Here is a 56831-nt window from a genome sequence, read left to right on the forward strand (position 1 = left end):
CGGACGGGATCGAAGGCCCGGTCAACATCGGCAATCCCGACGAGCGCACCATAGGCGACTTCGCCACCATCGTTCGCCGGCTCACGGGCTCGGACTCGCGGATCGCCTACCGCCCCCTGCCGGTGGACGATCCGCGCCGGCGCTGCCCGGACATCTCCGAGGCCGCGCGGCTTCTCGACTGGATCCCGACGATCTCGCTGGACGAGGGCCTGAGCCGCACCATCGACTATTTCCGCGCGGAGCTCGTGCGCGAGCCCACTGTGAGGGAGGCGGTGGCATGAATGCCCCCCGTATCCTCGTCACCGGCGGCGCCGGCTATATCGGCAGCCACACCTGCAAGGCGCTGGCGGCGAGCGGCTTCCAGCCCGTGACCTACGACAACCTCTTCCTCGGCCATCGCGACGCGGTGCGCTGGGGGCCGTTCGTTCACGGCGACATACTCGACACGCAGACGCTCGCCGAGGCCCTGCGCTTCCACGGCATCAGCGCCGTCATCCATTTCGCCGCGCTCGCCTATGTCGGGGAGTCGGTGGGTGCACCGTCGCGCTACTATCGCACCAACGTCGTCGGCACCCTCTCCCTGCTGGAAGCCTGCCGCACGGCCGGCGTGCGCCACGTCGTGTTCTCCAGCTCCTGCGCCACCTACGGCATCCCCGATTGCCTGCCGATCCGGGAATCGACGCAGCAGCTGCCGATCAATCCCTACGGGCGCACCAAGCTGATCGTCGAGGACATGCTGGCCGACGAGGCCAATGCCTACGGCCTGCAGTTCGTCTCGCTGCGCTACTTCAACGCCGCCGGCGCCGACCTGCAGCTCGAGCTCGGCGAGCGGCACGAGCCGGAAACCCATATCGTGCCGCTGGCGATCCTGGCAGCGATGCACCGTACCGGCGCGCTGCCGGTCTATGGCGACGACTATCCGACACCCGACGGCACCTGCGTGCGCGACTTCGTGCACGTCAGCGATCTCGCCGACGCCCATGTGCGCGCGCTGGACTATCTGCTCAGCGGCGGCGGCAACCTCGCGGTCAATCTCGGCTCGGGTACCGGCACGTCGATCCTCGATCTGCTCGGCGCGGTCGAGCGCCGCATGAACTGCAGCGTGCCGATCCGTGTCGTGCCGCGTCGCATCGGCGATCCCCCGGCGCTCTATGCCGACGGCACGCTGGCGCGCGAGCGTCTCGGTTTCGTTCCGAAATTCTCCGACATCGACACCATCGTCACCACCGCGGTCCGCTTCCACGCACAGGGGGCCGCGCTATGAGCCGCGAGACCCCCGTCATCCTCGCCGGCGCGGACGACCTGCCCGTTTCCGGGTTCAGCGACCGGCGGGCCCACAGCCGCCCGCGCGCGGTGCTGGCGCCGCTGCTGTAGCCGGCGCAGCGCGTGGAACTGGTCGTCGCCATCACCGTCTGGGGAGCCGCCTTCCTGTTTTTCTGGGTCTGGTGGCTCCAGCCGGCGCATGTCGTCGGCATCGGCCGCTTCATCTTCGCGAGCCTTCCTTTCGTCTGGCTCACGCTGATGCCGATCTATTTCTTCTCGGTCTTCACCGGCAGCCGCAAGCCGGCCGGCGCGACGCAGCTCCCTCCCGGCAGCCGCGTGGCGATGGTCGTCACCAAGGCGCCGTCCGAACCCTTCGAGGTCGTGGCGCAGACGCTGGAGGCCATGCTGGGCCAGCCCTATCCGCACGACACCTGGCTGGCGGACGAGGATCCCTCGGACGAGACGCTTGCCTGGTGCGCCGGGCACGGCGTGCGCGTTTCCACCCGAAAGGGCGTCGCCAACTATCAGCGGCAGGAGTGGCCGCGCCGCGTGCGCTGCAAGGAAGGCAACCTCGCCTATTTCTACGACCACTATGGATACCGGCTGTACGACTTCGTCGTCCAGATGGACGCCGACCATGTGCCGACGCGCCATTATCTCGAGCGCATGCTGGCCCCCTTCGGCGATCCGACGGTCGGCTATGTTTCCGCGCCGAGCATCTGCAGCCGCAACGCCAAAGAGAGCTGGGCCGCGCGGGCGCGCCTCTACGCCGAGGCTTCGATGCACGGCCCACTGCAAGCCGGCTATACCGGTGGCTGGGCGCCGCTGTGCATCGGCTCCCATTACGCCGTGCGCACGCAGGCGCTCCAGGCCATCGGCGGCCTGGGCCCCGAGCTCGCCGAGGACCATTCCACCACGCTGATGATGAATGCCGGCGGCTGGCGCGGCGTCCACGCCATCGATGCTATCGCCCATGGTGACGGGCCGCGGACCTTCGCGGACCTCGCCACGCAGGAATTCCAGTGGTCGCGCAGCCTCGTGACCATCCTGCTGCGCTATTCGCCAGCGCTCGTGCCCCAGCTTCCTGGACGCCTGCGCTTCCAGTTTCTGTTCTGCCAGTTCTGGTATCCGCTCTATTCGGGCATCTGGGCGCTGCTGTTCCTGATGCCGGTGCTGGCACTGGCCAGCGGCGAGCGCTTCGCCAACGTGACCTATATCGACTTCGCCCTGCACTACGTGCCGATGTCGCTCGTCCTGCTCGTCATGATCTATCGCTGGCGGGCGAGCGGTTGGCTGCGGCCTGCCGACTCCCGACTGCTGAGCTGGGAAGAGATTCTCTTCGTTCTCGCCAAATGGCCGTGGTCGTTGCTCGGCACGCTCTACGCGGTGCGCGACTTCCTTGCGGGTTCCTTCGTCGACTTCCGCGTGACGCCGAAGGGCACGGGCACGGTCGATCCGGTGCCGCTGCGGGTGCTCGCACCCTATGTCGCGATCTCGGCGGGCTCTGCCGCGGCGGCACTGCTCTTCCGTAGCGCCGGCACGGCGAGCGGCTTCTACATCTTCGCCATCGTCAACGCGGCGCTCTACGCCCTGCTGGTGCTGGTCATACTGGTGCAGCACGGCATCGAGAACCCCGGCCGCCGGCGCGCGGGAGTGCGCGGCACGGCACAGGCGGGGCTGGTCCTCGGCCTGTTCGTGCTGCCGTTCACCGCCGCCGTTCAGCGCGGGCCGGAAGGGCTTGGCGCCCTCACCTGGGGCGCCATGCCGATCTCCTACACCCGCACCGTCTTCTCCGCCGCCGGCGCCGGCATGGGCTACGGCACCTACCGTCTCATCTTCATCCCGCCCTGGATCGCCAGGGACCCCGATCAGGCCGCGACACCGGCCGCCGGGGGCCCGGTCGCCCGGCCGGCACACAAGCGCGACCTTGGGAGGTCAGAATGAAAATCGCGGTCATTGGAACCGGTTATGTCGGCCTCGTCGCCGGGGTGTGCTTTGCCGAGATGGGCAACGCCGTCATCTGCGTCGACACGAACGCCGCCACGGTCGGCAAGCTGAGAAACGGGCAGAGCCCGATCTTCGAGCCCGACATGGATGAGCTACTCGCCCGCAACATCGCGGCGGGCCGGCTCTCCTTCACCACCCAGGCCCGCGAGGCCGTGGACGGCGCCGACCTCGCCTTCATCTGCGTCGGCACCCCGCCGCGGGACCGCGACGGCGAGCCGGAACTGTCCCTCGTCTACGGCGCCGCGAAAGACATCGCCCGGGCGATGACCGGCCCGCTCACCGTCGTCATCAAGTCGACCGTCCCGGTCGGCACCGGGGACGCCGTCGAGGAGATCATCCGGCGGACCCGACCGGGCGCCGTGGTCTCGGTCGCCTCCAATCCCGAATTCCTGCGCGAGGGATCGGCCATCGACGACTTCAACCGCCCCGATCGGATCGTCATCGGGGTCGAGGATCTTCGAGCGCAGGAAACGCTGCAGCGACTCTACCTGCCGCTCTGCGCGGCCGGCGCGCCGCTGATCGTCACCCGCCGACGCACCTCGGAGCTGACCAAATACGCCGCCAACGCGTTCCTCGCGACGAAGATCAGCTTCATCAACGAGATGGCCGACCTGTGCGAGAAAGCCGGCGGCGACGTCACCGAGCTCGCCGCCGGCATCGGCCTCGACGAACGCATCGGCCGGGCCTTCCTGAATGCCGGGCCGGGCTATGGCGGCTCATGCTTTCCCAAGGACACCTGCGCCCTCCTGCACACCGCGCAGGAATACGGCGTGCCGCTGCGCGTGGTGGAGGGCACCGTGGCCGCCAACAACGCGCGCAAGCACCGCATGGCGATCAAGGTGATGAAGGCTGCCGGCGGCTCCGTCGCCGACATGAAGATCGCGGTGCTCGGCCTGACCTTCAAGCCGGACACCGACGACATGCGGGAGGCACCTTCCATTCCGCTCATCCGCCATCTGCAGCGGGCGGGCGCGCGGATCGCCGCCTACGACCCTCAGGGCATCCGGCAGGCCCGCGAGCACCTCACCGACGTGGACTTCCACGACGATCCCTATGAGTGCGCGCGCGACGCCGACGTCGTGGTGCTGATGACCGAGTGGGACGAGGTCAGGACGCTCGATCTCGCCCGGCTCAACCGGGTCATGCACACGCCCACCATGGTGGACCTGCGCAACATCTACGCCCCCGAGCTCGTCCGGCGCTTCGGCTTCCGGCTGGCCGGCATCGGCCGTCCCGCCACACCGCGCCCCGAGGCCCCTCTGCCGGCCCCACCCGCCCCCATCCGGAGCGAGCGCGAGCTGGAGGCGATCATCGTCAAGTAGAAGCTGGAGGAGAGATCTGATGAAACGCGTTTCCAAGAAGACCTATCTCGCCGGACTGTCGGGCGCGGCACTTCTCGCCATGTCCGCAGCGCTGGTGGTGCCGGCTCTGACACAGCCGAACGCGCCGCGCCCCATGCCGCCACCCGCCGGCAAGGTGGCGTTCGGCGTCTACGATCCCGACGGCGTGTTCGCCGGTGATCCGAGCGTCCGCATCGAGCATGTCTATATCCCATGGCAGGATGCCGACCTCGCCTCGCTGACGCGGGCCGACACCTATGCCCGCCAGCATCGCCGCGACCTGCTGATCTCGGTGGAGCCGTGGTCCTGGTCGCCGGGCGCCAACGTTGCCGACGAGCAGTTGCTGCATGGCATCCTCGCCGGCGCCTATGACGCGCAGGCCAAGGCCATCTGTGCGGAATCCGCAAAGCTCCAGAGCCCGGTGACGATCCGCTGGGCGCACGAGATGGACCTGCGCAACGGCCGTTTCCCATGGTCGAGCTGGGCACCGGAAGACTATGTGGCGGCCTACCGGCATTTCGTGACGATCTGCCGCCAGCAGGCACCGCAGGCTCGCTTCATGTGGTCGCCGCGCGGCGAGGACGGTCTCGCCCCTTACTACCCGGGCGACCGCTATGTCGACCAGATCGGTCTCACCGTGCTCGACCTGCAGCAGTACGACATGGACCATTTCGGCCATGCGCGCAGCTTCTCCGAGGCGCTGCGGCCTGCCTATGACCGCGTGGCCGGCTTCGGCAAGCCCGTCGTGGTGGCCGAGCTCGGCTTCCATGGCGACACCGCCTTCAGCGAGCAGTGGCAGCAGGACATGCGCACAATCGGGGACGGATTCCCCCGCCTGACCGCCGTCGTCTACTTCAACGCCGTCGAGCCCTTCGCCTGGCCGGATCCCTATGGCCGGCCCGACTGGCGGATGCAGCGTGGCCTCGTGAACTGAGCCCGGCCGCGGCTCAGGCCGCGGCCCGTTCCCTTCCAACAGATGGACAACGACAATGACGAACTCGACACTCACATGCACGGCGGCCGCGGCCGCCCTTTCCGCCCTGCTGACGGCCGGCGCGCCGGCCGTCGCACAGGCCGGCGGCCTCCCGCAGCCCGTCAGCATGGTTCAGCCCCATGACCTCGCCGGGCTCTACGCGGGCAAGACCTGGATGTGGTCGGACGGCGCCGCCTATTTCGCGCCGAACCGCCGCTTCATCGCCTGGTCCGGCTCGGGCAAGGACGCGACCTACGCAGAGGGCGAATGGCGCGTGACGCCGCTGGGTCGCCTGTGCTTTTCGGCGATCTGGCGCAGCCGGGGGCCCTCGGGCCGCAACATCACCTGCTTCGGCCACCGCATGGCCGGCGGACAGGTGGTCTACCAGCAGCGCGAGCCCGGCGGCGACTGGTACGTGTTCAAGCACATGAAGCCGGCGAACGGCGACGAGTACTTCAAGTTCAAGGACGGGGATCAGGCGAGCGCCGGCGTCACCAAGGTGAAGCAGGAGCTCAAGGCGCTCAGCGCGCGCAGCTGAACCGGGCCCACGACCGCCAGGCCCGGGGCAGGCGGACGGGCGGGGAACGTTATGTGTCCCGCCCGTCCGTTCCTCCCGCTCAGAGCGGATCGCGCAGGATCGGACAGGTCATGCAGTGACCGCCGCCACGACCGCGCCCGAGCTCATCGCCCTCAATGGTGATGACCTCGATGCCGGCCTTGCGCAGCTTGGTATTGGTGTAGGAGTTGCGCTCGTAGCCGACGACGACACCCGGCGCGAGCGCGACGACGTTGTTACCGTCGTCCCACTGCTCACGCTCCTGCTCATAGGTATCGCCGCCCGTGGTGACGATGCGCAGATGCTGCAGGCCGAGCGCGTCGGCGGCGACGCCGGTGCCGTCCTCGGTGAGGAAGGGCCGGTTCTCGACGTGGTATTCGACATCCTCGCCATTGTCGCCGGGGCGCAGGCTGTAGCAGGTGATCTGCTGGCAGACCTCAAGGAAGATGTTGGCGACGTCGCGGTCGCACAGGGTGAACACCGTGTCGAGGTGCATCGCCGCGCGCGACTTGGGCATCTGGCAAGCCACGACCCGCGTCGCCGCCTCGCTGTCGAATAGCGCCCGCGCGAGCTGGCCGACCGCCTGCGGCGTGGTACGCTCGCCCATGCCGACAAAGACGACGCCGTTGCCCACCGGCATGACGTCGCCGCCTTCCAGTGTCGAGGGGCCGAAGTCCTCGTCCGGGTCGCCCCACCAGATCTTGAAGTCGCCGTGGCGGAACTCCGGGTGGAACTTGTAGATCGCGCTGACCAGAAGCGTCTCCGGCTTGCGCGCCGGCCAGTACATCGGGTTCACCGTCACCCCGTTGTAGACCCAACAAGAGTTGTCGCGGGTGAAGATGGTGTTGGGCAGCGGCGGGATCACGAAGTCACTGGGCCCGAGATAGCGGCCGAACATGCCGCGCGGCTCGAAGGGCAGCTCGAAGCGCGCAATGCCGCCGATGAGATGCTCGGCAAGCTTCGCCGCCGGCATCTCGTCGAGCCAGGAGCGCAGGTCCTTCAGCATGCCCGCCCCGACATGGTTGGCGGTGATGCGCCGGTCGAGCACCCATTCGCGGCCCTCCTTAGTCTCCAGCACCCGCGCCAGCAGGTCATGGAACTCCAGCACCTCGACGCCGAATTCGCGCATCTTGTTGCAGAAGTTGAAGTGCTCCTTCTGCGCCTCCTGCACCCACAACACGTCGTCGAACAGCAGTTCCCGGCAATTGCCCGGGGTCAGCCGCTTGTGGGCGAGACCCGGCCGGCAGACCATCACGGTCCGCAGGCGCCCCGCCTCGGAGTGCACACCGAACTGCCTCATGACGTTGCTCCTTGAACTTCCGCGTAGCGGATACCGTTTTCTTCCGCCGACACCGTGGTGCCGGCACGGCCGGCGATGATGTCGGCAAGGTCCTTCAGCGCGCCGATGCACGCCCTCTTGCCGGTCGCCTTGGCGAAGCGGCAGGCCGCCTCGACCTTCGGCCCCATCGAGCCGGCAGGGAAGGACAATGCGGCGAGCGCCTCGGGCGAGGCGCTGCGGATGGCACGCTGGTTGGGCGTGCCCCAGTCGACATAGACCGCGTCCACATCGGTGAGGATGGCGAGCAGGTCGGCGCCGAGTTCACGCGCCAGCAGCTCCGTGGCGAGGTCCTTGTCGATGACGCACTCGACGCCGACGAGGCGCCGTCGCCCGCCCGGCTGCTCGCCGGCCTCGTACATGGTCGGAATGCCGCCGCCGCCGGCGGCGATGACGACCGTGTTCTGGTCGAGAAGCCAGCGGATCGGCCGCAACTCGAAGATGCGCCGGGGCACGGGCGAGGCGACGACGCGACGCCAGCTGTCCCCATCCGCCTTGAAGATCCATCCCTTTTCCGCGCCGAGCCGATCCGCCTCCTCCTTGGGATAGATCGGCCCGACAAACTTGGTCGGGTTGCCGAAGGCCGGATCGTCGGGATCGACCTCCACCATGGTGAGCAGCGTGGCGAGCGGACGTTCGAGCGGCAGCAGGTTTCCCAGCTCCTGCTCGATCATGTAGCCGATCATGCCTTCCGTCTGCGCGCCGAGCACGTCGAACGGATAGGTCTCGACCTTGCCGTAGGCCGCGCCCTGCAGGGCGAGCAAACCAACCTGCGGGCCGTTGCCGTGCCCGACCACCAGCCGGTGCTCCATGGCAATGGGCGCTAGCGAACGGGCGGCGATGGCGACGTTCTCGCGCTGGTTCTCCGCCGTGAGCGCCTGCCCACGACGCAGCAGCGCATTGCCGCCGAGAGCGGTGACGATGAGCATGGCGTCAGTCCCCGAGCGTGGCGACCAGCAGTGCCTTGATGGTGTGCAGGCGGTTCTCCGCCTGCTCGAAGGCGATATTCGCCTCGCTCTCGAACACTTCGTTCGAAACCTCCAGCCCGTCGGTGATGCCGAACTTGTCGGCAATGTCCTTGCCGACCGTGGTCTCGGTATCGTGGAACGCCGGCAGGCAGTGCATGAACTTCACGCGCGGGTTGCCGCTCGCCTTCATCAGCGCAGCGTTCACCTGGAAAGGCTTCAGCAGCTCGATACGCTCGGCCCACACCTCCTTGGGCTCGCCCATCGACACCCAGACGTCGGTGTGGATGAAGTCGACCCCCTTCACCGCGACCTGCGGATCGTCGGTGATGGTGAGCTTGGCGCCGTATCTCTTCTCGAGATCGCGGGCGATCGAGACGAACTCGTCCGACGGCCACAGCTTCTTCGGGCCGGCGATGCGCACATCCATGCCCATCAGGCAGCCGGCGATCATCAGCGAGTGGCCCATGTTGGAGCGCGTGTCGCCGACATAGGCGTATTTGATCTCATGGGCGGGACGGTCCGAATGCTCGCGCATGGTCATCACGTCGGCGAGCATCTGGGTCGGGTGGTACTCGTCGGTCAGGCCATTATAGACCGGCACGCCGGCATACTTGGCGAGCTGTTCGACACCGTGCTGGGAGGCCCCGCGATACTCGATGGCGTCGAACATGCGCCCCAGCACCCGCGCCGTGTCCTTGAAGGATTCCTTGTGGCCGATCTGCGAGCCGGCCGGGTCGAGATAGGTCACATGCGCGCCTTGGTCGTGACAGGCAACCTCGAAGGCACAGCGCGTACGCGTGCTGGTCTTCTCGAAAATGAGGACGATCTCCCGCCCCTTCAGGTGCGGCTCCTCGGTCCGGGAATACTTCGCCCGCTTCAAATCGCGGGCGAGATCGAGCAGGTACTGGAATTCGCGCTGCGTGTAGTCCTGGACGGTGAGCAGGGAACGGTTGCGGAGATTGAAGGACATGGAACGCCTCCTCGGGGACGGATTTTGTGAATTGGCGCGGCCGTCGGTTCGCCGCGCAGCCGCGATGGCGACCGCGAACCCGCCATCCGCCAGGGAATACCCCGCGAGGCAAGTATCGCCCCGCGGGATCGGTTCCATCCGGGTAGCCCTCAGAGCGGGCTGATGACTCCGGTAGCGATGAGGTAGGCCGAGAGGCCCGCCAGGGCCAGCATGCCAAGTGCGAAGAGCAGGTCGATCCCCGTATAGGGACGTGCCCCGCGCTCGCGGCAGGCAATCGCGTAGATGACGAGGCCGGGCGCGAAGAGCAACGTCGCCATCAGCAGATACTGGAGCCCCGCCGCGTAAACCAGCCACAGGCCGTAGAGCGTCGCGACCAGCCCCACGATCAGGTCGCGCCGGCGACGTCCCTCCTCGCCGCTCTTGTAGGTCTCTCCCGTCAGCGCGAGCTTGAGCGCGTAGCCACCGGAGAACACATAGGGCGGCAGGATCGCCACCGAGGCGATGAAGTAGAAGAAGTTGTAGGCATCCTTGGAGAAATAGGTCAGCACTAGGAAGGCCTGCACGCACAGGTTCGTCACCCAGAGTGAGTTGACCGGCGTGCCGCGGCTGTTCTCGGCCGAGAACCAGCGCGGGAAGGTGCCGTCCTTGCCGCAGGTGTAGGGGATTTCAGCGCTTAGCAGCGTCCAGCTCAGGAAGGCGCCGCCGACCGAGATGATCAAGCCGAGATTGATCAGCCCCGCACCCCACGGCCCGACGACATACTCCAGCACGCCCGCCATCGAGGGCACCTTCTGCCCGGCAAGCTCCGGCTGAGCCATAATGCCGACCGAGAGCAGCGAGACGAGGACGTAAATCGCCAGCGCCCCGATGAAGCCAATCACCGTGGCGCGCCCGACATCGGAGCGCTTGGCGGCGCGGGCGGAATAGACGCTCGCGCCCTCGATGCCGATGAACACCCACAGCGTGACCAGCATGGTGCTTTTCACCTGATCGAGCAGGCTGCCAAGCCCCGCGCCTCCTTCGCCCATGCCCGCACCCATGTTGCGGAAGGCGGCGAGGAACAGGTCGAAGTTGAAGGCGACGATGGCGACCATGATGAACACCAGGATCGGCACCAGCTTGGCCACGGTGGTGATGGCGTTGACGAAGGCTGCCTCCTTCACCCCCTTTAGGATCAGCCCGTGGATACCCCACAGCGCCAGCGAGGCGCCGACGATGGAGATTACATTGTTGCCGTCGCCGAAGATGGGCGCGAAATAGGACAGCGCCGAGAAGATGGCCACCGCATAGGCCACGTTGCCGAGGAAGGCGCTGATCCAGTAACCCCACGCGCTGTTGAAGCCGACGAAGTCGCCGAAACCCGCCTTGGCGTAGGCGTAGGGCCCGTTGTCGAGGTTCGGCTTGCGCAGCGACAGGCCCTGATAGACGAAGGCCAGCATCAGCATGCCGATGCCCGTGATGACCCAGCCGAGGACGATGGCCAGCGGGGAGGCGCCGCGCGACATATCGCTTGGCAGGTTGAAGACGCCACCGCCGATCATCGAGCCGACGACAAGGGCGATCAGGGGCAGCAGCGTCAGCTTTCCGGCCTCTGGCCGTGCGGGCGCGGAGGCCCGGTCGACGGCTGGCTGGTGAGCGAAAGTGTCGGCCATCTTGGTGTGCTCCTCCGCGGAAGATACTCTTTCGGCATCATGGCGCCCGGTCCCGCGCAAGGCGCTGACGTCCCGGGTCGAGGTCCCGGCGGAACCGTTCCAACGGCACCGCCAGAGTATTCGCAGCAGGCTACCGCGCTAAGGCATCCCGCACCGTATGTTCTTGAGCCATATCAACGATATGGACATAAGCCTCGATCAGTATCAATGTATATACGTGGTGGGACGGATCGCTTTTGTGGGCGATGGCTGGAAGCAGCAGTCATTGACAGGAAAACGGAAGCTTATTCGGTAAACAATATTGACTGACCCTCCGGCAACTCACGGCGTCGGCGGGGTTGCGTGCGCGTTCTCGATCGACTGGAAGACTGTGTGACATGACCAAGACGGCCAAGGACGACAACAGCGGCAAGAAGCTGTCCCGCAAGGTCTACGATCAGGAACTGAAGCGCCTCCACGGCGAACTGGTCGGCCTGCAGGAATGGGTGCGCGCCACCGGCGCCAAGATCTGCATCATCTTCGAAGGGCGCGACGGCGCGGGCAAGGGCGGTGCCATCAAAGCGATCACCGAGCGCGTCAGCCCGCGCGTGTTCCGCGTCGTCGCCCTGCCCGCGCCCACCGACCGCGAGAAGTCGCAGATGTATGCCCAGCGCTACCTGCCTCACCTGCCGGCGGCGGGCGAAATCGTGATCTTCGACCGCAGCTGGTACAACCGCGCCGGCGTCGAGCGCGTCATGGGCTTCTGCACCGAGGAACAAGCGGACAAGTTCCTGTCGAGCATCTCCGACGTGGAGAAGGCCATCATCGAATCCGGCATCCTGCTGCTGAAATACTGGCTGGAGGTCAGCCCCGAGGAGCAGACCCGCCGCATCGAGGGCCGCATCCACGACCCGCGCAAGATCTGGAAGCTCTCGCCGATGGACCTGAAGTCCTACGGACGCTGGTATGACTATTCGCGAGCGCGCGACATGATGTTCGCCGCCTCCGATTCGGCCTGGGCTCCCTGGTACGTCGTCGATTCCAACGACAAGAAGCGCGCCCGGCTGAACGTCATCCGGCATTTGTTGTCCAAGGTGCCCTACGCGGCCCCGCACCGCGAGAAGGTCACACTGCCGAAACGACAGAAGGCGAAAGATTACGTCGAGCCGGAAGACATCCGGCACCACGTGCCCGCAGCCTTTTGACAGATACCACGACGCACATCCGCCAGAGCGAGACGGAGCACCATAATGAGCGATATCGGCACCAAACCTCCCGGCAAGGAACACGAACTCGGCGACGAGAGCTTCATGTCGGCCGCCGACCTGCGCGGCTATATGGACAAGATCGCAGCCGCACACGCCGAGGAGGCGGTTGAGGCGATCGACCGCGCCCGTCACGCCAAGGAAGAGCTGGCGAAGACGCTCGCCGAGCCGATCGCCCTGACGCCGGAGCGGCTCCACGCAATCACCCAGAATCTCCTCGTCAAGCTGCGTTCAGCCGCCGAGCGCGGCGAGAACGAGATCATGGTGATGCGCTTCCCCAACGAGCTGTGCACCGACCATGGGCGGGCGATCAACAACACTGAGGAAGGCTGGCCGGAGACTCTGACCGGCCGCCCGCGGCAGGCCTACGAGCTGTGGCGCGACCACCTCAAGGCCGCCGGCTACGGCCTCGCCGCGATGGTCATCGAATGGCCGAACGGGATGCCGGGGGATATCGGCCTGTTCCTCACCTGGGGAAAGAGGTAGATCGCGACAACGCCGAACTCCGACGCAACACCCCTTTCGGAGAGTGGGCATGACACCCGCGCCTCACCCGGCCGCCACCGGGCACCTGCCGTTCTTCATCACCGCTCCGGGCGCGACCGACATCCTGATGATCGTGGCGGCGGTGACGCTCATCGTGTCGGTGCTATTCGCGGGCGTCCTTTTCCTGCATCTGCATTCGCTCCCCGAGCGGATGGCGCATCGCGGGCAGAAGCTGCAGTTCGAGATCGTGGCGGTGCTCTGCCTGCTGGCACTGTTCACCCATACGCACATCTTCTGGGTGGCGGCGCTGCTGCTCGCCTTCGTCGACCTGCCCGATTTCGGCACGCCGCTGAATCGCATCGCCCGCGCGGCCGAGGCGGTCGCCGGGCTCCCCCCGCCTCCCCCAAAGCCGGAGGACGCCGCCCCGCCGGCGGACGCTCACGGTCCCCACGCGACGCAGGGGCATGAAACGGAGGGCCGGCAGCATGCTTGAGCTCATGCTGTGCTCCCTGCTCACCATCCTGCCGGACTACCTCTACCGGCGCTATGCACAGGGCAAGCGCATCGGCCGGGAGATCACGCTCTACTCGGTCTGGTTCGAGCTGCGCTGGGGCATCACCGCCTGCCTGATGCTGACGGTCGCGCTGATCACCATCATCTTTTACAATCACCCCTCGTCGAGCAACGTCGCCGCCTATTTCCGTACGGTGCCGATCGTCCCCGAGACCATCGGCCGGGTGGCGGAGATCTATGTCGGCGTCAGCGACAACGTCGAGCAGGGCGAGCCGATCTTCCGTCTCGACGATTCCTCCCAGAAGGCCGCGGTGGAAACCGCCCGCCGGCGCATCTCCGAGACGGACGCGGCGATCGTCGTCGCCCGGACGGATGTCGCCATCGCGGACGGGCAAATCACCCAGGCAGAGGAAGCCCTGCAGCAGGCACTCGACGAGTTACGGACCAAATCCGAGCTGAACACCCGCAACGCGGACGTCGTGACCCGCCGTGAGCTGGAGCGTCTGCAACGGGTGGTCGACGGGCGCGAAGGCGCCCTCAATGCTGCACTCGCCACCCGGGAGGGGGCCACGCTGCGCCTCGAAACCCTGCTGCCGGCGCAGAAGGCGAGCGCCGAGGCGGCCTTGTCCGAGGCCGAGGTGCAACTGGGCAAGACGGTGATCCGCGCCGGTGTCTCCGGTCGGGTCGAGCAGTTCGCGCTGCGCGTCGGCGATCTCGTCAATCCGCTGATGCGGCCCGCCGGCGTGCTGATTCCGGCAGGAGCGGGCCGCGAGCGGCTGATCGCCGGCTTCGGCCAGATCGAGGCGCAGATCATGCGGCCCGGCATGCTCGCCGAAGCGACCTGCCTTTCCCAGCCTTTCGCCATCATCCCCATGGTGGTGACGAGCGTGCAGGACTATATCGCCGCCGGCCAGTTCCGCGCCAGCGAGCAGCTGCTGGACATGCAGGCGGTGACGCCGGGCACCATTACGGTCTTCCTCGAACCGCTTTATGAAGGCGGGCTCGATGCCGTCCCGCCGGGGTCGAGTTGCGTCGCCAACGCCTATTCGAGCAATCACGACCGCCTTGCCTCCGGCGAGGTCGGTGGCCTGCACGCGGTCTATCTGCACATCGTCGACACGGTGGCACTGGTCCACGCGCTGCTGCTGCGCATTCAGGCGCTGATCCTGCCGATCCAGACGCTGGTCTTCGGCGGCGGGCACTGACGGAAAGGACGGGGCGGTCCACGCCCGCCCCGTCCTCTCAATCCATGATGTGGTAGCCGCCGTCGATATAGAGCACCTGCCCGGTCATCAGGCGTGTCGCATCGTGGGCGAGGATGGCGGTGGCGACGCCCACATCGTCGATCGTCACCAGTTCGCGCGCCGGCGCCTTGCGCTTGGCCTTTTCGAGCAGCGTGTCGAACTCCGGGATGCCGGAGGCCGCGCGCGTCGCCAGCGGCCCCGGCGAGATGGCGTGGACACGGATGCGCTTGGGGCCCAGCTCCGCCGCCATGTAACGCACGGCGCTCTCCAGCGCCGCCTTGGCCACGCCCATGATGTTGTAGTTCTCGATGACCTTCTCCGAGCCGTAATAGGTCATGGTGAAGAGGCTGCCGCCGTTCTTCATCAAGGGCTCGGCCAGATGCGCCATGCGGATGAACGACCAGCAGGAAATCTCCATGGTCTTCAGGAAGCCGGCGAGCGGCGCGTCGGTGACCCGTCCCGCCAGCGTGTCGCGCGGGGCGAAGGCGATGGAGTGCACCACGAAGTCGAGTTCGCCCCAGGTCTCGCCGATGCGCTCGAACACGGCCTCCATCTGCCCCGGCACGGTGGCGTCGAGCGGCATGAAGATCGGCGCCTCCAGCTCGCGCGCCAGCGGCTCGACATGGGGCTTCGCCTTGTCGTTCAGATAGGTGACGGCAACCTCCGCCCCGAAGCCCCGGAACGCCCGGGCGCATCCCCACGCGATGGACTGGTCGTTGGCGATACCGACGACGAGGCCCTTCTTGCCCTCGAGCAGCTTCATCTTGACCGCCGGGATGGACATCCAGCCTCCAGATCAGGTGAGAATCGGGTCGGGCGCCGCGCTTCAGTCTTTCTTGCTCGCCAGCTTGAGCGCAGGCTTGCGAACGGCCTGCTCCGGCCCGGTGGCAAGCCCGAACAGAGTGCGGATCTCCTCCAGCCGCTCGCCGGCCTCTCCGGTCACCGGGCCGCGCGCCGACAGCACCTCGGCGAGCACCGCGAAGGCCGCCTCGCGCTCGCCCGGCTCCGCCGGCAACAGGCCGGGAATGGCCTGCAACGCCGCCGCGGGGTCGATCAGCAGCATGAAGTACTGCTCTCGGACCATCGCCTTGAATTCCTCGAGGGTGCACTGGCGCGCCCGCTCATGCTCAGCCCGCAGCCGGCGCACGGCCTCGAAGCCGCGCTCGTCAGCGCTGTTGCGGGCGAGGCCGATGTAAACCAGCGCACGCGTCACCGCCTCCAGCAGGCCGCCGCGGCCGACATCCTCGCGCAGCTCGCGGATACGCCGACGGATCAGCTCGCGGTGCAGCTCATTCTTCGCCGCGCTGCGCGGGCGCCTGTCGGCGGTGCGGTCGATGCCCACCGCCGCCTGCAGCAGTGGCGAGCCGTAGATCGCGCGAAAGGCCAGCTCGCTCTGGTGCTCGACGGTCTGGCGCCAGGCATCGAGGGTTTCGACGATCTGACGCGAGACCTGCTCCTGCGCCTTGATGAAGGGATTGTCGGGCGAGACCGGCTGGCGTTCCTCGCGCACCTTCTCCGCCGCCTCGCCCACCCAGGAGAGGAAGGGGTTGCGGGAGCCGAACAGCTCATATTGCAGGCGAAGCGGATGCAGCTTGCGGAAAGCTTCCGCCATCGCCGGGTTGACGCCCGCGCGCACGAAGGGCTGCACCAGCGCCCGGTAGAGCGAGAGATTGGTCTCGGAGACGCGCGCGGCGGCGGCGAACTGGCGCTCGTCATCGAGATCGTTGCCGCCGAGCGCCCGGATATCGTCGAGGTCACGCGCCTCGCAGCGCATGATCCAGTCGCCGGTGATCAGCTCGGGATCGGCCTCGGACCCGGTCTTCGGCTCGAAGATCGCCTCGTAGAGGCCGGGCGGAAGCACATCGATGAAATCGATGTTGGAAGCGAACTCCTCGTGCTCCTTCCGCGCCACGCTGCCGGAGACGAAGATGCCGAGATGACCGATCTTGTCGTGCACGGAATAGACGATGGTCTGGCCGTAGGAGCGGATCTCGTCGACGCTGTCATAGAGGTCGAGGATCCAGTCCAGCGCCTGCTGCGGCGGGGTGATGTTGTCGCCCTGCGAGCAGAACACCACGATCGGCGAGCGGATGTTGCGCAGGTCGATCGCCGTGCCGTCGGAGGTGCGGATGTCGCCGCAGGCAAGGTGATTGCCGACGAACAGCTCGTCGACGATGAACTGGATTTCCTCTGCGTTCAGCGTCACATGACCGCCCCACCACTTCTCGAAACCGAGATAGCGGTCCACCTCGGTGTCGATCTTCGAATAGAGGTTGTACTGCTTGGTCCAGAGCGTGTTGGCGGGGTTCTGGTTCTCGAAGTTCTGCACCAGCCAGGCGCCGTCGAACACGCCGGCGCCGAGGTCGCTGGTCAGCGCGGTCAGCCAGGTGCCGCCGAGCAGGCCGCCGGAATAGCGCATCGGGTTGCGCCCCTTCACGCCGGCCCAGTAGGAGAGCGGCGCGCCGGCGATGATGATCGGGCCGAACAGATCCGGCCGCACCGCCGCCAGCATCATCACCGCCCACCCGGCCTGGCAGTTGCCGATCACGCAGGGCTTGCCCTCCGCCTGCGGGTGGCGGGCGATGATCGTCTCCAGGAAGTGCGCCTCGGCGCGGGAGATATCCTCGATCGTCTGGCCGGGCACCGGATCTGGCAGGAAACCGACGAAATAACAGGGATGGCCGGCCTTCATGGCGACGCCGATCTCACTGTCGGCCTTGAAGCCGCCGATGCCGGGGCCATGCCCCGCGCGCGGGTCGACGATCATGAAGGGCCGCTTGCGCTCGTCGACGGAGGTGCCCGCCGGCGGCACGATGCGCATCAGCACATAGTTCACCGCGCGCGGCAGTTCCCGCCCGTCGCTGATCAGTTCGGCGGCATAGTCGAGCACGTTGGGCAGCGGCTCGGCCAGATGGGCCTCGTACTGCAGCCCGCGTCGGCGCAGCGTGTCGAGGAACAGCGTCCAGCGCTGGCCCGCGTCCACCGCATAGGCAGCGGCATCCGCCATCAGCCCGGCACCTGTCACAGCCTCACCTCGGACGTCCATGGCTCCACCTCCAGGTTTCCGACAGCATACGATGCCCGGCCATTACAATCGATGCATGACGCTCCCGGCTTGACGCCTGTCAAAGGGAGGCCTCATCCCCGCCGCACCTCGCGGCGCAGATCTGTCGGCGTGATCCCCCGCAACCGCTTCAGCGTCGCCGTCATGTGGCTGTTGCTGGAGAATCCGGCAGATCGGGCCACCATGTCCAGCGGCGTGTCGGTCGTCCTTACCAGCCGCTCGACGAAGGTCAGACGCTGGGCGACGAGGTACTGGTGCGGCGTCTGGCCGGTGGTCCGGCGGAAGGCCCGCAGGAAATGGCTCGGCGACAGGTTCGCCACGTCGGCGAGCTGCGCGATGGAGAGCCGCCCGGACAGGTTGTCCTGGATGTAATCGCTGACGCTGCGCCACGCCCTCGGCGACAGCCCGCCGCTCATCAATGGATCCGACTGCTCGCGCAGGGAGGAATAGTTGCGGAGCAGATGGGTCGCGAAGAGCGTGATGAGCCCGTCGAAGCAGAGCTCGTTGATCTCGGATCCACGCTGAAACTCTTCCCGCATCAGATTCGTGAATACCAACGCCTTCCGGTCGATGAGGCCGACCTTCGGCGGCTGGAGCTCGAAGCTGTCCTTGCCGAACTCCATGCCCGCCAGCCGGGAGAGACGTCTCTCATCGATAGCGACCAGCATGTTCTCCTTGTCTACCGTCCAGCGCGCGAACACCTCGGCCCCCGCCGGCACGATCTCGATGGCGCCGATCGGAGCGAGCCCGACGGTCTTGCGGTCGCTGTTCAGCGCCACTTCGCGGTTCGGCTGCGGCGAGAGCATCACCAGCGCCAGATTGGCGGGCGCCGTGAAGCTGATCTCGTTCGGTCCCGTCCGCGTCTGGGTTGCCTCACCGCTTTCCGCCCTGACTTTCGGACCCCAGGCATTCGGAACCGCTCGCAACAGGCCAGACAAGGGAACTCCCGATCGATTGAATGACGGAGGAGAATGGCGACACCACCGCCGTTCAATCAATCGACGTCGAAGGACACCGGCGCAACCCACCCCATACGGCCCCCGATGGAGGACTCGGACGCGCGCGCGCCATATATGGCAGGCGTTTGTGATGGCTGGAGGCGATATGTCAGAAGGCGACGCGCTATCGGAATAGCGCTCTATTCTGGTCATTTCGGACCGTCCGGTCGTGAAACGCCCCATTCGGTCGGGCAAGAAGCGTCCCGATCCGATGCCTTGCCATGGAGCCATGCTCCAGGGCGGGAAGGTGCCCGTCGTGATCCGCCGGTGGTACGGGCATGACCGCGTCCCCGGTCGCCGACCGCGGCCCGTCCGCCGCGTCGATCGCTCCACGACCGGGCGTATCGGTACGCGCTGGAAGCGACGAAGGAGATGCTCATGGAGACGCCCCGCTGCCGGCCTGCCGGCGCCGCCCTGCTCGCTCTCGGCCTGGCCGTTCTGGCGGCACCGGCCGCCGCTCAGGAGGACACCGGCTTCGAGGTGAACATCGTCCTGTCGGCGAAAGCCGCCGCGACGCTGGCCGCCCGGCACGAAGCGATGGTGATCATGGTCGATTATTACGGCTGGCCGAAGAAAGGCTCGCAGAAGCACGCCGACGAGATGGGCCAGATCGGCTTCGGCCCGAGCCGGGACATCCCCATTCCCGGTATTGCGGGCCGGTATGCCGTTCCCGCCGTCCGGCTCGATCCGCAGCACCTCGGCTGGCTGGAAGGCCCCGTGCAGGTCAACGTCAACATCGCCTCGGCGCGCAAGAGCAGCGACGACAACCTGCTCGATTGCGACATCATCGACGGCCCGCTCGCCGAGGCGAGGCAGGCTCCAAAGACGCTCGCCTGCAAGCTGATCGGCGAGGCTACCGGCACGCCGGCCAAGCCCTAGCCGCAGACCGCCTCCACCAAAAGCCCGCCATCGGCGACGCGTCGATCGCCGCCACCGATCCGTCCGGTCGTGGTAACAGGGCGGCGCCCCCTCCGGGCCGCTCGTGAGGAATCATCGATGATCCGTCTTGCCTTCCTGCTCCTCGGAGGAGATGCGCTACGCCCTCAGTGGCGCCTCCTCGCGATCGTAGGTGCCATCACCTGCCTGCTCGGCCTGCTGATGCTGGCCGATCTGAGCGACGGCAAGCTGAGCGTCGTCACCGATACGCTGGGCATCCTCCTCGCCCTGCACGGGCTGGTGGAGCTCGCCGCCGCCATGCTGCTCGGAGTGCGTACTCATCTGCGAGCGGTGGCGCGGGGCCTCGCCTTCCTCATCGCCGGCTTCCTGGTCGCCGACATTCCCTGGGACAACAATATCGGCAGTGCCACGTTGTTCGGAGCTGCCTTCGCCATCGACGGCGTTCTGCGCATCGCCTCCGCCGCCGTCGTGCGCAATCCGCGCTGGCGGCAGGGACTGGCCGCGGGCCTCGTCGAGATCACCCTGGCCATCGTGATTCTCGCCGGGCACCCCCTGCCCCACCGCCTGACCGTACCCTTCTGCCTCGCGCTACTGCTGCTGAGCTCGGGCTACACGCTGTTTCAGCTCGCCATGCAGTTGCGCGCCCTCGGCCCGGGCCGCTCCGTAACATCGCTGCCCTTCTACGCTTCCCGCAACTGGCATGGCGGCGGGGGCCACGGCTATGAGAACAGGGGGGCCGGCGCGGAGTTTCCGGGACAGACGCTGATGCTTCACGTATGGACCGCCACCGGCTCGGCCGACGGAGGCCACGGCCCCATCGTGGTGCGCCGCTACGTCGCCGCGGTAGACCGCCACGGCGTAGTGTCGACCGGCCATGCAGCGCTCGAACTGCCGCCCGATCTCTATGTGAGCCACTATCCGGCGGTCGAGATCGATCGCGACAGCGACGACTTCCGCCACCTGCTGGATTCCCGCACGCAGAACGATGTCGCCGGGCGCTTCCAGCCTTCCTATGCGGAAGAAGTCGCGGGCTGGTGCCCCGCAGATCAAACCGTCACCTTCACCCGCTTCAACCCCGCCGCGCTGCGCGCCTTCTGGCGGGAATATTCGCAGGACACGACCTACAATCTCACGGCGCGCAACTGTTCGTCGTCGTCCATTCTCGCGCTCGATGCGGCGATGGAGGGCGTTCTCCGGGATGGCAAGCCCCTGCGCCGCCTGCTGAAGCTGCTCGTCGACCCGCATTTCTGGCTGCTGCGCCTGGTGCGCGGGCGCGCCGAGCTGATGACGTGGACGCCGGGCCTCGCGCTCGACTATGCGCGCTTCCTCCACGAGGTGACCGAGCGTGGCGACCGGCGCTGGCGCCAGCGCCTTCAGGACGCCTGGCGCGAGCGTCACATCGCGGCGCGGGCCCGCATCGGCGAGCGGGCGTGAAGCGCCGGCCCGTTCGTCGGCCGCTCAGTCCGCCCATTCCGGATCGGTGGTGAAGACGATGGTCATCCACCGGTCGGGACTGTCCCTGCCGATCAGCGCGCCGATCTCGTCGCGGATCGCGTCCCATTCCTCCAGCCGCCGCGCCGGCCATGCGGCCGGAACGATGAAACAGAGCTCGATCTGCCGGCCGCGACCGACGCGCGCGATATGGGCCCGGTAGGACACGAAGCCGTGCCGCTGGACGATGGTCCCGGCCACGTCGTCGACATGCTGTTTGAGATCGGCCGGTGTCACCAGAAGAATGTCGGCCAGCGCCCGCCGCACGGTGGCGACCGGCTTCCACGTTCGCTGCGGCAACAGGCGCGCGGCGGTGCGAGGGGGCGCCGCATCGACAATCACCCCGGCGCAAATTATCTATAAAACATGAGCGCACGATCGGAAGAGACACTGGCGGCCCGCATCAGCCGCACCCTCGCGGAACGGATCATCGCCGGGCAGATCGAGCCCGGCGCCCGGCTTCGGCAGGATCATATCGCCGAGGAATTCGGTGCCAGCCATGTTCCGGTCCGCGAGGCATTTCGCCGTCTGGAGGCGCAAGGACTGGCGGTCAGCGAGCCGCGCCGCGGTGTGCGCGTCGCGTCCTTCGAGCTGGCCGAAGTGAAGGAGGTCGCGCAGATGCGCGCCGCCCTTGAGGTGCTCGCCCTTCGGCATGCCGCGCCTAACCTCACTGCCGCCATTCTCGACGCCGCCGAGGACGCCACGCATGCTGGCGACGCCTCGCGGGATGTACGCTCGTGGGAGGAAGCCAACCGGCGCTTTCACCGCCTGATCCTTGAACCCTGCGGCATGCCCCGCCTGCTCGCCGCCATCGATGACCTGCATGCCGCCAGTGCGCGTTTCCTCTTCGCCGCCTGGCGCTCGGACTGGGAGGCGCGCACCGACCACGATCACCGCGCCATCCTCGCCTATCTGCGCAAGGGCGACATCGAGTCCGCCTGTGCGACCCTTGCCCGGCATGTCGGCTGGATCGGGCAGCGTCCGGTTTCCAGCTCCGGCGGCACGCCGCGCAGCGCCTTCGCCATTGTCGGCTGATTATTATCTATAAATAGCATTGCGTCCCGGCGACTCCTGTGGATTCATTATCGATAGATTCGATAATTATCTATAATCTAGGAGTGATCATGAATCAGACTCTCGCCCTGTCGCCCCCGCAGCTTCGCTCGATGGCGAAGAAAGCCGCCGTGATCGTTCTCGGCGTCGCGCTCATCACGCTGTGTGCGAAAATCCGCGTGCCATCCTGGCCGGTGCCGATGACGCTGCACACGCTGGCGGTGATGACCGTCGCCCTCGCCGTCGGCCCGCGCCTCGCCACCGCGACCTTCCTGACCTATCTCGCTGTCGGCGCGGCGGGTCTGCCGGTCTTCTCCGGCACCCCGGAACGCGGCATCGGCCTCGCCTACATGGTCGGCCCCACCGGCGGCTATCTCCTGGGCTATCTCGCCGCGAGCTGGATTTCCGGCGCGCTGGCGGAAGGGCGTGGCACGCTCGGCCGCACCGGCGCCATGCTGGCCGGCCTTGCCGTCACCTATGCGCTCGGCCTTATCTGGCTGGCACTCTATGTTCCGGTTGCCGACGTCGTTCCGCTCGGCTTCACACCCTTCATCCTCGGCGATCTGATCAACATCGCCATGGTCGCGATCGGGGCACTGTTCGTTCCCCGGCGGTTGATCGGGAAGATCGGGCGGTGAGCGCTGTCCCTTCCTCGCCCGACCGACCCGAGGGGTCGGTCGGCTCCCGCCGCCCCCGTTGGACACAGGCGCAGGCACGGGACATCTACACCCTCCCCTTCCCCGAACTGCTCTTCCAGGCCCAGAGCGTCCACCGTCGCTGTTTCGATCCGGCAGTGGTGGAGACGGCGACGCTGCTCTCCATCAAGACCGGGGGCTGCCCGGAAGATTGCGGCTACTGCTCGCAAAGTGCCCACCACCGCGGCAGCGTGAAAGCGACAAAGCTGATGGAGGTGGAGGCCGTGCTCGCCGAGGCGCGGCGGGCGAAAGCGGGCGGCGCCACGCGCTTCTGCATGGGCGCGGCGTGGCGGAGCCCCAAGGACCGCGACATGGACGTGGTGTGCGCCATGATCGAGGGCGTCAAGGCGCTTGGCATGGAAGCCTGCGTCACGCTCGGCATGCTCACGCCCGCGCAAGCGGAACGCCTCGGCGAAGCGGGCCTCGACTACTACAACCACAATATCGACACCTCCCCGGCCTTCTACCCCCAGATCGTCACCACGCGGACGATGGAGGACCGGCTGGAAACGCTCGACCGCGTCCGCGCCGGCGGCATCAAGGTCTGCTGCGGCGGGATCGTCGGCATGGGCGAGACCATCGACGACCGCATCGCCATGCTGGTCACGCTGGCCGATCTCGACGAGCCGCCGGAGAGCGTGCCCCTCAACATGTGGCATCCGATCGCCGGTACGCCGGTGATGCAGAAGGCCGAACCCGTCGAGCCGATCACTTTCGTGCGGCTCGTCGCGCTCGCCCGCATCCTGATGCCGCGCAGCGTCGTGCGCCTTTCGGCGGGACGCAGCGCCATGAGCGACGAGTTGCAGGCCCTTTGCTTCCTCGCCGGCGCCAACTCCATCTTCACCGGAGAGGTGCTGCTGACCACCGGCAACCCGGCCCGGGACCGGGACGCCACCCTGCTCGGCAAGCTCGGCATGCGGGCAGCGGCGTTGCCCGAAGAGAACGCGGGTCTCCCGACACCATACAGCCCGGCGCAAAGGCCGGTCGCGCATCGACCCGCGCCCGTGACGCCGCTTGCCGGGGATACGCGGTGAACGCCCAGAGTGCCGGCGACACGCGCATCGTGGTCGCCGGCACCGATACGGACATCGGGAAGACCGTGTTCGCCGCCGGCCTCGCGCGCCGGACCGGCGCATCCTACTGGAAGCCGGTGCAGGCGGGCCTCGACGGCGAAACCGACAGCGAGGTCGCGAAAAGGCTCGGCGGCCTTCCGGCCGGACGGGTTCTGCCGGAAGCCTATCGGCTGTGCACCCCCGCCTCGCCGCATCGGTCGGCCTGCATCGACGGTGTGGCTCTCGATCCCAACCGCCTCGTCCCGCCGATGGTGACCGGCCCGCTGGTCATCGAGGGAGCCGGCGGGCTGATGGTGCCGCTGACCCGGCGGCTCACCTTTCTGGATGTCTTCGCCGACTGGCGGCTGCCGGTGATCCTGTGCGCACGCACCCGGCTGGGCACCATCAATCACACGCTTCTGTCGCTGGAAGCACTGCGCCGTCGATCCATCCCGGTCCTCGGCGTCGCCTTCATCGGCGATGCCGAGCCGGATACGCAGGAGATCGTCGCCGATCTCGGCGGCGCTGCCGTTCTCGGCCGCCTGCCGATGCTGGCGCCGCTTACGGCGACGACGCTGGAGGAAGCCTTTGCGGCGTCCTTCCCGCATCTTCCGATATGACGCCGCACGCGGAGCCTCGTTGGTCCGCGCGCGGCCTGCTCCTTATTCCGCCGCCTGACGGGCGGGCTCGGCGGCCGGCTGGCCGATCCGCCACTGATAGGGCGGCAGGGTGCCGTTGACGGCGAAGTCTCCGACGATGCGGTCCTTGTAGATGCGTGGATTGTGCGAGGAGAGCGTGCGCGCATTGCGCCAATGCCGGTCGAGACCGAGCGGCTTGCGCGTGGCGGAAGCGCCGAGCGCGTCGAACAGGCTGGTGGCGGAATCGAGCACGAGGCTCGTCACCACCGTCTGCGCCTGCGCGGTCTCCAGCTCGGCGATGGCGTTGGCATGTTCCTCGGCCTCGTCATTTCCCGTGAGACGTGCGTCGAAGGCCCGCTGGAGCGATTCCGCTGCCTTCAGCGCGATGGCACCCGCCGAATAGGCCGCACCGCGCGCGCGTCCCACCACCGCCAGAACCTGCGGGTCCTGGCTGGAACGGGGGCCGTTGGCATGGGTGTAGGTGCGATTACGCGCGCCCACCGCGCGGGCGACGTCGCGCGTAATGGCGCGTCCGATGCCGGCGATCGTGGCGAGATGGTAGAGCTGGTAGAATGCCGCCGAGTATTTGAAGCGGTCCTTGTCGTCCACCACCTCCTCGCGCGCCACCGGCACGTCCGTAAAGGTCGTGGTGCCACTCACCGAGAGAATCTGGCCGAAGCCGTCCCAGTCGTCGACGATCTTCACGCCCGGCGCGTCCGTACGCACGAAGACCGAGAGCTCCTCGCCCTGCGGACCGGTGACGCCGAGGTCGATCCAGTCGGCGTAGAGAGAACCGGTCGTGTAGTATTTGGCGCCGGTGACGGTGAGTTCGCCGCCCTTCTCGGTCAGCCGCGTACCGAACGCCTCGATCGAGGCATTGCCGGCCTCGGTCCAGGCGCTGCCGGTGGTCTCGCCGGCGGCGATGCGCTTGAACCAGCGCTCGCGGCGGGCGGCGTCCTTCGTGTTGAGGATGTCCTCGACCACGCCGAAATGCACGCGCAGCGCCTGCGTGACATTGGAATCCGCCTCGCTGAGCTCGATCAGCAGATTGGCGAGCTCGGGCAGGCTGGCGCCGAGCCCGCCCGCTTCCACCGGCAGGCGAACCGCACCGAAGCCGGCCTCCTTGAGCCATTTGATCGGCTCGAAGGCGAGCTCCCGTTCGAGCTCGCGCTGGACGGCGCCTTCCGCAATCCGCGCGAAGACCGGACGAAAATGGTCGGCCAGCGCCTCGTAGCGCTCGCTCGGGCCTGCACCCCAGGCGGAATCGATCTGGCTCATGATGTCGTCACCTTGTGAAGAGTGTCGGGAAGCGGCCCACCCGGACGAGGATCGACACCGGCGGGCCTGCGGAGTTCATTCGGCAGCCACCGCCCCTGAGGCCCGCTGCTCGGCCTCCCGGCGCTTGACCGCCTCGATGTCGCGATAGCCCTGCGCCGGATGGGTCGCCGGCAGGTAGGGCCCGTCGCCGAACAGCTTCTCGCGCAGCGTTCCGGGCCGGTAGGCCGTGGGGTACGCGCCGCGCTTCTGGAGCTCCGGCACCAGCAGGTCGACCACCGTCTCGAAACTCTCCGGCGTCACCGCATAGGCGAGGTTGAAGCCGTCGACATCGGTCTCCTCCACCCATTCCTGCAGGATATCGGCGAGCGTGGAAGGCGAGCCGACGAAGACCGGTCCGACGCCGCCAATGCCGCCCCAGCGCGCCAGTTCCTCGACCGTCCACGGCTTGTCCTTGCCGGCGAAGTGCTCGACCATCGAGACGATGGCGTTGGTCTCGACCTTCCTGAGCAGATCGGTCGGGGCATATTGGCCGAAATCGATGCCGCTCCAGCCCGACATGAAGACCAGCGAGCCGTCATAGGAAGCGTAGCTGCTGTAGTCCTCGAAGCGCCGCCGCGCCTTCTCGTCCGTCTCATCCACGATCAGGGTGATGAGATTGTAGATGTAGACCTTGCGCGGATCGCGCCCCGCCGCCGCGGCCTGAGCGCGGATATCCGCGACATAGGCCTTCAGCAGCGACTTGGTCGGCGCGCCGACGAACACGCATTCCGCATGGCCCGCGGCGAAGGCCTTGCCGGCACCGGAGGCTCCGGCCTGATAGAGCACCGGCGTACGCTGCGGCGAGGGCTCGGTCAGCCCATAGCCGGGAACCTCGAAATACTTCCCCTTGTGCCCGATTTCGTGAACCTTGGCAGGGTCGGTGAAGACGCGGCCGTCGCGGTCGCGGATCACCGCGTCCTCTTCCCAGCTGCCTTCCAGCAGCTTGTAGAGAACCTCGACATACTCACTCGCCACCTCGTAGCGGTTGTCGTGCCCGCGCAGACCACCCTGGCCGATGTTCTTGGCGCCGCTCTCCAGATAGGAGGTCACGATGTTCCAGCCGACGCGTCCCTTGGTGTGATGGTCGGCGGTCGCGAGGCGGCGGGCGAAGGTATAGGGGTGCTCGAAGGAGGTGGAAGCGGTGATGCCGATGCCCAGATGCTCGGTCGCCAGCGCGATAGGCGCGGCAAGCTGGAGCGGGTCATTGACCGGGATCTGCGCCGCCTCGCGGATCGCGTGCCAGTTCGACCCCTTGTAGACGTCGTAATAGCCGATCACGTCGGCGATGAAGATGCCGTCGAAAATCCCGCGCTCGAGCGTGCGGGCAAGGTCCTGCCAATAGTCGAGGTCCTTGTATTTCCACGACTTGTCACGCGGGTGCGCCCACAGTCCCGGCGACTGGTGGGCGACACAGTTCATGTCGAACGCATTGAAGCGGATGTGGCGGGACATGGTCGTCTCCCGTTGTTCCGGCCGCGCGGGCCAGCCTCAGATCCAGGAATGAAGCGGGGGGTGGACGCCGTTCAGGTAGAACTGGCCGACTGCGTGGTACTTCCACCGCACGGGGTCATGCAGCGTATGGGTGCGCGCGTCGCGCCAGAGGCGGTCGAGCCCATGGTGGGCGAGGCTCGCGCGGGTGCCGCCGAGCTCGAACAGCTTCGAGGTCGCCAGGAGCGCGATGTCGGTCGTCAGTACCTTCGCCTCGGCGGTCGCCACCTTGGCCAGCGCGATGCTGTCGAGGTTGATGTCCCGCAGCGTGGCGTCGATCTGCTCGCCGGCACGGTCGAGCAGGGCCTCGGCCGCGTGCAGCCGGATCGCCAGATCGCCGATGGCCGCGATGGTGTAGGGATCCTCCGTGGCCTTCTCCTGCCCGCTATCGATCCAGGGACGGGCTTGGTTTCGAACGAAATCGATGGTCGCTGCGAGCGCGCCCTTGGCAATGCCGGCATCGATGGCGGCCTGCAGGAGCTGGCTCTGCGGCCCGACGGCACTCGGATTCTCGTAGACGATGTGGGCCGGCAGCAAGCGCGAGGCCGGGATCACGACCTCCTCGATGCGGACCGTGCCGCTCGCCGTGGTGCGCTGGCCGATGCCGGACCAGTCGTCGATCACCTTGAGGCCGGGCGCGTCGCGCTCGGCGACCGCCACGACGACATGCCCCTCTTCATCGAGGGCGATGATCGGCACGAGATGGGCGAAGAGCGCGCCGGTGGAATAGAACTTCTCACCGCTGACCACGTAATGGTCGCCGCGTCGGACGATCCGGGTCGAGAAATCCTCGACATTCTTGCCCTTGAACTCGGAGAAGGCGTTACCGAGCCGATAACCTGCGAGCACGAGGCCGAACAGCTCGCGCTTCTGCTCCTCGCTGCCGGTCCGGCGGATGACGTCGATGATCTCAAAGCTGTTCTGCGCGATCTGGGTGAGCGAGGCGTCGCCCGAGGCGAGCTCGACGAACACCCTCGCCAGCGTGCGCTGGGAGACGCCAGCGCCGCCATATTCCCTGGGGATGGTGATCCCCCACAACCCGCTCTGCGAAAAGACATCGACCTCCTCGAAAGGCAGGCGTCGTTCAAGGTCGCGCTCGCGCGCGTCGCGGGCGAAGAGCGGCGCGAGGCTCTTCGCCACCGCGATCGCCTCGGCATCGTCGGCGATCACATGCGCGGGACGCGCGGGACGGGAGGGCACCCAGCCCGGCGCTCCCGGGGCCGGCGGCGCAGCGGGCCGGGGCGCGAAGGCAGTGGCGTCGATGCTCATGATGTCGATATCCGCTGGCGGGAAGGAGGAGGCGGGCACCGGCCGGGCGCCCGCCAGGACCGCATCAGAAGGCCGGATAGACCTGCCCCTGATAGCGCTCCTTGATGAATTCGCGGGTGGTGTCGGAGTTGAGCGCCTTGGCGAGAAGCTTGATCGCCGGGTCGTCCTTGTTCTCGGGACGGGTGACGAGGTACTCGCCCCAGACCTTCTTCCCGTCCTGACCGCGCTCGATGTAGAGCGACTTGTTCAGGTCGAGCTTGGCTTCCAGCACGTAGTTGCCGTTCAGCGCGGCGAGATCGACCTGCGAGAGGGCGCGCGGCAGGATCGCCGACTCCAGCTCGACGATCTTGAGGTTCTTCGGATTCTCCAGAATGTCCTTCTGGCTGGGCAGCGGGTCTTCCGGCGTGTCGAGTTCCGCCTTGCCCTTCAGCTTGATCAGGCCGAGCTTCTGCAGCAGCAGCAGGCCGCGCCCGCCATTCACCGGATCGTTCGGAATGGCGACCGTGGCGCCGTCCTTGATCTGATCGACCGACGTGATCTTCTGCGAATAGGCGACGAAGGGCTCGACATGCACCGGCACGATCGGCACCAGCGCGGTGCCGCGCTCGCGGTTGTAGTCGTTCAGGAACGGCCGGTACTGGTAGTAGTTCGCGTCGAGCTGTTTGGAGACGAGCTGCGCGTTCGGCTGGATGTAGTCCGAGAACACCCGGATATCGAGCTCCAGCCCGTCCTTGGCGACGATGGGCTTCACGAACTCCAGGATCTCCGCATGGGGAACCGCGGTGGCGCCGACCACCAACTTCTCACCGGCGAAGGCCGGAGCGCCAAGCAGGGCAACGGAGAGGACGGTCGAGGCGAGGGTCTTGAAGAGGCCGGTCTTGAACGGGCTCATGACATGCATCCGTGGCTGGATCATTTGCGGGAAAAGTGAAGGACGAGCCGGTTTCCGGCCGCCTGAAGAAGCTGGACGAGGACGATGAGCAGGATCACCGTCACCACCATCACCTCGGTCTGGAAGCGCTGGTAGCCATAGCGGATGGCGAGATCGCCGATGCCGCCGCCGCCGATGGCGCCCGACATCGCCGTGTAGTCCACGAGCACGATGGCGGTGACGGTGATGCCGGCGATGATGCCGGGCAGCGCTTCCGGCAGCAGGGCGCGGAAGACGATCTGCCCGACGGTGCCGCCCATGGCCCGCGAGGCGTCGATGACGCCCCGGTCGACCTCACGCAGCGCGGTCTCGACCAGGCGCGCGAAGAAGGCGGTGGTGCCCACCACGAGCGGCGGGATCACGCCGCGCACGCCGAGCGAGGTGCCGGTGAGGATCGTCGTCACCGGCATCAGCACGATGAGCAGGATGATGAAGGGCACCGAACGCAGGATGTTCAGCACGAAGGACAAGGCGCCGTAGATCGCGCCCTGCTGCAGAAGCTGCCCCCGGCCGGTGAGGAAGAGGATCACGCCGAGCGGCAGACCGAACAGCACGGTGAAGAACAGCGCGCCGCCGAGCATGGCGAGCGTATCGAGCGCGGCATAGCCGATCTGGACCCAGTCGACGCGGTCAAATGACATGGGCCAGCTCCCGGATGCGGGCTTCGGCGGGTATGGCCGCAGCGGATCGGTCGTAGAGCGCCTCGACATCGATGCCTGCCGCGTCGAGGCGCGCGAGAGCGCCGGCCACGTCGCCGCCGCTGAACGCCACGTTGAGCTGTGCGAAGGGTTGGTCGCGGATTGATCCAATCCGACCGCCGATAATGCTGAAATCGACGCCATGCTCACGCGCCAGCACGCCGAGGATGGGGCTGTGTGTCGCCGCGCCCAGAAAGGTCAGCCGGTGGATAGCGCCGCGGCCGGGCGAAACCCCGCCGTCCTCTTCGCGCGCGGCCTCGCGCACCAGGGCGAGCGTCGCGGGGTGGCGCGGATGCAGGAACACTTCCTCCACCGGCCCAGCCTCCACCACCCGCCCGGCGTCGAGCACCGCCACGCGATCGCAGATCTGCCGCACCACATCCATTTCATGGGTGATGAGCACGATGGTCAGGCCCAGCTCGCGATTGATCTCCGAGAGCAGCCGCAAGACGGAGCGCGTGGTCTCGGGATCGAGAGCGCTCGTCGCCTCGTCGCAGAGCAGGATGGACGGGCGGCAGGCGAGTGCGCGGGCGATGCCCACGCGCTGCTTCTGCCCGCCGGAAAGCTGGCGCGGATATTTCTGCGCGTGCTCGGAAAGCCCCACGCGGGCCAGCAGTTCGGCGACGCGCGCCTCGATCGCGGTGCGGCTGCGCTCACCGGCCAGCTGAAGCGGAAAGGCGACGTTCTGGGCGACCGTCTTGGCGCTCAGCAGGTTGAAATGCTGGAACACCATGCCGATGCGGCGGCGAAGTGCGAGAAGTTCGCGTCCGCGCACCCCATCGGTGGTGCGTCCATCGACGGCCACGAGGCCGGCATCGGGGTGCTCCAGCAGGTTGATCAGACGCACCAAGGTCGACTTCCCCGCGCCGGACGCCCCGATGATCCCGAAGACCTCTCCGCGCCGGATGTCGAGATCGACCGCGCGCAACGCCGTGGTCGAACGCGCGCCGGCGGCATAGGTCTTGGTGACATTCTTCAGCGAGATCATGGCTGCGAAATCGGGGCGGTTGCCGTCGTGAGAAAAGGGACGCGACGCGCCCCGGACCGGACTTCAACGGCAGGCACAAATCCGTGCGGCGCACGCTGCGGGAGCCCTGACGCCGGACGCCGGAACGCCATGAAACCGGCCGTTCCGAGGAACCGGCCGACACACCAGCGATGCGCATGTCCTGCGGCGAAAAGGCATCATGATTGACGTCTCTATGACTTTAATACACTAAATCGATAAACTATTGGCAATGTCAAGCGAAACACTCGCCTGCCTCTCGGCTCTCTCGTCAATGCTTTGAAATGACGAGGAATTTTCCGGCACCCCGCCTTCTACCGAAGGGTGCGCGCCCAAGGAGACCGTCTTGTCCCGCGAAATCCGCTTCAACGCCTTCGCCATGAACTGCGTAGGTCACCAGTCGCCCGGCCTGTGGCGCCATCCGCGCGACCGCTCGGCGGAATATCGACACCTGCACCACTGGCTCGAACTCGCCCGCACGCTCGAGCGGGGGCGGTTCGACGGCATCTTCCTCGCCGACGTACTGGGCGTTTACGATGTCTATGGCGGCACCCCTGATGCAGCCCTGCGCAGCGCGGCGCAGGTGCCGGCGAACGATCCCTTGCTGCTGGTTCCCGCCATGGCGGCGGTCACGGAGCATCTCGGCTTCGGCGTCACCTCGACACTGACCTATGAGCCCCCCTTCCCCTTCGCTCGGCGCATGTCGACCCTCGACCATCTCACCGGCGGGCGGGTCGGCTGGAACATCGTCACCGGCTATCTCGCCAGCGCGGCACGGGCGGCCGGCGGTGAAAAGCTGATCGCCCATGACGATCGCTACGACATCGCCGACGAGTACATGGAACTTGTCTACCGGCTGTGGGAGGAGAGCTGGGACGCCGACGCCGTGCGCTGCGACCGGCAGGCCGGCATCTTCACCGACCCCGCCAAGGTCAGGCCCATCCGCCATGAAGGCGCGCACTTTCGGCTGGACGCGATCCATCTCTCGGAACCCTCGCCGCAGCGAACCCCGGTGCTCTACCAGGCCGGCAGTTCACCGCGCGGGCGGGCTTTCGCGGGCCGTCATGCCGAATGCGTGTTCGTCTCCGGCCCTTCGACCGCGGTAATCGGTCCGCGCGTCGCCGCGATCCGCGAAGCTGTACGCGCCGCCGGCCGCGATCCGGCCGCCGTCCGTATCTTCAGCATGATGACCGTGATTCTCGGTGCCACCGATGCGGAAGCGGCTGCGAAACTCGCCGAATACAGGTCGCATGTCAGCCACGAGGGCGCGCTGGCGCTCATGTCCGGCTGGACCGGCGTCGACTTCTCGCGCCTGAGCCTCGACGATGAAGTGCGTCACGTCGAGAACGACGCCGGACGCACCGCCATGGACAACATCACCCGCGCTGATCCCGACCGGGTATGGACGGTGCGGGAAGTCGCCGAGCATGTCGGCATTGGCGGCATCGGCCCGGTCGTCACCGGCGGGCCGGAAACCGTCGCCAATGCCATCGAGGCCTGGGTGGATTCTACCGGCGTCGACGGACTCAACCTCTGCTATGCCGTGATGCCGGAAACCTTCGAGGAGATTGCCGACCTGCTCGTCCCCGAGCTGACCCGGCGTGGCCGCTACAAGCGCGCCTACACGACCGGATCGCTGCGCGAGAAGCTCTTTGGCGAAGGCCCCCGCCTCGCCCTGCCGCATCCCGCCGCACGCACGAGGCCGGTAACGGCATAACGCACCCATGGCTCGGTATCGAACCTCTCGCCGGCAGGCGGCCGCCTGACAGGCCGCTCCGCCACTACCAGCAACCCCGCTACAACCAGTGGCAGGGCGGTGCTCCGCACCTGAAAATCCTTACATCTTAATCGGTTAGAAAAAGTCGAACCCGACAACTCGGCATCCCGCCGGCGCCCATTCGCCGCCGCACGGGTTGACGTGATGGCCGTGGTATGCACACTGGTCTTACCACGGCATGACAAGACATGAGCGACACGTTCGAAATCACACGGCTGGATGAGCAGGGCGGCAAGGGCTTCGAGAAGGTCTTTGCCTTCCTGCGGGAACGGCTTCTGGCCGGCTCTCTGAAGCCGGGCGACCGGCTGATCCCGGAGCGCGAGCTCGCCGCACAGCTCGGCGTGAGCCGCCCCATTCTGCGCGAGGCGCTACGCGCGCTCACCGTGCTCGGCATCGTCGAGATCCGCGACCGCGTCGGCACCATCGTGCGGCGCCCGGATATCTCGGTGCTGAACGACTTCTTCACTTTCGCGCTCTCGCACCGCGCCGATCTGATGGACGACGTGATCCAGGCCCGCGTCGCGATCGAGTGCCAGGCTATCCGCCTCGCCGCCGAGCGCGCGAGCGTGTCCGATCTCGAGCGCCTGCAGGTCGCCCTGCGTCGGATCGAGGAGACGATCGACGACACCGAGGCCGGCGGCCGGGCCGACTTCGAGTTCCACCGCGCCATCGTCCGGGCCAGCGGCTCGGAAACGCTGGCCGTGCTCTACGACTCGATGGCGGCGGTGCTCACGCGCTCGCATCTCGACCGGCGTCACCTCGTGCGCCTCTTCGACATGCGCACCTATCTCGTCGAGGACCACAAGCGGGTGTTCGACGCCATCGTCGCCGGCGACCCCGAGGTCGCCGACCGCACGCTTCGCGAACACTTCGCGATAGGCGACGAGTTCCGCCGCAAGCTGGCCATCCAGGGAGGACGCGCCGCCGGCAAGCTCGACTGACGCATCGAACGACAAGCAAAAAGAAGGAAGTCATGGGACGGAACAACCAGGGACACGTCGGCTTCATCGGCCTCGGCACGATGGGTCGCGAGATGGCGCGCAATCTCATCGAGGCCGGCTTTACCGTGCGCGTTTTCGACGTGCTGCCGAACGCCGTCGCCGAGCTCGTCGCTCTCGGCGCGGAGCCGGCCACCGGCCCGGCGGATGCCGCCCGTAATGCCGACGTCGCCATCACCATGCTCCCGGACACGCCGCAGGTCGAGGAGGTCGTGCTCGGCCCCGGAGGCCTTCTTGCCGATCCGCCGCGCGGCCGACTCGTGGTCGATATGAGCACCATCTCACCCGTCGCGGCGCGGCGCATGGCCGACGAATTGAAAGCCGCCGGCATCGACATGATCGACGCGCCGGTTTCCGGCGGCCCCGTCGGCGCCAAGAACGGCACGCTGTCGATCATGGCCGGCGGCGACGCCGAAGCCTTTGCCCGCGCGACGCCCTTCTTCGAAGCGATGGGCGCCACCATCAACCATGTCGGCGGCCCCGGCTCCGGTCAGGCGGTGAAGCTGTGCAACCAGCTCATCTGCGGCATCAATATCCAGGCGATCTGCGAGGCCATCGCGCTCGGGCGCGCGTTCGGCGTCGACCTCGATCAGATGCGCGGTGTTCTCCTTGGCGGCTCGGCCGCCTCCTGGATGCTCGACAAGCTCGGGCCGTCGATGATCACCGGAGACGCCTCCGCCGGCTTCCGCATCGATCTGATGCTGAAGGACCTGCGGCTGGTGCAGGAACAGGCGCTCGCTTTGTCGGTGCCGCTGCCGGCGACCGCGCTGGTCACAAGCCAGTATGTCGAGGCCCGCGCCCATGGCGAGGGGACGAACGGCAATCAGGCGCTGTTCCGTGTCTATGACCGCATGGCCAACCAGCCGCGGCATCCCGGCAACGGCTGACGCCACAAGCACGCATTCTGGACAGTGAGGTGGGGTTCTCCACCATGGGTCTTGAACTCGATTTCTCGGTCGTTCTCGACCGCTGGCAGAGCCTGCTCGACGGAGCAGCGCTGACGCTGGAGCTCGCCTTCATCGCCGTGATCTGCGGCGCGGTGATCGGCGCCTTCGGTGCCATCGGGCGGCGGGGCGGCAACCTCCTCGTCGCGCGGCTCTGCGGCGCCTATGTCGAGGGCATCCGCAACACGCCACTGCTGGTGCAGATCTTCCTCGTCTATTTCGGGCTTTCCAGCCTCGGGCTGAAGTTCTCCGCCTTCACGGTCGCGGCGGTGGCGCTCACCATCAATGTCGGCGCGTACACGACCGAAATCATGCGCGCCGGCTTCGATTCGATCCACAAGGGTCAGATCGAGGCGGCGGAAGGCCTCGGCCTGTCAAAGGCGCAGGTCTACTGGCATGTCGTGCTGTGGCCGGCGATCGAGCGCGTCTATCCCGCCCTCACCAGCCAGTTCGTGCTGCTGATGCTGGCCTCGTCCGTCACCTCGCAGATCTCGGCCGAGGAACTGACGGCGGTCGCCAACTACATCCAGTCGGAAACCTACCGCTCCTTCGAGACCTACATCGTCGTGGCGCTCATCTACGTGGTGCTGTCCTTCATCATGCGGCTCGGCTTCTGGCTGCTCGGCCTCGCGCTGTTCCCGCGCCGGCGCCGCCTCGGCACCCCGCTGTGAGGAGAGGACCATGGGCGGCACTCTGAATCTCAACCATCTCCTCTTCCTCGGCCACGGCGCGCTGTGGACCATCGGCCTGTCGGTGATCGCCCTCATCGGTGGCGGCGCCGCAGGCTTCCTCATCGCGCTTTGCCGCGTCTCGCCGAGCCGCCTGCTGCGCATCCTAGCCGCGACCTATGTGCAGCTCATCCAGGGTACGCCGCTGCTCGTCATCATGTTCCTGTCCTTCTTCGGGCTGGCGGCGATCGGGCTCAACATCTCGCCTTTGCTCGCTGCCGGCGCCTCGATGACGATCTTCGTCGCCGCCTATCTCGGCGAGATCTGGCGCGGCTGCATCGAGGCGGTGCCGAAGCCCCAGTGGGAGGCCGCCGAAGGCCTCGCCCTGTCGCGCAGCCAGCGCATGGTGAAGGTGATCCTGCCGCAGGCAATCCGCATCGCGACCCCGCCCACGGTCGGCTTCATGGTGCAGATCATCAAGAACACATCGCTCGCCTCGGTCGTCGGCTTCGTCGAACTGACTCGCTCCGGCCAGATCATCAACAACTCGCTGTTCGAGCCCTTCCTCATCTATTCGATCATCGCCCTCGTCTACTTCTCGCTCTGCTACCCGCTCTCGCGCCTCAGCCGCCGGCTGGAGCGAACGGCCCTCCAGAAGAAGCCGGCACTGGCCTGAAGCCGGCCCTCGAGGAACGCGAAGGAAAACGCCATGAACGCCCATACTCTCCCTCCCGTTTCAGCCGGTACCGCCCCGGTCGTCGCGCTGCGCGACGTGCACAAGAGTTTCGGCCCGCTGAAGGTGCTCGACGGCGTGAGTTTCGAAGTGGCGCGCGGCGAGGTGACGGTGCTGATCGGCCGTTCGGGCTCCGGCAAGAGCACGGCGCTGCGCTGCATCGACCGGTTCGAGACCATCGACAGCGGCGAGATCGAGGTGTGCGGTCTGCGCGTCGACAATCCGCAGCTCGATCTCAGGGCCCTGCGGCTGGACGTCGGCATCGTCTTCCAGAGCTATAACCTGTTCCCTCACCTCACCATCGAGGAGAACATCACTCTCGCTCCGCATTCGGTGAAGAAGGTGCCGAAGAGGGAAGCAAAGACGCTCGCCGCCAGGGTGCTGGAGCAGGTCGGTCTCGGCGACAAGCTCCATGCCTATCCCGAGCAGCTCTCCGGCGGTCAGCAGCAGCGCGCGGCCATCGCCCGCTCGCTCGCCATGCAGCCCAAGGTGATGCTGTTCGACGAAGTGACCTCGGCCCTCGACCCGGAACTCACCGGCGAAGTGCTGAAAGTCATCGAAGCCCTCGCGGCGGACGGCATGACCATGGTGATGGTCACCCACGAAATGGGCTTCGCGCGCGGCATCGCCGACCAGGTGGTGTTCATGCACAGGGGCAAGGTCCACGAGGCCGGCCCCGCCGACATCCTCTCATCGCCCGCCACCCCGGAACTCGCGCAGTTCGTCGGGACAGGGCTCTGAGCCGACAAAGCAAACGAACCAAAGGGAGAGACGCATGCTCAAGCATTCCGTGCTCGCCGCCGCGCTGGCGGCCGCCTGCCTGCTCGGCGGCACCGCCGTCCGGGCCGACCAGCTCGACGACATCATGGCGGCGAAGAAGATCCGCATCTCGACGGATCTCGCCATTCCCCCGTCCGGCATGATGGACGGCAGCATGAAGCCCGTGGGCTCCGACGTGGAGACCGCCGAGCTGCTGGCCAAGGACCTCGGCCTCGAGATCGAGTGGGTACAGACCACCGGCGCCACCCGCATTCCGAACCTGCAGACCAACAAGGCCGACATCGTCATCTCGACGCTCTCGGTCACGCCCGAGCGTGCCAAGGTGGTCGACTTCACCGCGCCCTACGCCGCGCTTCAGTCGGTCGTCGGTGGCCTGAAGACGCTCGACGTCAAGAACTGGGACGACCTGAAGGGCAAGACCATCGCGGTCTCGCGTGGCACCACGCAGGACACCGCGCTCACCAACCGCGCCAAGGATGGCGGCGGCTTCAACGTCGCCCGCTATGACGACGACGCCACCATGGTGACCGCCGCCGTCACCGGCCAGGCCGACTTCGTCGCCACCTCGGCGACCATCGTGAACCAGGTGGGCGTGAAGAACCCCGCCCGCGCCTTCGAGCCGAAAGTCCTCATCACCACCTTCGATCTCGCCATGGGCGTGAAGAAGGGCGAACCGCGCCTCGTCGCCAAGCTCAACGAGTGGATCGCTGAGAACATCAAGAACGGCAAGCTGAACGCGATCTACAAGAAGTATCACGGAACCGATCTGCCCGAGAACATGCGCGGCGCGAGCTGACCCCCAACCGATCCCGGCGGCGCCCGCTTTACGGGCGCCGCCTTTTCCCGACCCCAAGAGGAATAGAACATGCGCCTCGTCATTGGATCCGATCATGCCGGCTGGTCGCTGAAGGGCGCCGTCATCGACCACGTCCGCAGCCTCGGCCATGAGGTGATCGACGTCGGCTCGTATGACGACAAGCCGGTCGACTTCCCCGACATCGCCCGGCAGGTCGCCGCCAAGGTCACCTCCGGCGAGGCCGAGCGCGGCATCATGGTCTGCGGCACCGGCGTCGGCGCCTCGATCGCCGCCAACAAGATGAAGGGCATCCGCGCCGCGGTCTGCCACGACATCCATTCCGCCCATCAGTCGGTGGAGCACGACGACGTCAACGTCATGTGCATCGGCGCGCAGATCGTCGGACCGTGGCTCGCCAAGGACCTCGTCTCCTCCTATCTGACCGCCGAATTCTCCACCGACGAGGACTTCCGCCGTCGCGTCAAGAAGCTGCACCAGATGGACGCCGAAGGCTGAGCGGACAGCGGAGCGTACACATGACGGCGCCTGCCCAGCGGCCTCGCATCCTGGTTTTCGGCTCGATCAACATGGATCTCGTCGCCTCCGTGGCGGCGATCCCCCGTCCGGGCGAAACCGTGCTCTCCGCCGGCTATCGCACGCTGTATGGCGGCAAGGGCGCCAATCAGGCCGTCGCCGCCGCCCGCATCGGAGGCTCGGTGGCCATGATCGGACGGGTCGGGCGCGACGCCTTCGGCGAGGCATGCCGCGCCAATCTCGCCGGCAACGGCGTGACGACCGATCACATCGCCGCCGGCGAGGAGCCGACGGGCTGCGCCTTCATCACCGTGGATGCCACGGGCGAGAACGCCATCACCGTGGCGAGCGGCGCCAATGGTTCGGTCCGTGCCGGCGACCTGCCGGACGCCCTCGTCGACGGAGAGACCGTCGCGGTCATGCAGATGGAGGTGCTTCTCTCCGCCAGCCTGTCCGCGGCGCGACGCGTGAAGGCCGCGGGCGGGCGGGTCGTCTGGAATCTCGCTCCGGCCCCCGCCGATCTCACCGCCTCGGATCTCACCGACCTGCTCTCGGTGACGGATATCTTCATCGTCAACGAGATCGAGGCGCTGATGGCGGCGGCGAGGCTCGGCGCCCCCGCCGATATCGAGGACGCCGCCCGGCTTCTCGCTGGCCGGGGCAACGTCACCTGTATCGTCACCGCCGGCTCGGCAGGTGCTATCGCCCATGACGCGCAAGGCACCCGCCTTCACGCGCCGGCCCTGCCGGTGAAACCCGTGGACACTACCGGTGCCGGCGACACCTTCGTCGGCATTCTGGCGGCGGAACTGGCGGGCCATAGCGGGTTGGGAAATGCGCTGCGGCTTGCCTGCGCCGGCGCGTCGCTCGCCTGTCTGTCCCAGGGCGCCCAGAACGGCATGCCGACGCGCCGCGAACTCGACGATTTCCTCACCGGTAGCCGCTAGCAGCCGACGATCCGGGTGGGACGGGGCCGCTGGCCCCCTCGCTCACACCGGCGTCACGCGCCAGATGCAGTCACCGACGTCATCGACGACCAGCAGCCCCCCGCGCTTGTCGACGAGAACGCCGACCGGGCGGCCCAGCGCCTTTCCATCGACGCGGAAGCCGCCGAGGATCTCCTCCGGCGAGCCAGCCGGCACGCCATTTTCAAACGGGATGAAGATGGCGCGGTAGCCCGACGGCGGGTTCCGGTTCCATGAACCGTGCTGGCCGATGAACACGCCGTTCCTGAACCGCGCGCCGAAGCGGTCGTCGTCGACGAAGGTCAGTCCCAGGGAGGCGGTGTGCGAGCCGAGCGCATAGTCCGGCTTCAAAGACGCCGCCACGAGGTCCGGTCGCTGCGGCTTCACCCGCTCGTCGACGATCTTGTCGTAGTAGCAGTAGGGCCAGCCATAGAAGGCCCCGTCCTTTACCGAGGTCATGTAGTCCGGCACGAGGTCGTCGCCGATCTCGTCGCGCTCGTTCACGCTGGTCCAAAGCTCCCCCGTCACCGGGTTCCAGTCCATGCCGACCGGATTGCGCAGGCCGCCGGCGAAGACGCGCACGGCGCCAGTCGCAATGTCGACCTCCAGAATGGCGGCGCGGTTCACCTCCTCCTCCATGCCGAACTCGGCGACATTGGAGTTGGAGCCGACGCCGACATAGAGCTTGGTGCCCGCCTTGTTGGCGACAAGGCTCTTGGTCCAGTGGTGATTCCGCCCGGCCGGCAGATCGCAGACCTTCACCGGCGGTGCGTCGATGCGTGTCGCGCCCGGCTCATAGGGAAAGCGCACTACGGAATCGGCGTTGGCGACGTAAAGCTGGTCGCCCACCAGCGCCATGCCGAAGGGCGAGAACAGGCTCTCGAGGAAAGGTAGCTTGATCTCCGCCACGCCATCGCCGTCGTCGTCGCGCAGCAGGGTGATGCGGTTGGCGCTTTTCACTCCCGCGCCGGCCCGCACCATCACGAAGCCCATGGCCCACCAGCGCAGACTGAAGATGCCGGCCGGCAAGGGGGGCGCGGCCGTCTCGGCGACGAGGATGTCGCCATTCGGCAGCTCATAGATCCAGCGCGGATGGTCGAGCCCCTCGACAAAGGCCTCCACCTTGAAGCCGGGCGCCGGCTTCGGCTTCTGTCCCGCGCTCCAGCCGATCGCCGGCGCGATCTTCATGATGGGAATGAGCGTCGGCTTGGGCTTGGGCAGCTTGGGCAGATCGCCATAGCCCGCCTCTTCCGCGAGCGCCGGCGACTTGCGCAGATCGGTGAGCAGATGAATCGCGCCGGTAATGCACGCGCCCACAAAACCGCTGATCTTCACATAGTTGGCCATGATCGGCTCCGGCTAGAGAGGTGCCGTCATCTGATCCCGGAAAGGTACGGACACGCAATCCCCGGCTGACGATGCCCCGCCCATCTTTGCGGCACTTGGTGGTTGGCCTGCGGCATCATGCACAGATCTTTGGCCGACCGCCGGTTTTGGTAGCTCAGGCACGTGCGAGATCGCACCATCATATGACTATCATGGCACCATCAATCGTCGGCCCGGCCGGCGTGATCCTTGCCGGCAATCGCGCGCCAGCTTGAAAACGCGTCCTTCATCCAGCGGGACCCGGCGCGGGCAGCACAAATCTATGTGCGATGCGCATCCTTTTTGCAGCCAGACATGTGGCAGCCACCTTTAGTTTCTGGCCCTCGTCATGTGTTCCGCGCCTAATAGAACTGCTGTCCGTTCGGCATTATTCCGCGCGGCGCCTCTTCGACTTCCCCCGACAAATGGAGAAAAAGATGACCTCACTTGGCATGAAAGATGAGTTCGCGGCGCGTGTCCGCGTGGCTTCCGCCTCCGGCAGCCTCTTGAAGGCACAGGCGGCTCAGGCAATCAGCGGTATTGGCTACGACAACCTGCGCCTGGAAATCGACACGCTGAACGCAACCTGCTGGTGCTTCATGCAGCCGGTCGACAAGCCCTCTTATACGCATGAACTCATGCACGACATCAGCCGGATGCAGACGGCGATCACGCGGACCTTCGCCGAGCTGCCCGAACCGGCAGTCGCCCCCTTCTCCTGGTTCGTCATGGCCTCCGCCGTGCCCGGCATCTACAATCTGGGCGGCGATCTCGGCCATTTCGCGCAGCGCATCCGCAGCGGCGATCTCGATGCGATGCGCCGTTATGGCCACGTCGCGGTGAAGGCGATTCACCGCAACGCGGTCGCCTTCGATTCACCCATCGTGACCATGGCGCTGGTGCAGGGCGACGCGCTGGGCGGCGGCTTCGAGCATGCTCTCTCCTTCGACCTGATCATCGCCGAGCGCTCCGCGAAGATGGGTCTGCCGGAAATCCTGTTCAACATGTTCCCCGGCATGGGCGCCTACAGCTTCCTGTCGCGCCGCATGGACCGGAAGAGCGCCGAGGCGCTCATCCTGTCGGGGCGCGTGCATACGGCGGAGGAGCTTCACGAGATGGGCGTCGTGGACGTGCTGGCGGAGGATGGCCAGGGCCAGCAGGCAGCGGTGGAGTACATCTCCCGCCACAACCGGAAGCACAACGCCCACCACGCCGTCTATCGCGCCCGTCGCCGCGTCAATCCGGTGACGCTCGATGAGCTGATCGATGTCGTCGACATCTGGGCCGAGGCCGCGCTGAACCTCACCGAGGCCGATCTGCGGAAGATGGACCGGCTGTGCGCCGCCCAGAACCGCCGGCTCGCGGGCCTGCAGAGCGAGGTGCCCATCCTCGTGGCGGCCGAATGACCTGGATCGGCGATGCATCCTCTGGATGCATCGCCTACCTCCCGTTCTTCAGCCGAGGCCGGCTTCGCGCGCCGAATAGGCGCGCATGGCCGCCTGCGTCCGCTTCAGCTCCGCCCTGGCCTGCCGCGTGAATTCCGCGGCTCCCGCCCGCAATTCATCCCCGCGCAGATCCCTCCACGGCGCGCATACCCGACCGAGCGCGAGTGCACCTATATTGGCCGAGCTGCTCTGCAAGGCATGCGACTCGCTTCGGAATGCAACCAGATCGCCCTCGGCCGCACTGCGGCCGAGCCTGTCCAGCATGGCCTCCGCGTCGACGAGATAGTCTTCCATCAGCTCCACCAGGAATTCGGAACCACCGAGCTTGCGCAGGTTCTCGACAGCCTTTTCATCCAGGCTGGGCGGAGCATCCATTTGGACGAGCGTCGGCCGCGGCACGAGGCGCGGAAGCGGGCTCGGTCCGTCGCCGAGCGCGATCTTGTCGATGACTTCCAACAGAGCGGCCGGCTCGACGGGCTTGATGAGGCATTCGTCCATCCCGGCGTTCCGCCACCGGCTGTCGGTTGACGCGGTTGCGTCGGCCGTCAGGCCGACGATGGGAATCCGCCGGTCGCCGGTCGCCATCATGCGGTAGAGTCGGGTGGCTTCCAGACCATCGGTATCGGGCATGTTGAAGTCCATCAGCACGATATCGATCTGCTCCGCCTTCTCCTCCAGAAGGTCGAGCGCTTCATCGCCGGTTTCAGCCAACAGCACGGAATGCCCCGCCCCTTCGAGGATACGGGAAAAGACTCGCTGGTTGATGCGATTGTCGTCGGCCAGCAGCACACGGCGCGGCCTTCCCGGACGCACCGGCCGCGGCGGCGCGACCGTACTGGAAGAAGGCGCGGCCAGCTCGCAGGCGATCGTCAAGGCGCGACGCAGCTCGATCTGCGCCGGATGCGCCGACAGGCGACTGACGCCACGTTGCCGCGCCGCCATGGCCGGCAAGCCCGCCGGGACCTGCGGCTCGATCAGCACGGTCTTGGAGGAAGGCCCGGCCGGACCGGAGATGAGCGGCAGATTGCGGCAATCCGGCTCGAAGAGCAGGCGTATGGCGCCCATCGCTTGCGGCGGGAACATGCGTGCCGGCCCTTTTCGGGGATCGGCGATGAAGGGGGTGATGCCCAGCGCGGACAGGCTGTTCAGCAGGTCGGCCAACGGGGCCACATCCCGGCAGACCAGCACGACGCCGCTCTCGCGCCAGGGCTCGCGCGACGTCAGCCCCTCGTCGTCAAGCGCCGAGACGGGGACGTTGAAATGGAAGGTACTGCCCTCCCCGAGCGTGCTTTCCACCCCGATCGAGCCGCCCAACAACCCCACCAGCCGCCGGGCGATGGCAAGGCCGAGCCCCGTACCGCCGAAGCGGTTCATGATGCTTGGGTCGGCTTGGGTGAAGTCCTCGAAGATGCGTTCCTGATCCTTCGGCGCGATGCCGATACCGGTATCGGTGATCTCCATGAGCAGTTGCAGGCTGCCGTCCTCTCCCGGCTCGCCGTCCACCGCGATGGTCACGCCGCCCTCGCGGGTGAACTTCACCGCGTTGCCGACCAGATTGACGAGGATCTCGTGAAGATGCTGCCGGCTCCCCTGCAGACGCAGCGGAGTGCGGGGAGTGACATGGATGTCGAAGCCCAGCCCACGCTCACGCACCTGGCTCTCCACCATCCGCCGCGCATCGACCAGCAGCGCAATGAGATCGAACTCCTCCTTCGCCACCGGCATCCGCCCCGCCTCGATTCGGGAGAGGTCTAGGAGGCTGGTGATGAGCGACTGTAGCGAGCGGGTGGCGACGGCGACGGTCTCGACCATCTCGCGCTGCTCGGCCACCAGCGGGCTGGCGCGCAGGAGGCCGGTCATGCCGACGATGGCGGTGAGCGGCGTGCGCAGCTCGTGGCTGACGCTGGCGAGGAACAAGCTCTTGGCCTGACTGGCTTCTTCCGCCGCCTGCGTCGCCAGCGAGAGCTTGCGGATCAGCGTACCGGCATAGGCCGGCAGGATCACCAGCCCGCCCAGCAGCCCCGCCGACAGGTGCCATTGCTGGTACCAGAACGGCGTCGTCCATACCACGATACCGAAACAGACCGTAGCAACCGGGATAGCGATCGCCAGCGAGGCGAGGCCGAAGCGGAAGCCGTTGCCGAAGATCACCCAGAGATAGATCGGGAAGAACAGCGCCGCGACCTCGCCCCCCAGATGCAGCTGCCAGGAGAGGAAGCCGCAGTCGAGCAGCAGCGCGAACAGGCGCCGGCCGCGCGACACGCCGGGATAGAGGATGATGTGGCCGAGCACCCCCAGGGCGAGCGGGATATAGAGCGCCATCACCGCCAGCGCGCTGCCGAGATCGCTGCTGCTGCGGTTCACCAGCAGCACGATGACGATGATGAAGGCGAAGACGAGCCGGTTGAAGCTCATCTCGTGTTCGCTGTCGGGCCGGTTGCGCAGGCGCGACCCGATCCAGCGCAGCGGCGCGGTCAGGGAGCGGAGCATGCTAGCGGCGGCCCGCATGCTCTTTCTCCGTCGCCGGCGCACCCCCGGCCTCCCCGAGGCCATGCTGCGTCAGCCAGACGGCAAAGGCCTCGGACGGGATCGGCTGGCTGAAATAATAGCCCTGCACCTCGTCGCACCCTTCCGAGCGCAGGAGCGCGAGCTGCGATTCCTCCTCCACCCCTTCGGCGAGCACCTGAAGGTGCAGGATGTGGCCGAGATCGATGATGGTGCGCACGATGGCCAGCGCGGAAGGATCGCTGCCGAGATCCTGCACGAAGGAGCGGTCGATCTTGAGCCGGTGCAGCGGGAAGCTGCGGATGTAGCTGAGCGAGGAGTAGCCGGTACCGAAATCGTCCACCGACAGGGTCACGCCCAGCGCGCGCAGGGACTGCATCTGGGTGACGATCTGCTTGTCATAGCCGAGCAGGATGCCCTCGGTCAGCTCCAGCTCCAGCGAGGTCGGACGCATGCCGCTCGTGCGCAGGGCCTCGCGGACCAGCGTCTCGACCCCCTCGCGCCGGAACTGGATGGGCGACAGGTTGACGGCGATGCGCAGGTCGCCGAGGCCCTCGGCGCGCCACGCCGCGCCCTGCCGGCAGGCCTCGTTCAGCACCCATTCGTTGATGGGGACGATGAGGCCGGTCTCCTCCGCCAGCCCGAGAAAAGCGTCGGGCGCCAGCAGGCCGTGCTGGGGATGCTGCCAGCGCAGCAGCGCCTCGGCGCCGACCACGCGGTTGCTGCGCAGGTCAATCTGCGGCTGGTAGTGGAGAAGGAACTCCTGACGCGACAGCGCGCCCCGCAGGTCGCTCTCGAGCTGCGCCGTCTGGCTGGCGCGCGGGCGCATGTCGGCGGCGAAGAACCGCCAGGTGCCGCCACCGATGGACTTGGCGAGATACATCGCCTGATCGGAATTCTTGAGCAGTTCGTCCGGGTCGGTGCCGTCGCGCGGCGCGAGGGTGACGCCGATGCTGGCGCCGATCTTCAGCGCGTCCGGGGTATCGTCGCCATTGCTCAGAAGATCGAGGATCGACTGCGCCAGACGGGCCGCGTCGTCCGGCCCGTCAATGTCCGGCTGCAGGATGGCGAACTCGTCGCCGCCCAGACGCGCCACCGTGTGGCTGGGACCGACCAGCTCGGTCAGGGCCTGGGCGACGCGCTGCAGCAGTTCGTCGCCCTGATGATGGCCGTGGGCGTCGTTGATCGCCTTGAAGCGATCCAGATCGATGAAATGCAGGGCGAAGTTCTGGTCGCCGCGCCGCCCGCGCGCCAGCTCGCGGCGCAGATGATCGCGCAGCAGCATGCGGTTGGGCAGCCCGGTGAGGGAATCGTGATTGGCGATGTGCTCCAGCCGCCGCTCGGCATGGCGCCGCTCGGTGATGTCGATGGAGGTGGTGAGGATGTTGACGATCTCGCCCGAGGCATCGCGCAGCGGCGCCTTGCTGGTGAGATAGATGCGCGGCTCGCCATTGGGCGCCAGCGCCTCCTCCTCGCGGGTGGGGATGGCGCGGCCGGTCTTCATCACGAGCTGGTCGAGCCGGCGGCTGATATGGGCCCGCTCCTCGCCCAGCAGCGCCTCGATGGGCTGGCCGACCACATCGGACGGCGCCTTGCCGACGAAGGCGGCCTGATGGGCGTTGACGAACACGCAATTCCCGTCGCGGTCCGTCGCGTTGATCATGGCGGGCACGGTATCGATGACCTGCGCCAGGGCCTCGCGGCTCTCGCGGAGCTGAAGCTCCTTGGCGGAGAGGCTGAGCTCGAGAAGATCGGCGCGCCGCGCCAGCAGGATCTGCTGCGAGCGAAGCCGGAGCAGATTGCGGGCGCGGGCGAGGAATTCGACGTGGTCGACCGGGCTGAGCAGGAAATCCGTCGCCCCCGATTCGAGCGACGTGACGCGATATTGCTGATCGTTATAGGCGGTGATGACGATGATCGGCACGTCGCGATTGCCGCTGGTGGCCCGTACCGCGGTGGTGAGTTCCGCGCCGGACATCGTCGGCATCTTGTAGTCGGTGATGATCAGATCAGCCGTGTTCTCGGCCAACCAGTCGAGGGCCTTTCGCGGGTTTTCGAAAGACCGGACATTGACGTTCGATTCGAGCTGTCTGGACAGTCTTGAATAAATGCGCCGGTTGGTCGAGCTGTCGTCGATGATCAGTATTGCAGGCATCAGCGTTCGCGCCACCGGACACACAAGAAGCTACCCAAGCTAACCAAAACCCGGCGCGCCGGATAGGCCGGACAACATGCCCGGCATTCCGAAAACAGCCGCAGATTCGAAGCAGATTCAGCGCCCGGAAGCCTGCCGGACGGCGCGCGATTCAGGCCCCGGCGGCGCCGGCTATCGGCGCGGCGCAGCGGCATGGCAGGTCTTTCTGTCGGCAGATGGCGTGTCGCCACTTTATTCCTGCGCCCCCGGCGGACGAACCGACCCGACCGGCTCCGCATCGCGGACGTGATGACCCCGAACGCGGTTTTCGGCAAGCGCTTCCTCCATCCCGGCGGGAATGTCCGGTGGGAAGCGGGGAAGCCCGTCAGCGCAGCAGCGCCTCGGCCTGCCGCACGCGCATATCCGGGTGCGCCTCGACGAGCAGGTCCGCCAGCACGGTGCCGGGCGGCGCCTGCAGGAAAAGCTCCATCCCGCGCTCGACCAGAAGCTCCACGGCATCGTGCCACAGCACCGGCTCGGCGACGTTGCGGGCGAGATCCTGCGCGATGGCGGGCGCCTCGGTCAGCACGCGGGCGCGGCGGGCGCTGGCATAGAGAAGGCGCGGCGGGCGAACCGGCATCGCGGCGATGGCGCCGGCCAGCGCGTCCGCCACCGGTTCGAGCAGGGGACAGTGGGAAAGCGTCGCCACCGCGAGCCGCTCGGCCTTGCGGGCGCCGGCCTCCACCGCCAGACGGCAGAGCGCGTCCAGCGCCGGCTCCGCCCCCGCCACCACGATCTGACGGGGCGCGTTGTAGTTCGACAGGTAGAGATCGCCCGACGCGCGGGCGCGTGCGACGAGATCGCGCAGGGTGCGGGCCGGCAGGCCGAGAACCGCCGCCATGCCGTAGCCCGCCGGGAACAGGCGCGCCATCCGCTCCCCGCGCAGGGCGACGAGACGCAACGCATCGGCGAAATCCAGCACGCCAGCGGCGACGGCGGCGGGAAAGGCGCCGACCGAATGCCCGAGCACCGCGTCGACCGCGACGGCCTCCGCCGCCAGCGCCCGCGCCGTGGCGACGCCGGCGATGAGCAGGGCGAGCTGGGCGGCACGGGTGCCGGCCAGCGCCTCGGCGGTGTCGAGTTCGCGCCAGTCATGGCCGAGCCGTTCGGACGCCTCGTCGAGGGTCGCGGCGATGGCGGGATGCGGGGGCAGCGCCGCCAGCATGCCGACGCTCTGGCTGCCTTGGCCGGGAAAGAGCAGCGCAGTGCGGGGGGTGGGCGCGGTGGTCATGACGCTTCGGCCCGCTCCGCCGGCCGCTCCAGCTCCGCCCGCATCACCAGACGGGGACCGCCGGCGCCGCGTAGCAGCAGCGTGTCGCCGTCGCCGCAGAATTCGGCGAGCGCAAAGGCGCCGAGGGGAGTCTCGACGAGAGCATCCACCCGGGCGTCCACGCGGGCGGCGGGCGCGCGACCCGGCACGGGGGGAAGCGCGGCCTCGCACGCCGCCGCGGCCTGCCGGAGGGCGTCGACCGGCAAGGGAAAGCTCGCGCGCAGGACGATGTCGAGATCGCTCGCCTCGCGCAGTACCGGCCGGCCGGTCGCCAGCTCGAAGCCCGCCCCGCCGGCGACGCCCCAGACGAGGCCGGTGGCGTCGAGGCGCGGCGCCAGCGCCGCGAGCGCCCGCAACGCCGGATGACCGGACCGGGCGGCCGTCTCCCAGGCACGGGCGCGCGCCAGCGCCTCCGGGGTGACGCAGGCGAGGATGGCGGCGGGATCGACGGCGGCGGCGCAGCGCTGGTCGCGCCGCGGGCCGCGTATGCCGACGGGCACGCGGCCGGCGACCGGCGCGGCGCGGCGCACCACCACCCAGGGCGCCTCCTCCAGCGCCGGCATCACCCAGTCCGGCGGCTCGGGCACGCGCGCATCGGCGGGCGCGCGCAGGCGCAGGAGATCGTGCGGCCGGAGGAGATCGTGCATCCGAGGGAGATCGCCCGACCTCAGTTCCATTCGCGCGCCAGCTGCTCGCGCACCCGGATCGAGGCGGCGCGGTTCCGGCGCGCATCCTCCGAGGCGAGGCGGCCGGCGAGATCGGGCGGGCCGCTGCGGGCATCGGCGATGGCGGCGGCGAGGCGCCCGCGCACCCGCGCGACGTCGGCGGCGGTGGGCGTGTCGGCGTCGACGCCGGAGATCAGCTCGTGCAGCAGGCCGAGCCGGGCGAAGGACCGCACGTCATAGGCGAGCGGCAGGATGGTCTCGCCGAGCCGCTCCAGATCGGCGACGCTGCGGCGGGTGACGCGGGCGGCGGCGGCCTTGCCCATGGCGTGGATGGAAACGCCGGGATCGTCCAGCGCCAGCACGCGATTGGCCTGGTAGCCATGGGCGAGGAAGGCGCCGGACAGGGCGTTGCCGACCACCAGCGCCACCACCGGATGGCCGTCGAGCCGCGCCGAGGCATAGGCGTCCACCGCCGCCGCGCAGGCGAGGTGCAGGCCGAGCAGTTCCTCGGTCCGGCCATAGGCCTGGCTCGGCACGTCGACGATGGCGAGCACCGGCCGGCCGGGGACGGCGGCCGCCTCGCGCACCCGGGCGGCGATCGCCCAGCCCTCGTCGAGGCCGATCTCGCCCGAGCGGGCGCGGGGAAAGCGGTTGTGCGGATCGGGCACCACGGCGATGGCGCGGACCGCCTCGCCGCCGAGCGGCACGTCGGCGGCCAGCACCGAGGCCGGCCCGCCCGGCAGGAGCGGGGCATCGCCGGCGAGGGCCTCGAACCAGCGGCGGCCGCGCAGGCTCACGCTGTCGCTCATGTCCTGTCTCCCGACCAGAGGGAAGCGAGCGCCGCGCCGGTCGCCGGCTCGGGCAGCCGCGCCAGGCGGGCGCGCCAGAAATCGATGCGGGCGCTGGAGGCCGGCCCCGGGGCGCCGTCCGCGAAGGCCGCGCGCACGGCGGCGGCGAGGGCGTCGGCGTTGTCGGCGACGAGGGTGTCGGCGAGGCCGGTAACGGTGCGGACCTCGCCGCCGGTCAGGCTCCAGATCAGCGCCTGGTCGCGGCTGTCGAGCTCGGCGATGCCGGCGTTCTGCTCGATCACCTCCGGCCCGTTGAGGCCGAGCCGGCCCTGCCGGGTCATGATGAGGCGGCTCGCCAGGCCGGCGGTGATCGACATGCCGCCGAAGCAGCCGACGAGGCCGGCGATCACCCCGACGACCGGCACGTGGCGGCGCAGGGCGACGAGGGCGGCGTGGATCTCGGCCATGGCCGCGAGGCCGAGATTGGCCTCCTGCAGGCGCACGCCGCCGGTCTCGAACACCAGCACCGGCCGGATCGGCCGGCCGGCCTCGGCATCCGCCAGCGCGCGTTCGAGCGAGCCGGCGATCTTGGCGCCGGAGACCTCGCCGGTGCTGCCGCCCTGGAAGGCGCCCTCGATCGCCAGCACCACGGCCGGCACGCCGTCGATGGCGCCGCGGGCGACGACGACGCCGTCATCGCTCTGCGGCACGATGCCCTGCGGCGCCAGCCAGGGGGATTCGACGTGCTCGAACGGGCCGAGCAGCTCGCGGAAGCTGCCGGCATCGAGCAGCGCCCGCGCCCGCTCGCGGGCATTCATCTCCACGAAGCTCCGGCAGTTCAACAAGGTGGCGGCCGATGTCATCCCTGCGTCTCCTCAAGGGCCTGCGCCAGACGAAGCGAGACGACGCCCGGCGTCGCGCCGGCATCGTTGATCTCGACCCGCGCGGCGACGGGATGGCGGGCGAAGAAGCGGGCGAGCGTCGCCTGCCAGGTCGGCCCGAAGCCGTCGACGCTGGTGCGTATGGTGACGGTGGTCTCGCCGGCCGGCGAAAGCAGCACCTCCAGATCGCCGGAGCCGACGACGCCGACATGCGCGCACCGCGCGATGGGCCGGTCGCCGGGAAAGCGGAGCTCGATGATCTCCATGGCTCACATCTCCCGCTGGGCCTGAAGAGGCGCCGAAGACCGACGCTCCGGCACCCCGTCGAGGAAGAGGGCGGCGGCGAGCATGTCGGCGGCCCCGCCCGGCGAGGCGTTCAGCGCCAGCAGCCGGCGGTCCAGCGCCAGCAGCGCCCCCTGCCCTTCCGCCGTCGCGGCGCCGCCCGTGCCGAGCACCGCGCGCGCGCCGAGCCGGGCCACGCGCAGCGCCCGCCGTCCGCCCCGGTGCAGCAGGCAGGTGTCGTCGAGCCGCGCCATGACGCTAAGCAGCGCGTCGAGGTGGGCATGATCTTCGGCCGCGCCAGCCGCGCGCCGCGCCCGCAGCGTCGCCACGGCGAGCCGCACATGCGGGAAACCGGCATCCGCCTCGCCCCGCGCGCCGGACACGCCATAGGCCCGGCAGGCGCGCGCGCCGTTGGTGGCGCGCGGCGGGGCGAAACGGTCGGCGTGGCGGGCGATGCGGCCGGCGGTGGCGCAGATGGTCTCGACGCTGCCGCCGGCACCCTCCAGCACCCGTGCGGCGGCCAGCAGGCCGAGCGCCCAGATGGCACCGCGATGGGTGTTGGCGCCGCCGGTCACGGCGAACATGCGGCGCTCGCCATCGCGGCCGATCCGCGCGAGGTCCTCGCGCAGTTCCGGCGAGGGCCGCCGCCCGGCGGAGGCGCGGGCGATTTCCGCGAAGGTCGGCCGCAGCGCCTCGGCGGAGGCGAGCAGCGTGGCAAGCTCGACATCCGCATGCGCGCCGGGCCCGCGCCGGTCGACGAGGCCCGGCTTGGGGGTGAGCGTCGCCTCGGCCACCAGAGCCGCGACCGCGCGACCGGCGATGGCGTCGGCGTTCGGCAGCGGGAAACCGGCTCCCGACGGGCGAGCTTCCAGCAGGTCGGCTTGCAGCAGATCAACTTCCAGCAGGTCAACGTGCATGGGTCAGTAGCTCCTGAAGCGCGCGGGGGGCTCGTAGAGGCCGCCCGACCAGGCGACGAGATCGTCGATGCTGCGGGCCGCCAGCAAGGAGCGGCGGGCGTCGGTGGGGCGCACGCCGAGATCCTCGGGATAGGCGACCAGACCGCGCCGGCGCAGATCGTCGGTGCGAGAGGGATCGTGCCGCAGGCCGATGGGGCTGACGCCGGCCACCGCCGCAAGCGCGGCGCGGCGCTCCTCCTCGTCGCGGGCGAGATAGAGATAGGCGACGCCTTCCTCGGTGACGACATGGCTGACGTCGTCGCCATAGATCATCACCGGGGCGATGGGCATGCCGGCCGCCCTGCCGACCTCGACAGCGTCGAGTTCCTCCACGAAGGTGGGAACGCCCCCGGACTGGAAGGTCTCGGCCATCTGCACCACCAGCTTGTGGCCGCGCGCGGTGGGGCCGGGATCGGTCTTCAGGTCGAGCCACGCCTTGCTGGCATGGCGCCGGCCGCCGGGGTCGTGGCCCATGTTGGGCGCGCCGCCGAAGCCGGCGAGGCGCCCGGTGGTGACGGTCGAGGAATTGGCGTCGCCGTCGATCTGCAGCGTGGCGCCGATGAACATGTCGACCGCGTACTGGCCGGCGAGCTGGCAGAGCACGCGGTTGGAGCGCAGCGAACCGTCCGGGCCGGTGAAGAACACGTCGGAGCGCGCCTCGATGTAGCGCTCCATGCCGACCTCGCCGCCGAAGCAGTGGACGCTCTCCACCCACCCGCTCTCGATGGCGGGAATGAGCGTCGGGTGCGGGTTGAGCGTCCAGTGCCGGCAGATCTTGCCCTTGAGGCCGAGCGCCTCGCCATAGGTCGGCAGCAGCAGCTCGATGGCGGCGGTGTTGAAGCCGATGCCGTGATTGAGCGACAGCACGCCGTGGCGCTCATAGACGCCGCGAATGGCGAGCATCGCCATGAGGATGTGCTGCTCGGTGATGAGACGCGGATCGCGGGTGAACAGCGGCTCGATGGCGGCGGGACGATCCGCCTCGACCACGAAGTCGACCCAGCCGCCGGGAATGTCGACGCGCGGCAGCGTGTCCACGATCTCGTTGACCTGGGCGATGACGATGCCGCCGCCGAAGGCCGTCGCCTCCACGATGGTGGGCGTGTCCTCGGTGTTGGCGCCGGTGTAGAGGTTGCCGTGGCGGTCGCCCTTCTCCGCCGCGACCAGCGCCACGCGCGGCGTCAGGTCGACGAACATCCGAGCATAAAGCTCGACATAGGTATGGATGGCGCCGACCTCGAGCTTGCCGTCCTCCAGAAGCTGGGCGACGCGCAGGCTCTGCGGGCCGGCATAGGCGAAGTCGATGCGCCGGGCGATGCCGGTCTCGAAGATGTCGATCTGCTCGGGACGGCTGATGCTGGACACCAGCATGTGCAGGTCATGGACCTTCGCCGGATCGACCCTGGCGAGGGAGCGGGAGAGGAAGTCCGCCTGCTTCTGGTTGTCCCCCTCCAGCGCCACGCGGTCGCCGGAGGCGATGACCGCCTCCAGCGCCTCGACGATGCGATCCGGCTTCAGGACGCGGCCGTCGGCGAAGGCGGCCGCCCGCTGGAGGCGGCGCTGCTTGTCCTCGCGCCGGGTCGACCAGGAGCGCTGCGTCCCGTCCGGTCTGGTCATCGATGCCTCCTCACAACACCACGAAGAGCAGCCACACCACGAAGGGCGCGATGACCGTCACCGCCGCGCCATAGGCGACGAGCTGCTTGAAGAAGCCGTCGCGCGAGGCCTCCGGCGCATTGGCGAGCACCAGCGCGCCGTTGGTCGAGAACGGGCTGACGTCGACGATGGTGGAGGACACCGCCATGGCGGCGATGAAGCCGACCGCCTCGACGCCCGTGCCGGCCTGGAGGAAGGGCACGGCGAGCGGGATGAGCGAGCCGAGCACCGCCGTCGAGGAGGCGAAGGCCGAGACCACCGCGCCGATGAGGCACAGGACCAGCGCCGCCATGAGCGGCGAGGCGAGGCCGGCGACGCCGTTGGCGGCGTAGTCGATGGTGCCCATGGCCTGCATCACGCCGACATAGGTGGACACGCCGGTGATCAGCACGATCTCCGGCCAGGTGACCTGCGCGACCGCCTTGCGCTGGAGCGTCGGCGCCACCAGCGAAAGCACGAGGCCGATGGTGATGGCGCAGAAGCCGATGTCGAGATTGAAGGCGAGCGTGAGCACCGCCAGCAGCACCAGCCCGGCGAGGGTGAGGAACTGGTAGGGACGGTTGCTGGCCATCGGGTCGCCATTGGCCACCCCGCCCTCGGCGATGCGGCGTTCCAGGGTGATGGCCTCGGTCTCGGCGTCGCCGTAGCGCGGCGGCGTCGCGGCGGGATAGCCCGCCCCGGCCGGCGCGCCCGCCAGCTCGGCCCGCCGGCCGATGAGCTTCAGCCCGCCCAGCGCGAAGAACAGCAGCACCGCCACCGCGCCGTTGACGAAGAAGCTGGCGAGGAAGGTGACGATGGGATCGAGCGGCAGCCCGGCCTTGGCGACGACGCCGTTGGTGATGCCGCCATAGATGCTGATCGGCGAGAAGCCGCCGGCCTGGGCGCCGTGGATCACCATCAGGCCCATCATCAGCGGGCTGATGGCGTATTTCACCGCGAAGCCGAGCGCGATGGGGGCGATGATCGCCACCGCGCCGGGGCTGACCGCGCCCACCGAGGTGAGCGCCGCGGCGATGAGGAACATGATCCACGGGATCGCCGCCACATGCCCGCGCACGGCGCGGACCGCGAGGCGGACCAGCCAGTCGATGGTGCCGTTGTTCTGGGCGATGGCGAAGAGATAGGTGATGCCGACCAGCGTGAGGAACAGGCTGGACGGGAAGAACGACATGATCTTCGCCGCCGTCAGCCCGGCCAGCAGCGTGCCGGCGAGGAAGGCGCCGGCGAAGGCCAGCACGCCCATATTGACCGGCAGGATCGTCGCGACGACGAACATGGCCACCAGCCCGAAGATCGAAATCAGCTCATGCGACATGGCGTGCCTCCCCCGTCCGGCGGGCGACGCGCGCATGAGAAACCCGTCCGCGCGCCGGGCGCGGATTCGCTGTCACATCCATTGGCGTTTCCTCGGGGCGATTGGTTTTATGTCTGCCCGTGTGCGATCATCGCTCAATAGAATGCCAAGTCAACTTTTTTGTATACAAGAGACGCCATGTTGTGCGGAGGGTGGCGACCACGCTAGTTTCACGCAGCGGCAGCGCTCCCGGAATCAGGGGCGCGCCGCGGGCAGGACGCGGGACCGCCGCGCAGGAAAAGAGGTCGATCTTGACGAGTTTGGTCGCTGATCGCGACACCGGCACCCGGCACGCCGACCGGCTGCGCCAGGCGCTGGAAGCCGACATCGTGACGGGGGTCTTCAAGCCCGGCGAAAGGCTGGACGAGCAGCGGCTGGCCGACCGCTTCGGCGTCTCGCGCACGCCGCTGCGCGAGGCGCTGGCGCAGCTCGCCGCCAACGGGCTGGTGACGCTGCAGCCGCGGCGCGGCGCCTTCGTGGTATCGCTGACCTTCCAGGAGATCGTCGAGCGCTTCGAGATGATGGCCGCGCTCGAGGGCATGTGCGGCGCCCTCGCCGCGCGCCGGCTCGACGAGGCCGACCGGGCGGCGCTGGTCGCCTCGCTAGAGGAGTGCCGCCACGAGGCCGCCGAGGGCGACAGCGACAGCTACTACCACGCCAACGAGGCGTTCCATCAGATCATCTACCGCGCGGCGCGCAACGCCTTCCTCGCCGAGCAGACGCGCCAGCTGCAGACCCGGCTGCAGCCCTATCGCCGGCTGCAGCTGCGCGCCGGGCGGCGGGTCGCCACCTCCTTCGCCGAGCACGAGCGGATCGTCGCGGCGATCCTGGCGGGCGACGCGGGGACGGCCGAGCGCGAGTTGCGCGAGCACGTGCTGATCCAGGGCGACCGGCTGCGCGACTTCTTCGCCAGCCTCGCCCATGCCGGCTGACGGGTGGGGACGGGGCGCTCAGGCGTCGGCGGCGTGCAGCTCGTCCCAGACCGGCTCCATCAGCTCGGCGAGGGTGAGGAACAGCCGGTAGCGCCGGTCGTGCAGCGCCTTGTGGCGCGGCGACGGGGTGAAGCTCTGCGCGGTCTTCACCATGCGGGCGACGCCGTGGCCGAGATCGGGGAACAGCCCGGCGCCCACACCCGCCGCGATCGCCGCGCCGAGCGCGCCGGTCTGCGAGCACAGGCTGGTGCGGATGGGGATGCCGAGGATGTCGGCGAACATCTGCGGCCACACCTTGCTGCGCGCCGCCCCGCCCGACAGCACGACGTTCTCGAAGGTGGCGCCGGCGCGCTTGAGCTTCTCGACATGCTGGCGATGGCCGAACACCACGCCCTCGAACAGCCCGTAGAGCAGGTGCGCCTTGTCGTGCCAGCCGGCGATTCCGTAGAAGCCGCCGCGCGCCCGGGCGTTGCCGGAGCTGCCGTAGATGAAGGGGTGGAACAGCGGCAGGTCCATGGAGGGCGACACGCGCGCCACCAGATCGCTGCACGCGGAGGCGACCGTGCCGGTGCCGACCTCGATGCCGCTGCCGAACTCGCGGATGAACCATTCGAGATTGGCGGCCGAGGTGGCGCTCGCCTCCACCGCCATGTAGCGGTCCTTCTCGATGATCGAGGTCATGAAGACCAGCTCGTCGAGCTCGGGATCGTCGACCACCTCCTGGTTGATGCTCCAGGTGCCGGCGACGATGGAGGCCTGGCCGGTGGCGGAGACGCCGGAGCCGACCGCGCTCGCCACGATGTCGATCATGCCCGCCACGACCGGCGTGCCGGCGCGCAGGCCGGTCGCCTGCGCCACTTCCGGCCGGATGCCGCCGACGATCTCGCAGCTCTCGCGCAGCGGCGGCAGCAGCGCGCCGAAATGGGCGACTCCGTAGGCCTCCAGCATCTCCCCGTCGTAGCGGCGCTCGGGGAAGCGCACCAGACCGGCCACCGCCGCGTCCGAATAGTCGCCGGACAGCGTGCCGGTGAGGAAATGCACGATCACGTCCTTGCACAGCAGCACCGCATGGGCGCGCGCCATGATCTCCGGCCGGTGCTCGCCGAGCCAGCGCATCAGCAGCGGGGTCTGGCCCGCCCAGGGCTGCTGGCGCGACCAGCGATGGATCTGCCCGGTCTTCTCGCCCAGCCCGCC

At 68.0% G+C, this 56831-nt stretch carries 52 protein-coding genes and 1 pseudogene (2 of these 53 running past the window's edge); 27 read left to right on the forward strand and 26 right to left on the reverse strand.

From position 1 onward, the window contains the following. From STARVERO_RS12775 to STARVERO_RS12800, 6 genes are all read left to right on the forward strand, one after another. Positions 1-281, forward strand: partial view of a UDP-glucuronic acid decarboxylase family protein gene (locus STARVERO_RS12775; RefSeq protein WP_244616908.1) — the 3' end only. 637 nt of this gene lie to the left of the window's left edge; the window shows 281 of its 918 coding nt (coding positions 638-918); its start codon lies off the left edge, out of view; its stop codon occupies positions 279-281. After that, the gene (galE, locus tag STARVERO_RS12780; RefSeq protein WP_159599202.1) at positions 278-1264 is read left to right on the forward strand and encodes a UDP-glucose 4-epimerase GalE; all 987 of its coding nucleotides are present in this window, start codon (positions 278-280) and stop codon (positions 1262-1264) included. The genes STARVERO_RS12775 and galE overlap by 4 nt, the downstream gene beginning before the upstream one ends. Before the next feature lie 122 nt (positions 1265-1386). After that, complete coding sequence (locus tag STARVERO_RS12785; RefSeq protein ID WP_200837791.1) at positions 1387-3207, forward strand: glycosyltransferase family 2 protein; 1821 nt, start codon at positions 1387-1389, stop codon at positions 3205-3207. Beyond that, the gene (locus tag STARVERO_RS12790) at positions 3204-4592 is read left to right on the forward strand and encodes a UDP-glucose dehydrogenase family protein (RefSeq protein ID WP_159599204.1); all 1389 of its coding nucleotides are present in this window, start codon (positions 3204-3206) and stop codon (positions 4590-4592) included. The genes STARVERO_RS12785 and STARVERO_RS12790 overlap by 4 nt, the downstream gene beginning before the upstream one ends. 19 nt (positions 4593-4611) lie before the next feature. Then, entirely contained in the window at positions 4612-5544 is a 933-nt protein-coding gene (locus tag STARVERO_RS12795) for a glycoside hydrolase family 26 protein (RefSeq protein ID WP_159599206.1), read from the forward strand. A 55-nt stretch (positions 5545-5599) separates the two neighbouring features. Next, a complete protein-coding gene (locus tag STARVERO_RS12800; RefSeq protein WP_159599208.1) occupies positions 5600-6121 on the forward strand; it encodes a DUF995 domain-containing protein in 522 nt (173 codons plus the stop codon). Between the two features lie 79 nt (positions 6122-6200). Here STARVERO_RS12800 and STARVERO_RS12805 read toward each other — a convergent pair whose 3' ends face one another. From STARVERO_RS12805 to arcD, 4 genes are all read right to left on the reverse strand, one after another. Further along, positions 6201-7439: an arginine deiminase gene (locus tag STARVERO_RS12805; RefSeq protein ID WP_144344575.1), complete on the reverse strand. Its 1239-nt coding sequence runs from the start codon at positions 7437-7439 to the stop codon at positions 6201-6203. After that, a complete protein-coding gene (arcC, locus tag STARVERO_RS12810) occupies positions 7436-8404 on the reverse strand; it encodes a carbamate kinase (protein WP_159599210.1) in 969 nt (322 codons plus the stop codon). Before arcC ends, STARVERO_RS12805 begins: the two co-directional genes overlap by 4 nt. Before the next feature lie 4 nt (positions 8405-8408). Continuing rightward, positions 8409-9413, reverse strand: coding sequence for an ornithine carbamoyltransferase (locus tag STARVERO_RS12815; protein ID WP_144344573.1), 1005 nt, complete (start codon positions 9411-9413; stop codon positions 8409-8411). A gap of 149 nt (positions 9414-9562) precedes the next feature. After that, the gene (arcD, locus tag STARVERO_RS12820; protein WP_144344572.1) at positions 9563-11065 is read right to left on the reverse strand and encodes an arginine-ornithine antiporter; all 1503 of its coding nucleotides are present in this window, start codon (positions 11063-11065) and stop codon (positions 9563-9565) included. Positions 11066-11442: 377 nt separating this feature from the next. Here arcD and ppk2 point away from each other — a divergent pair, with 377 nt between their 5' ends. Genes ppk2 through STARVERO_RS12840 form a run of 4 tightly spaced genes read left to right on the forward strand, consistent with a single transcriptional unit; the run spans position 11443 to position 14513 of the window. After that, positions 11443-12249: a polyphosphate kinase 2 gene (gene ppk2 / locus STARVERO_RS12825; protein WP_159599212.1), complete on the forward strand. Its 807-nt coding sequence runs from the start codon at positions 11443-11445 to the stop codon at positions 12247-12249. 45 nt (positions 12250-12294) lie between these two features. Further along, the gene (locus STARVERO_RS12830) at positions 12295-12795 is read left to right on the forward strand and encodes a hypothetical protein (RefSeq protein ID WP_144344570.1); all 501 of its coding nucleotides are present in this window, start codon (positions 12295-12297) and stop codon (positions 12793-12795) included. A 49-nt stretch (positions 12796-12844) separates the two neighbouring features. Next, a complete protein-coding gene (locus STARVERO_RS12835; RefSeq protein ID WP_144344569.1) occupies positions 12845-13288 on the forward strand; it encodes a hypothetical protein in 444 nt (147 codons plus the stop codon). Next, positions 13281-14513: an HlyD family secretion protein gene (locus STARVERO_RS12840; protein ID WP_144344568.1), complete on the forward strand. Its 1233-nt coding sequence runs from the start codon at positions 13281-13283 to the stop codon at positions 14511-14513. The genes STARVERO_RS12835 and STARVERO_RS12840 overlap by 8 nt, the downstream gene beginning before the upstream one ends. A 37-nt stretch (positions 14514-14550) precedes the next feature. Here STARVERO_RS12840 and fabI read toward each other — a convergent pair whose 3' ends face one another. From fabI to STARVERO_RS12855, 3 genes are all read right to left on the reverse strand, one after another. Further along, positions 14551-15336: an enoyl-ACP reductase FabI gene (gene fabI / locus STARVERO_RS12845; RefSeq protein ID WP_159599214.1), complete on the reverse strand. Its 786-nt coding sequence runs from the start codon at positions 15334-15336 to the stop codon at positions 14551-14553. A gap of 42 nt (positions 15337-15378) precedes the next feature. Next, positions 15379-17559 (reverse strand): DUF3141 domain-containing protein, encoded by a 2181-nt coding sequence (locus STARVERO_RS12850; protein WP_244616759.1) that lies wholly within the window; start codon positions 17557-17559, stop codon positions 15379-15381. Positions 17560-17690: 131 nt separating this feature from the next. Further along, a complete protein-coding gene (locus STARVERO_RS12855) occupies positions 17691-18554 on the reverse strand; it encodes an AraC family transcriptional regulator (protein ID WP_159599216.1) in 864 nt (287 codons plus the stop codon). Between the two features lie 438 nt (positions 18555-18992). Here STARVERO_RS12855 and STARVERO_RS12860 point away from each other — a divergent pair, with 438 nt between their 5' ends. Both STARVERO_RS12860 and STARVERO_RS12865 read left to right on the forward strand, forming a co-directional pair. Continuing rightward, the gene (locus STARVERO_RS12860) at positions 18993-19493 is read left to right on the forward strand and encodes a hypothetical protein (protein WP_144344565.1); all 501 of its coding nucleotides are present in this window, start codon (positions 18993-18995) and stop codon (positions 19491-19493) included. Between the two features lie 117 nt (positions 19494-19610). Further along, entirely contained in the window at positions 19611-20945 is a 1335-nt protein-coding gene (locus STARVERO_RS12865; protein ID WP_159599218.1) for an HdeD family acid-resistance protein, read from the forward strand. A 24-nt stretch (positions 20946-20969) separates the two neighbouring features. On the opposite strand, the pseudogene STARVERO_RS12870 reads toward STARVERO_RS12865, so the two are convergent. After that, positions 20970-21281 (reverse strand): annotated as a pseudogene (locus tag STARVERO_RS12870) (cation transporter); the annotation flags it as partial. Positions 21282-21368: 87 nt separating this feature from the next. Here STARVERO_RS12870 and STARVERO_RS12875 point away from each other — a divergent pair. The 4 genes from STARVERO_RS12875 to bioD all read left to right on the forward strand — a co-directional run bounded on the left by STARVERO_RS12875 (position 21369) and on the right by bioD (position 24422). Next, entirely contained in the window at positions 21369-22037 is a 669-nt protein-coding gene (locus STARVERO_RS12875) for a GntR family transcriptional regulator (RefSeq protein ID WP_159599220.1), read from the forward strand. Between the two features lie 89 nt (positions 22038-22126). Continuing rightward, on the forward strand, positions 22127-22693 hold the full coding sequence (locus STARVERO_RS12880) for a biotin transporter BioY (protein ID WP_159599222.1): 567 nt from the start codon (positions 22127-22129) through the stop codon (positions 22691-22693). Then, positions 22690-23784, forward strand: a complete 1095-nt coding sequence (gene bioB, locus STARVERO_RS12885; protein ID WP_159599224.1) for a biotin synthase BioB — start codon at positions 22690-22692, stop codon at positions 23782-23784. The genes STARVERO_RS12880 and bioB overlap by 4 nt, the downstream gene beginning before the upstream one ends. Then, positions 23781-24422, forward strand: a complete 642-nt coding sequence (gene bioD, locus STARVERO_RS12890) for a dethiobiotin synthase (RefSeq protein ID WP_159599226.1) — start codon at positions 23781-23783, stop codon at positions 24420-24422. The genes bioB and bioD overlap by 4 nt, the downstream gene beginning before the upstream one ends. A 42-nt stretch (positions 24423-24464) precedes the next feature. Here the strand turns inward: bioD and STARVERO_RS12895 are convergent, their stop codons facing one another. The 6 genes from STARVERO_RS12895 to STARVERO_RS12920 form a co-directional block, all read right to left on the reverse strand. After that, positions 24465-25718, reverse strand: coding sequence for an acyl-CoA dehydrogenase family protein (locus STARVERO_RS12895; RefSeq protein ID WP_159599228.1), 1254 nt, complete (start codon positions 25716-25718; stop codon positions 24465-24467). Positions 25719-25793: 75 nt separating this feature from the next. After that, positions 25794-27209, reverse strand: a complete 1416-nt coding sequence (locus STARVERO_RS12900) for an LLM class flavin-dependent oxidoreductase (protein WP_144344558.1) — start codon at positions 27207-27209, stop codon at positions 25794-25796. Positions 27210-27245: 36 nt separating this feature from the next. Then, positions 27246-28514 (reverse strand): SfnB family sulfur acquisition oxidoreductase, encoded by a 1269-nt coding sequence (locus STARVERO_RS12905; protein WP_159599230.1) that lies wholly within the window; start codon positions 28512-28514, stop codon positions 27246-27248. A 64-nt stretch (positions 28515-28578) separates the two neighbouring features. Continuing rightward, the gene (locus STARVERO_RS12910; RefSeq protein ID WP_210253538.1) at positions 28579-29406 is read right to left on the reverse strand and encodes a MetQ/NlpA family ABC transporter substrate-binding protein; all 828 of its coding nucleotides are present in this window, start codon (positions 29404-29406) and stop codon (positions 28579-28581) included. 20 nt (positions 29407-29426) lie between these two features. Next, positions 29427-30086: a methionine ABC transporter permease gene (locus STARVERO_RS12915; protein ID WP_159599232.1), complete on the reverse strand. Its 660-nt coding sequence runs from the start codon at positions 30084-30086 to the stop codon at positions 29427-29429. Continuing rightward, positions 30076-31131, reverse strand: coding sequence for a methionine ABC transporter ATP-binding protein (locus STARVERO_RS12920; RefSeq protein ID WP_159599234.1), 1056 nt, complete (start codon positions 31129-31131; stop codon positions 30076-30078). The genes STARVERO_RS12915 and STARVERO_RS12920 overlap by 11 nt, the downstream gene beginning before the upstream one ends. A 364-nt stretch (positions 31132-31495) precedes the next feature. Between STARVERO_RS12920 and STARVERO_RS12925 the strand changes: the two genes are divergently transcribed. From STARVERO_RS12925 to STARVERO_RS12965, 9 genes are all read left to right on the forward strand, one after another. Beyond that, positions 31496-32866 (forward strand): LLM class flavin-dependent oxidoreductase, encoded by a 1371-nt coding sequence (locus STARVERO_RS12925; protein ID WP_159599236.1) that lies wholly within the window; start codon positions 31496-31498, stop codon positions 32864-32866. A 248-nt stretch (positions 32867-33114) separates the two neighbouring features. Then, a complete protein-coding gene (locus STARVERO_RS12930; protein ID WP_144344553.1) occupies positions 33115-33867 on the forward strand; it encodes a FadR/GntR family transcriptional regulator in 753 nt (250 codons plus the stop codon). Continuing rightward, entirely contained in the window at positions 33864-34811 is a 948-nt protein-coding gene (locus STARVERO_RS12935; RefSeq protein WP_340162843.1) for an NAD(P)-dependent oxidoreductase, read from the forward strand. The genes STARVERO_RS12930 and STARVERO_RS12935 overlap by 4 nt, the downstream gene beginning before the upstream one ends. Before the next feature lie 44 nt (positions 34812-34855). Beyond that, entirely contained in the window at positions 34856-35539 is a 684-nt protein-coding gene (locus STARVERO_RS12940; RefSeq protein WP_159601760.1) for an amino acid ABC transporter permease, read from the forward strand. A 10-nt stretch (positions 35540-35549) separates the two neighbouring features. Further along, the gene (locus tag STARVERO_RS12945) at positions 35550-36212 is read left to right on the forward strand and encodes an amino acid ABC transporter permease (RefSeq protein WP_144344550.1); all 663 of its coding nucleotides are present in this window, start codon (positions 35550-35552) and stop codon (positions 36210-36212) included. A gap of 33 nt (positions 36213-36245) precedes the next feature. Continuing rightward, the gene (locus tag STARVERO_RS12950) at positions 36246-37010 is read left to right on the forward strand and encodes an amino acid ABC transporter ATP-binding protein (RefSeq protein ID WP_159599240.1); all 765 of its coding nucleotides are present in this window, start codon (positions 36246-36248) and stop codon (positions 37008-37010) included. 34 nt (positions 37011-37044) lie between these two features. Next, on the forward strand, positions 37045-37845 hold the full coding sequence (locus STARVERO_RS12955; protein ID WP_159599242.1) for a transporter substrate-binding domain-containing protein: 801 nt from the start codon (positions 37045-37047) through the stop codon (positions 37843-37845). 69 nt (positions 37846-37914) lie between these two features. Then, a complete protein-coding gene (gene rpiB, locus STARVERO_RS12960) occupies positions 37915-38361 on the forward strand; it encodes a ribose 5-phosphate isomerase B (RefSeq protein WP_159599244.1) in 447 nt (148 codons plus the stop codon). 20 nt (positions 38362-38381) lie between these two features. Next, positions 38382-39326, forward strand: a complete 945-nt coding sequence (locus STARVERO_RS12965) for a ribokinase (RefSeq protein ID WP_159599246.1) — start codon at positions 38382-38384, stop codon at positions 39324-39326. A gap of 42 nt (positions 39327-39368) precedes the next feature. Here STARVERO_RS12965 and STARVERO_RS12970 read toward each other — a convergent pair whose 3' ends face one another. After that, positions 39369-40691 carry a PQQ-dependent sugar dehydrogenase gene (locus tag STARVERO_RS12970; RefSeq protein WP_159599248.1) on the reverse strand — a complete coding sequence of 441 codons (1323 nt, stop codon included), beginning with the start codon at positions 40689-40691 and terminating at the stop codon, positions 39369-39371. A gap of 455 nt (positions 40692-41146) precedes the next feature. On the opposite strand from STARVERO_RS12970, the gene STARVERO_RS12975 reads away from it, so the two are divergent. Then, a complete protein-coding gene (locus STARVERO_RS12975; protein ID WP_159601762.1) occupies positions 41147-42115 on the forward strand; it encodes a crotonase/enoyl-CoA hydratase family protein in 969 nt (322 codons plus the stop codon). Positions 42116-42163: 48 nt separating this feature from the next. On the opposite strand, the gene STARVERO_RS12980 is transcribed toward STARVERO_RS12975, so the two are convergent. The 10 genes from STARVERO_RS12980 to STARVERO_RS13025 form a co-directional block, all read right to left on the reverse strand. Further along, positions 42164-44662 (reverse strand): sensor histidine kinase, encoded by a 2499-nt coding sequence (locus tag STARVERO_RS12980; RefSeq protein WP_159599250.1) that lies wholly within the window; start codon positions 44660-44662, stop codon positions 42164-42166. Further along, the gene (locus STARVERO_RS12985; protein WP_144344543.1) at positions 44646-46814 is read right to left on the reverse strand and encodes a GGDEF/EAL domain-containing response regulator; all 2169 of its coding nucleotides are present in this window, start codon (positions 46812-46814) and stop codon (positions 44646-44648) included. Before STARVERO_RS12985 ends, STARVERO_RS12980 begins: the two co-directional genes overlap by 17 nt. A gap of 364 nt (positions 46815-47178) precedes the next feature. Next, entirely contained in the window at positions 47179-48084 is a 906-nt protein-coding gene (locus STARVERO_RS12990; protein WP_159599252.1) for an ACP S-malonyltransferase, read from the reverse strand. Continuing rightward, positions 48081-48770, reverse strand: coding sequence for a malonate decarboxylase holo-ACP synthase (locus STARVERO_RS12995; protein WP_159599254.1), 690 nt, complete (start codon positions 48768-48770; stop codon positions 48081-48083). The genes STARVERO_RS12990 and STARVERO_RS12995 overlap by 4 nt, the downstream gene beginning before the upstream one ends. A gap of 20 nt (positions 48771-48790) precedes the next feature. Further along, positions 48791-49597 carry a biotin-independent malonate decarboxylase subunit gamma gene (mdcE, locus tag STARVERO_RS13000; protein ID WP_159599256.1) on the reverse strand — a complete coding sequence of 269 codons (807 nt, stop codon included), beginning with the start codon at positions 49595-49597 and terminating at the stop codon, positions 48791-48793. Beyond that, complete coding sequence (locus tag STARVERO_RS13005; RefSeq protein WP_159599258.1) at positions 49594-50439, reverse strand: biotin-independent malonate decarboxylase subunit beta; 846 nt, start codon at positions 50437-50439, stop codon at positions 49594-49596. Before STARVERO_RS13005 ends, mdcE begins: the two co-directional genes overlap by 4 nt. After that, positions 50436-50723 carry a malonate decarboxylase subunit delta gene (locus STARVERO_RS13010; protein WP_159599260.1) on the reverse strand — a complete coding sequence of 96 codons (288 nt, stop codon included), beginning with the start codon at positions 50721-50723 and terminating at the stop codon, positions 50436-50438. The genes STARVERO_RS13005 and STARVERO_RS13010 overlap by 4 nt, the downstream gene beginning before the upstream one ends. Positions 50724-50726: 3 nt before the next feature. Then, on the reverse strand, positions 50727-51656 hold the full coding sequence (locus STARVERO_RS13015) for a triphosphoribosyl-dephospho-CoA synthase (RefSeq protein WP_159599262.1): 930 nt from the start codon (positions 51654-51656) through the stop codon (positions 50727-50729). Positions 51657-51659: 3 nt separating this feature from the next. Continuing rightward, positions 51660-53312, reverse strand: a complete 1653-nt coding sequence (gene mdcA, locus STARVERO_RS13020; protein WP_144344537.1) for a malonate decarboxylase subunit alpha — start codon at positions 53310-53312, stop codon at positions 51660-51662. A gap of 10 nt (positions 53313-53322) precedes the next feature. Further along, a complete protein-coding gene (locus STARVERO_RS13025) occupies positions 53323-54666 on the reverse strand; it encodes an SLC13 family permease (RefSeq protein ID WP_144344536.1) in 1344 nt (447 codons plus the stop codon). A gap of 290 nt (positions 54667-54956) precedes the next feature. On the opposite strand from STARVERO_RS13025, the gene STARVERO_RS13030 reads away from it, so the two are divergent. After that, complete coding sequence (locus STARVERO_RS13030) at positions 54957-55637, forward strand: GntR family transcriptional regulator (protein ID WP_244616760.1); 681 nt, start codon at positions 54957-54959, stop codon at positions 55635-55637. A gap of 18 nt (positions 55638-55655) precedes the next feature. On the opposite strand, the gene STARVERO_RS13035 is transcribed toward STARVERO_RS13030, so the two are convergent. Further along, positions 55656-56831: the 3' portion of an FGGY-family carbohydrate kinase gene (locus STARVERO_RS13035; RefSeq protein WP_159599264.1), read on the reverse strand. Its footprint extends 327 nt past the window's final position; 1176 of the gene's 1503 nt are visible here — the last part of the coding sequence; the start codon falls outside the window, past its right edge; its stop codon occupies positions 55656-55658.

Origin of the sequence: Starkeya nomas, from assembly GCF_902703545.1 — a bacterium.
GTDB lineage: Bacteria > Pseudomonadota > Alphaproteobacteria > Rhizobiales > Xanthobacteraceae > Ancylobacter > Ancylobacter moscoviensis.

Bases quoted from the DNA above. Each gene is read 5' to 3' on its own strand.
- galE (WP_159599202.1), top strand. From the start codon at position 278: ATGAATGCCCCCCGTATCCTCGTCACCGGCGGCGCCGGCTATATCGGC.
- STARVERO_RS12790 (WP_159599204.1), top strand. From the start codon at position 3,204: ATGAAAATCGCGGTCATTGGAACCGGTTATGTCGGCCTCGTCGCCGGG.
- STARVERO_RS12795 (WP_159599206.1), top strand. From the start codon at position 4,612: ATGAAACGCGTTTCCAAGAAGACCTATCTCGCCGGACTGTCGGGCGCG.
- STARVERO_RS12800 (WP_159599208.1), top strand. From the start codon at position 5,600: ATGACGAACTCGACACTCACATGCACGGCGGCCGCGGCCGCCCTTTCC.
- STARVERO_RS12805 (WP_144344575.1), bottom strand. From the start codon at position 7,439: ATGAGGCAGTTCGGTGTGCACTCCGAGGCGGGGCGCCTGCGGACCGTG.
- arcC (WP_159599210.1), bottom strand. From the start codon at position 8,404: ATGCTCATCGTCACCGCTCTCGGCGGCAATGCGCTGCTGCGTCGTGGG.
- STARVERO_RS12815 (WP_144344573.1), bottom strand. From the start codon at position 9,413: ATGTCCTTCAATCTCCGCAACCGTTCCCTGCTCACCGTCCAGGACTAC.
- arcD (WP_144344572.1), bottom strand. From the start codon at position 11,065: ATGGCCGACACTTTCGCTCACCAGCCAGCCGTCGACCGGGCCTCCGCG.
- ppk2 (WP_159599212.1), top strand. From the start codon at position 11,443: ATGACCAAGACGGCCAAGGACGACAACAGCGGCAAGAAGCTGTCCCGC.
- STARVERO_RS12830 (WP_144344570.1), top strand. From the start codon at position 12,295: ATGAGCGATATCGGCACCAAACCTCCCGGCAAGGAACACGAACTCGGC.
- STARVERO_RS12835 (WP_144344569.1), top strand. From the start codon at position 12,845: ATGACACCCGCGCCTCACCCGGCCGCCACCGGGCACCTGCCGTTCTTC.
- STARVERO_RS12840 (WP_144344568.1), top strand. From the start codon at position 13,281: ATGCTTGAGCTCATGCTGTGCTCCCTGCTCACCATCCTGCCGGACTAC.
- fabI (WP_159599214.1), bottom strand. From the start codon at position 15,336: ATGTCCATCCCGGCGGTCAAGATGAAGCTGCTCGAGGGCAAGAAGGGC.
- STARVERO_RS12850 (WP_244616759.1), bottom strand. From the start codon at position 17,559: ATGGCGGATGCCGCTGCCTATGCGGTGGACGCGGGCCAGCGCTGGACG.
- STARVERO_RS12860 (WP_144344565.1), top strand. From the start codon at position 18,993: ATGGAGACGCCCCGCTGCCGGCCTGCCGGCGCCGCCCTGCTCGCTCTC.
- STARVERO_RS12865 (WP_159599218.1), top strand. From the start codon at position 19,611: ATGATCCGTCTTGCCTTCCTGCTCCTCGGAGGAGATGCGCTACGCCCT.
- STARVERO_RS12875 (WP_159599220.1), top strand. From the start codon at position 21,369: ATGAGCGCACGATCGGAAGAGACACTGGCGGCCCGCATCAGCCGCACC.
- STARVERO_RS12880 (WP_159599222.1), top strand. From the start codon at position 22,127: ATGAATCAGACTCTCGCCCTGTCGCCCCCGCAGCTTCGCTCGATGGCG.
- STARVERO_RS12895 (WP_159599228.1), bottom strand. From the start codon at position 25,718: ATGAGCCAGATCGATTCCGCCTGGGGTGCAGGCCCGAGCGAGCGCTAC.
- STARVERO_RS12900 (WP_144344558.1), bottom strand. From the start codon at position 27,209: ATGTCCCGCCACATCCGCTTCAATGCGTTCGACATGAACTGTGTCGCC.
- STARVERO_RS12905 (WP_159599230.1), bottom strand. From the start codon at position 28,514: ATGAGCATCGACGCCACTGCCTTCGCGCCCCGGCCCGCTGCGCCGCCG.
- STARVERO_RS12910 (WP_210253538.1), bottom strand. From the start codon at position 29,406: ATGAGCCCGTTCAAGACCGGCCTCTTCAAGACCCTCGCCTCGACCGTC.
- STARVERO_RS12915 (WP_159599232.1), bottom strand. From the start codon at position 30,086: ATGTCATTTGACCGCGTCGACTGGGTCCAGATCGGCTATGCCGCGCTC.
- STARVERO_RS12920 (WP_159599234.1), bottom strand. From the start codon at position 31,131: ATGATCTCGCTGAAGAATGTCACCAAGACCTATGCCGCCGGCGCGCGT.
- STARVERO_RS12930 (WP_144344553.1), top strand. From the start codon at position 33,115: ATGAGCGACACGTTCGAAATCACACGGCTGGATGAGCAGGGCGGCAAG.
- STARVERO_RS12940 (WP_159601760.1), top strand. From the start codon at position 34,856: ATGGGTCTTGAACTCGATTTCTCGGTCGTTCTCGACCGCTGGCAGAGC.
- STARVERO_RS12945 (WP_144344550.1), top strand. From the start codon at position 35,550: ATGGGCGGCACTCTGAATCTCAACCATCTCCTCTTCCTCGGCCACGGC.
- STARVERO_RS12950 (WP_159599240.1), top strand. From the start codon at position 36,246: ATGAACGCCCATACTCTCCCTCCCGTTTCAGCCGGTACCGCCCCGGTC.
- STARVERO_RS12955 (WP_159599242.1), top strand. From the start codon at position 37,045: ATGCTCAAGCATTCCGTGCTCGCCGCCGCGCTGGCGGCCGCCTGCCTG.
- rpiB (WP_159599244.1), top strand. From the start codon at position 37,915: ATGCGCCTCGTCATTGGATCCGATCATGCCGGCTGGTCGCTGAAGGGC.
- STARVERO_RS12965 (WP_159599246.1), top strand. From the start codon at position 38,382: ATGACGGCGCCTGCCCAGCGGCCTCGCATCCTGGTTTTCGGCTCGATC.
- STARVERO_RS12970 (WP_159599248.1), bottom strand. From the start codon at position 40,691: ATGGCCAACTATGTGAAGATCAGCGGTTTTGTGGGCGCGTGCATTACC.
- STARVERO_RS12975 (WP_159601762.1), top strand. From the start codon at position 41,147: ATGACCTCACTTGGCATGAAAGATGAGTTCGCGGCGCGTGTCCGCGTG.
- STARVERO_RS12980 (WP_159599250.1), bottom strand. From the start codon at position 44,662: ATGCGGGCCGCCGCTAGCATGCTCCGCTCCCTGACCGCGCCGCTGCGC.
- STARVERO_RS12985 (WP_144344543.1), bottom strand. From the start codon at position 46,814: ATGCCTGCAATACTGATCATCGACGACAGCTCGACCAACCGGCGCATT.
- STARVERO_RS12990 (WP_159599252.1), bottom strand. From the start codon at position 48,084: ATGACCACCGCGCCCACCCCCCGCACTGCGCTGCTCTTTCCCGGCCAA.
- STARVERO_RS12995 (WP_159599254.1), bottom strand. From the start codon at position 48,770: ATGCACGATCTCCTCCGGCCGCACGATCTCCTGCGCCTGCGCGCGCCC.
- mdcE (WP_159599256.1), bottom strand. From the start codon at position 49,597: ATGAGCGACAGCGTGAGCCTGCGCGGCCGCCGCTGGTTCGAGGCCCTC.
- STARVERO_RS13005 (WP_159599258.1), bottom strand. From the start codon at position 50,439: ATGACATCGGCCGCCACCTTGTTGAACTGCCGGAGCTTCGTGGAGATG.
- STARVERO_RS13010 (WP_159599260.1), bottom strand. From the start codon at position 50,723: ATGGAGATCATCGAGCTCCGCTTTCCCGGCGACCGGCCCATCGCGCGG.
- STARVERO_RS13015 (WP_159599262.1), bottom strand. From the start codon at position 51,656: ATGCACGTTGACCTGCTGGAAGTTGATCTGCTGCAAGCCGACCTGCTG.
- mdcA (WP_144344537.1), bottom strand. From the start codon at position 53,312: ATGACCAGACCGGACGGGACGCAGCGCTCCTGGTCGACCCGGCGCGAG.
- STARVERO_RS13025 (WP_144344536.1), bottom strand. From the start codon at position 54,666: ATGTCGCATGAGCTGATTTCGATCTTCGGGCTGGTGGCCATGTTCGTC.